Below are 54,777 nucleotides of genomic sequence, written 5' to 3'. Positions count from 1 at the left end.
CCTAAAAATCTCTCCTTCTCTCCGAAGGAAATCCGCGTTAGCTGCTTCATTTTTATGCGCTTCCATCCCTGGAGGCTTGCCATGTCTGATCCATACACCCCCATCGTCTTCATTCGCCAAAACCTCGAACTTCACGCCCTCCTCCTAGAAAACCAGCCATGGTTCTGTGCCCGCGATCTGGGTCGCTTAATGGGTTTTCATCTGAGTGATCGTGTGGTCAGCAAACTGGATGAGGATCAGCGGCACACATTGCTGATCGACTACCACGGCCAACCAGAGAAGCGGTTGATGCTCAGTGAGTCTGGCGTGTATGCGCTGCTGGTCTATCACTACGCGCCAGGGAATCGATTGTTGCGTGAATGGTTGACCCATCAAGTGGTGCCTGCCTTACGAGATGCCGGGCCGTCGATGAATTCCGATCGGCCTATGTTGAGTTTGTTGGATTGGCCGGAGATGTCTTTGAGTCTGTTGCACTGGCAGGATGAAGGTTGGATTCGGCTGCGGGACATGCCTTATCTGTTGCTCAATCGCACTCGGCGGCGGGTGCCGGTGGTGAAGCCTTGGTGGCGGAGGGTTTTGGAGGTGTTTCAGTCTTCGAAGCAATCGGTGGGTTAGTAGTGCGGCGGTGTCTTTGTAGGGCCGATTGAGCGATGCGTCTGTCTTTTCTGTAGGAATTTTCGTAGACAGTCGTGATGGCCACTCAGTATCGTCCGAGGGTTTTCAACCCTCGGCGATGTTATGAGCGTAAAGAAGAAAGAAAGCGATTGGAGTGCTTCAGAGATTAAGGCTGCGGTAGAAGCCTATCTGAAGATGCTTGCACTAGAAAAAAAGGGTCAGAAGTTCGTTAAAACTGCGGTGAATCTTGCCCTACGCGAAACGGCCTTACCCACCCGCACCAAAGGTTCTGTGGAATTCCGAATGCAGAATATCTCTACGGTTCTGATGAAAATGGACCGGGAATTCATCAAGGGATACAAGCCAGCCAGAAATGTGGGCTCGCAGGTTGAGCAGTCAATTCGGGCGGTACTAACTGAAAAAGGCGTTCAGCCTGGCGACCCTAAAGCTCCAACTGCCGATGAAGAGACGCTAGAACGTCGCGCTACTGCGCTTCAAAAGGAAAAGATAACGGAACCACCAAAGGGCATTAAGAAACCCAAACGAGTGGCGAATTCACGCACGGTATATGTACGAGATCCCGAAGTCAGAGCCTGGGTTCGAAATGAGGCCGAGGGGAATTGCGACGGCTGTGGCGAGCCTGCTCCGTTTCAAAAGCTTGGTTTGCCGTATCTGGAAGTTCATCACGTTAAGCCGCTTGCCGAAAAAGGTTCAGATCAAATCACCAACGCCGTAGCTCTGTGCCCGAACTGTCATCGCCGTTGTCATTATTCGAACGATAGTCAGGAGTTCACTGCTTCGCTTTATTTGAAGGTTGGACGGTTAATTCCCGAGTAATTGCCCTCGCCCACAGTGAGTTGCGTTGCTGCTGAGTCGGTGCTGAGCAGATAGACCGAGTTGATGCCGAGATTCGCGAGCAAGCCCGCTCCCACAGGGTTGGTAGGTTGCTTCGGGTTTTGCGTTGTTTTGAAAACAGTCAGTGCAACCCGCCCCGCCTCCCGCTATTAATACCCTCCCCCACCCAAGGACCCGAGCCCACCATGAAATTCGACCTCGCCTACTGCCTCAGCCTCGACGATAAGTTGTCGATCTATGACGTGCGGGATTTGAATTTTGACGAGACGATGGCGTTCGATTCCGCCAAGGAACACTTCCAGTGTCCCAATGACGCCTGCAGGGCGGCCTTCGATGCGGCTAATGTGTTGACGACGTTCAATGCCAAAAACGTGAATTACGTCCGCACCCCGCATTTCAAGAACACGCCCAGCACGCGGCATGTGGCGGATTGTCCTTATGTCAGTTTGAGGACGCCGGCGTCGGGGGTTGAAGCGGACGGTGCGGAAACGGATGACAGTCGCGAGGAGCATTTTCCGTCGGAATTGTTACTGACTCGGCGCGAGTATGTACGCAAGCCGTCGAGCCCTCCGGTGGCGGCAGATGTGGTGCGGGATGCGCCGAAAAGCGCCTCGGCGGACAGTCATGCGGAGCATCCGAACCGGGAGTCGGCGCCGGACAAGACCAGTGTCTTCGCCCATCCGGTGGAGTGTTTTGTGTCGAACTTTGAGGACAAGGAACTGCTCAAGCGCATGCCGCTGAAGATTGGCGAGCACACGGCGCCTTATGGGTCGTTCTTCAAGAAGATTGAATACCTGACGGACAACAAGGGGCTGATTTACTGGGGCAAGATCAAGGAGATCAAGGATTACACCCAGAGTTTTCGCATCGATTTCGAACAGAAGGTCTGGTTCAAGCAGGCGGATGAGGCGAAGAAGAAGCCTTATTCGGTGAATGTTTATTTGAGCAAGAAGTTGATCGACAACTACCGCAAGCGCAAGGCGTTTCTGGAAGAGATCAAGCACGCCATCGAAAGTGGGAAGGAGTTGTTTTGCTTCTTCTATGGCGTGACGCCGGAGTTGAAGCAGGTGCCGAGCAAGAAGAACCCCGAACAGACGTTCGGGGTGTTCAGTGCGAATATTGAGAATCTGGATCACTTTATTGTTCGGGAAGCGCCGGGGCTGGTGGAGAAGTAATCAGCCCTGCGCCAGTCGCGATTCCAACTCCCGAATCTCACGCGCCACTTCTTTACGCCGATCCCGCGCAGCCTGGACACCTTGCTCATCTTGACCAGAGTAGGTGCGCAACCAATGAGCGATCATTTCTTCATCGGGCCAGTAATAGTCTTTATGGCCTTTGCTATGTCGCGGCGTGTCGTTCATTTTTGCGTCGAAGCGGCCAGCCACGTACTCATCGGGGGGTAACTCGCCCCACTCGGCGGCGTAGTCCTGAAATATCCAGGAGATGTCGTCGATGTGCTTTTGCGCGCCGCGATGCCTGCGCTTATAGAAGACGTATTCGCCGCAGGCCTGCTCATAACGCTGCTCCATGAGTTCGCCGTCGAGCCATGGAAAGAGGTCGTTCTGCGTCGCTTGACGCATCAGGCCGTAGAGCCAGCGCTCAGAGAAACGCCGGACAAAACCCTCAACGTCAGCCTTTTTCGCGTCCGCGAAAATCATGCAATAACGGGTTTTGATGTGGATGACGAACAGCACGTGTTTGCGCTGAACGGTGATGGCGTGGACCAGCCACTGTTCGGTCAATTCACCTGGTTCGTCTTCTTCAGGGGTGGGTGAAGGTGGATTGTGATCCACGGGGGTGATTGTCTTGCCCTTTTGTACGCGGCTAAAAAATTTGCTGGCCGCTTCGGTGCAGTTGAAGATCAACATCGTTGGTTCTCTGATGAATTGGGAATACAGCTACCAGTCGTGCGGCGGGATTTCATCCATCCATTCGAGCTCATAGGGCTGGCGGACCACCTCTTTTATGGAATCCAAAGCACCGTCGCTGAGGACTGATAGCTCTTCTTCGGTCAGCAAGTCATGCATGACCATCAACCACAAGCCCATGAGTGCACTTGAGCGGGATTGGCTGTTGTCGTCAAAAGCCTGTACCAAATCCTTGTCCCGATCACGCATCAATCGGTAAAGCATCACATATCGGGTATGAGCCGAGAGTGCATCATGCTGGGCGATTGTCTTCGCGTCGGCCAAAACATTTTGGCAGAAGCGATCAAGCGCGATCTGGCGCAGCCCCTTGAATTTTTTCCAGTCACTCTCGAGGATCGGCATGTTCAGCCTCCTTTGAAATAACTCAGATGTGCAACGCCTTATTCTTGCGGAAAATCCAGCGAACTCCAACCTCGAAAGTCGACGGCGTGCTGAAGCCTACCGTCCGTCAGGACGACCCCACCCAAATAGCACAAATCAAAAAATGCGTTTGATCCGGAATCAAAACAACTGTACAAAAACACAGTACATTTTGAATCAGCACTCTCGAGCCCGGAGAACACCATGGCCTCTCTTGCGATGAAAATCACCCTGGAACGTATCGCCCTCTTCCAATTCACCCCGGCCCACAGCGCCCAGGCCCGAGCGATGCTGGGTTGGAGCGTGGAGGAATTGTCTCGCGAGTCCGGGGTGTCGGTGGACGCCATTGAGCGTTTCGAGGCCGAGCGTGATGTGCTGGATGTCACGCGGCTGGCGCTGGCGTATCGGTTTGAATCGGAGGGGTTGGTGTTTTTCCCGGGGTTTGCGCCGGGTAGAGGGATGAATGTGAAAGGCTCGACGCCAAATCCGGTGGCGCGGGCGGATTATGCGATGGTTGAGTGAGGTGTCAGTGGATGAGTGATATCGATGCGGGTGCCGCACGGGGCAAGGCCGAATACGTCATGAGGATCGGCATGCTCCTCGAAAGCGGTGATCTGAGTAAGACCAAGGCTGCGCAAAAGCTTGGGCTGTCCCAACAGGAGCTGGATGAAATGCTCCAGGGACGAATGGGTGATTTGACCGTGACGAAGATCCTGGAATATCTGGATCTTCTGAAAGGCAAAACGTAGGCGTACAAGGGTGAATCCGGGCCAGTGACAACGTCGAGTCATTGGCCCGATGACACACATTACGGCTGCTGGAACGCCGGGTTCTGTCGCTTCAACGATGCTTGTTCATAGCTGTAGGCCAGTGCCAACAGTTTCGGTTCGCTCCAGCGCGGACCGTAGAAGAACAACGAAGTCGGTATGCCGTCGTCAGTCATGCCCGAAGGGAGTGTGATGGCAGGGTAGCCCGCCACGGCTGCACTGAACTGCGAAAATCCGTCGGCATCGGCAACCATGGCGTCCAGATTGTGTTCCGTCAGTTGTTCATCGATGGCCTCTTTGAAGCTGGCATTGATTGCTGTGAACAACTCACTGGCCTGGGCGTGGCTCATGTCCAGCTTGTTGATTGCGTCGAGCATCTGCTGACCGTAACCTTCTGGACCGGGGTTGAGTGCGTTGAAATCGATCAAATCCTGAAATGTTTGAATCGATAAACCGGAGCGGCTTGCCAGGTACTCGGGGAGCTCATGCTTCATGCCTGCCATCAGCACGGGGAAGTAATTCGCGATGTCCGGCAGCCGGACTTTTAAAGGCACAACGGTGGCGCCTTGCGCCTCCAGGGTGGCCATGGCCTGAGTGAACTCGACGCTGGGTTGAAGCTCACGGCCATCCGGCCCAAGGTACTCGACCGGGTAGCCAATTCGCTTGCCGCTGAGTGCCACTGTGGAGAGTAATGCCGTGTAATCAACGCCTACCGGTACGTCGTCGATCGTGGCGTCCGAAGCGTCGACACCCTGCAGGGCATTGAACATCAGCGCCGCGTCTTGAACGGTGCGGGTAAGAGTGCCGGCCGTGTCTTGCAGACGCGTGATCGGGATGATTCCGGAACGGCTGAACAACCCGAGCGTCGGCTTGACACCTACGACGCCGTTGGCTGAAGCCGGGCATGTGATCGAGCCATTGGTTTCCGTACCGATGGAGAGCGGTGCGAAGCCGGCGGCTACGCCTGCGGCCGATCCGGAACTGGAGCCGCAGATTTCGCCGTCCAGCACGTGTGGATTTTTACCTTGGCCGCCTCGACCACTCCAGCCATGGGGCAAACCCATTTCCCGGACGTAAGCCCACTCGCTCATGTTGGTTTTGCCAAGAATGACCGCGCCCGCATCACGCAGTTGCTTGACGATAAACGCGTCGTTCGATGCCGGTTGGCCGACCATGGCCAGCGACCCTGCACTCGTTTGCATCAGGTCAGCGGTATCGATGTTGTCTTTGAGCAGAACCGGAATCCCGTGCAGCGGACCGCGAACCTGCCCGTCCTGACGTTCCTGATCCAGTGCCGTCGCGATGTCGATGGCTTGGGGATTGAGCTCCATGATCGCGCGGATCGCCGGCCCTTGTTTGTCCAGTGTCTCGATCCGCGCTTGCAGGTGCTTCACCAACGCTACTGAGGTGAGCTCGTTACGCTCCATTTGCGCGCTGAGTTCACTGACGCTCGCGTATTCGAGTGCCGTTGTGTCATCCGCATAAGCGGAGCCTGCGATCGAAAGCAGAACGGCCTGGGCCAGCACCGTCATACGAGTTTTGAAACTGTCTTTCATGTCCTACGTCCTTGTTTGGCTGATGACGAGTGATTCATTTCACTCGCCGCACAGCCTACCGATGTCGTAGGAAACGACTGTCAGCAACAAGGACCTATGACTGTACGAAAAGTCACCCAGACTTGTAGCCGCTACAAGCCATGCGCCCTTTTTCCTTCATCGTACTTTCCAGATTCAACCACCAGGCGCGGCCACGTTGTGGGTACATCACGTTGAATGCCTCGCCCATCTGCGGCGTGGTAATCGATACGTTACGTTCCCAGGCCAGCGCGAGGATACGGTCGAAGGGTTCAAACCAGGCGTGCATCGACAGGTCGAAAGTGCCGTTGTGAATCGGCAGCAGCCAACGTCCTTTCAGGTCGATATGCGCCTGCAGGGTTTCCTCGGGTTGCATGTGCACGTGTGGCCATTCGACGTTGTAGGCGCCGGTTTCCATCAGGGTCAGGTCGAACGGGCCGTACTGTTCGCCGATGCGTTTGAAGCCGTCGAAGTAACCGCTGTCACCACTGAAAAAGATGCGGGTGTCGCCGTCGATCATCACCCACGAGGCCCACAGCGTGCTGTTGCCATCGAACAGACCGCGACCGGAAAAGTGCTGCGACGGTGTGGCGATGAACTGAATGCCATCGACTTCGGTGCCCTGCCACCAGTCCATCTGGCGAACTTTGCTGGCATCGACGCCCCACTTGATCAGGGTGTCACCGACGCCCAGCGGCGTGAGGAAGTACTTAGTCTTGTCGGCCAGTTTGAGCACTGCGTTGTAGTCGAGGTGGTCGTAGTGGTCGTGGGACAGGATCACCGCTTCAATCGGCGGCAGTTCTTCCAGGCTGATCGGCGGCTGGTGGAACCGCTTGGGGCCGGCCCATTGCACTGGCGAGGCGCGCTCGGCGAAGACCGGGTCGGTGATCCAGAATTTGTCCCGCAGTTTGAGCAGCACGGTCGAATGGCCGAGGCGGTACACGCTGTGATTAGGTGCGGCGATCAGCGCAGCCTGGGTCAAGGCTTGCACCGGGACGGCAGTGCTCGGGCGGGTGTTGCGCGGTTTGTGGAAGATCATGTTCCACATGATGCGCAGCATTTTACGAAAGCCTTCACGCTGGACTGGCTGGTGGTTTCGGAAATGCCCTTCGACCTGACGGGAAGCTTCAGGTTGGACGGCGATGTCCGTAGAGGAATTTGAAGTGGCCATCAAGGAATAACTCCAGAAAAACCGCGTTAGTCGCAGGTTTCTACCGTGGGACGATAAATGGCCAAGGCACGCACGCATCAGCCGGAGATTCTATTTTTCACTGTGCAGGATTAACGAAACATTACACTGCACAGTGTAGTTTCTAGGTTGCATCAATCCGGATGACAAGTAAACTGCCGAGTGTAACTCTCCACTTTTCCCTGCCGAAGCGTACTTATGACAGCTCCACAGCGCCTCACCGACCGCAAACGCGAAGCCATCATCCAGGCGGCGATTACCGAATTCCGTGCCAACGGTTTTGAGATCACCAGCATGGACAAGATAGCGGCTACCGCCGACGTGTCGAAGCGCACGGTGTACAACCATTTTCCAAGCAAAGAAGAGTTGTTCGCCGAAATCCTCAATCAACTGTGGGCCCGGGTGACCGCCGAACAGGAAGCGTCCTACCGCCCTGACCTGCCCCTGCGCGATCAGTTGCGCCAGATCCTGTTGGCGAAAGTGCAGATGATGGGCGACAACAATTTTCTCGATCTGGCGCGGGTCGCCATTGCCGCCACCATCCATTCCCCCGAACGTGCCCAGAACATGATCACCCGCATGGGTGAACGTGAAGAGGGCCTGACCGTGTGGATTCGCGCCGCCCAGGCCGATGGCCGACTGAAACCGCTCAACCCGGAGTTTGCTGCCCAGCAGATTCAGGGGTTGCTCAAGTCCTTCGCGTTCTGGCCGCAAATCTCCATGGGCCAGACGGGTCTTTCCCCGGAGGTACAAAGCACGGTCGTCGAATCGGCGATGGACATGTTTTTGGCCTGTTATCAGCTCTAGATCAAGTCTCTGCCGCACCTGCCCCCTCGTTAAATGGCTCCCAAGGACACTGATTATTCCTGTTGGAATAAATGACAATGTCTGCCGCTTTACCGATGAACGGTAACTCTGAATAAAACACCGAAATGTGTTTCAGAATGAATCTGGCGCAGGGAATTATGGAAAACCAACGCGGCAAGGGCCTTTCGTTCGCCCGACGCATCTACATGCCCAGAACCGTCGGTCTGGGCATTGGCTGTATCTGTGTGACCGCTGCGCTGTATCCGTTGAACATGCCGGGCTGGGTCTGGGTCGTGATGCTGCTCAATGGCTTCGTCTGGCCGCATCTTGCCTACCAGATGGCCTCCCGGTCGCCCTTCCCCTATCAGGCCGAACGCCGCAACATTATTGTCGATTCGCTGTGCGGCGGTTTCTGGGCCGCGACCGTTCAGTTCAACCCGATCGTCACTGTCACCATTCTTTCCATGATGACGATGAACAACGTCGCGGCGGGTGGTCCGAGATTATTTTTCCAGGGTGCCCTGGCGCAGATGATTGGCGTGGTGATTGCCTGGCTGCTGTTCGGCGCAGCGTTCACCGCGACGGCCACGCCGATTCAGGTGCTGGCCTGTATACCGTCGCTGACCATATACCCGTTGGCGGTGGGGATGGTGTGTTATCGACTGGCGTTCAAACTCTCCGAACACAAACGCGCCCTGAGCGCCTTGAGCCGCACCGACAGTTTGACCGGCCTGCTCAACCACGGCGCCTGGAAGGACCTGCTGCACGTCAAATTCCAGCAGTGTCGGCATAACCATGTGGCGTCGGTGATTGCGTTGATCGACATCGATCACTTCAAGGCGATCAACGACACCTATGGGCATATCGTCGGCGATACGGTGCTGCGCCAGTTGAGCTTTGAGCTGCGGCGCAACCTGCGCGAAGTCGATCTGGCCGGCCGTTATGGCGGCGACGAGTTTTGTGTGATCCTGCCCAACATGTCGTTGCATCAAGCCTGGGAAGTCATGGAACGCTTGCGCGAGGTGCTCAATGACTATCGTCACCCGCAAGTGCCCGAGCTGCGAATCAGGCTGAGCATTGGCCTGGCCGCCTACCAAACAGCGTTCACCGACGCGATTGCCTGGCTCAACGATGCAGATAAAGCCCTCTACACCGCAAAAAACACCGGGCGCAACAAGATCAGCGTGGCGTCGGGCTCTTCAAGCGGTGGCTCAGCAACGCGCATCTCCGCCTGAAAAGTTGTACAACCAGTCAGAAATCCGCCTTCTTGTACAAGTTTATGAAGTTTTATATAAGTACGGCTCTGTCAGCCAGGGACCGCTGACATTGAGCAGACAACGCCGAAGACAGCCTTGGTCTTCGGCCTGCAGGCGCAGGAATAGGGACGACTCCTTGGTGTTCCCCACTTCTTGAGCGCTGCCGCCATGTTATTCAATCGCCATAAATCCACCCTCGATACACTCCAGCAAACTGTCGCCAATCAAACCGGACTTCTGGACGCGATCGATCGCTCGATGGCGGTGATCGAGTTCGATCTGGACGGCGTCGTGCTGCGCGCCAATGACAACTTCCTCAAGACCCTGGGTTATGAACGCGAGCAAGTGCTCGGCAAACCCCATCGCCAGTTCTGCACACCGGAATTCGCCCGCAGCAGCCAGTACACCCAGCTGTGGTCGCGCCTGAAAAACGGTCAGTTCGAGTCGGGCACTTTCGAGCGGGTCAACAGCAAGGGGCAACTGATCTGGCTGGAGGCCAGTTACAACCCGATCAAGGATGACTCCGGCCGGGTGGTGAAAGTGGTGAAGTACGCCATGGACGTGACGGCCCGGGTGCAACATGAAAGCGAATCCAGCGCCAAGTTGCAGGCCGTCGACCGCGCCATGGCGGTGATCGAGTTCAACCTGGACGGCAGCATCATCACGGCCAATCAGAATTTTCTGACGCGCATGGGTTACAGCCTGGCTGAGCTCAAAGGCAAACATCACCGGATTTTCTGCACCCCCGAGCTGGTCAACAGCGGCGCCTATCAGGACTTCTGGCGCCGGCTCAATCAGGGCGAGTTGTTCCATGGCCAGTTCGAGCGCGTCGACAAACGCGGGCAGACGGTCTGGCTGGAAGCCAACTACAACCCGGTGTACGACGCCGGTGGCCGCTTGTGCAAAGTGGTGAAATTCGCCTCGGACGTCACCGCCCGGGTCGAGCAACATGCCCAGGATGCCCGCAGCGCCACCGAGGCTTATCACATCTCGGTGGAGACGCGAAAAGTCGCCGAGCATGGCACGCAAGTGATCCAGCAAGCAGCCAGTGAAATGCGCGAAATCGCCGCCAATATTGCCGAATCCTCGACCTTGATCGCTCAACTCGGCGAGCGCTCCGAACAGATCACCGCCATCGTCAACACGATTCGGGCGATTGCCGACCAGACCAACCTGCTGGCGCTCAATGCGGCCATCGAAGCGGCCCGGGCCGGTGAACAAGGGCGCGGGTTTGCGGTGGTGGCGGATGAGGTTCGGCTGCTGGCGGCGCGAACCAGTGGGTCCACGGCGGAGATTTCCAGCATGATCGGTTTGATCCTGACTGAGACCCGGCAGGCGATCAAAAGCATGGACGGCACCCGGGATCGGGCGGCAGAAGGGGTTGAGTTGGCGAATCAGGCGGGCACGGTGATTTTGCAGATTCGGGATGGGGCGAGTAATGCGGTGCAGGCGGTGAGTATGTTTGCTAATGAGCGCGAGCCTGGCTGATGTTTGAGGTGGGACTGGTTTTCTCGCCAGGCAAATAACCGTGTCGCCGCCTTCGCGAGCAAGCTTTGCTCCTACAGGGGATTTGTGTCGTTCACAGATCCAGTGTGGGAGCGGGCTTGCTCGCGAAGGCGGACTCCCGTTCAACATCGATTCAGCTAACAAGCGCCGGCACAGGACTATAGTGACCCCAAGTCCCGATTCCTCGCCGAGCGCCCCATGAACTCATCCAAGTCCGACACCAAACCCGCCGCCCCCGTCGATCACCTGCGCTTCCATCGCCCTCACGCTCACCTGGCGCCGACCTTCGGCACTGACAAATTCGCCCTGCGCGCCGAGGCGTTTGCGCGGTTCTTTGGCACCCCGACGTTTCTCGGGGCACAAACCTTGATCGTGGTGATTTGGGTGTGCCTTAACCTGTTCGGTGTGGCGCACTTTGACCTGTACCCGTTCATCCTGCTTAACCTGGCGTTCAGCCTGCAATCAGCCTACGCCGCGCCGCTGATCCTGCTGGCCCAGACCCGCCAGGCCGCGCGGGATAAAGCCCAGTCCGACGCCGACGCACAGCACCGCGAAGCCCTGGCCGTGGCCAACTCCGAACGTCAGGCCCAGGCTGCACAGAACACTGCGCAATTGCTGGCGCTGCTGGAGCAGAACACCCGCCTCACCGAAATGACCAAAGCCCTGACCGAACGCATCGAAAACCTGACCTCGGAAATGCATCAGCATTTTGTGCGCAAGGACGCACCGAAAACGCCGATTTAAGGCAACCGTAGCGCCCGGCCCAACTCGTCAAACAGCGTCACCACCGAGCGCAGGGCGCGGCAGTCCGGGCGGGTCAATAGCCACAGGGCCGTGTCGCAACCCTGCAACGGCCCGGTCAACGACTGCAAATCGTCGCCGATCAGAAAGTCCGGCAACGCCGCGACACCCAGCCCTGCCCGCACCAACTCGGTCACCGACAACATGCTGTTGCAGCGATAGCCCGGCACCACGCCGGGCCATTGTTGACGACGCCAGGCAATCGTCGGGTGATCGGGCAGGAAGTCGTCCGGGGCGATCCAGGTCAGCGACGCCAGATCCGCGGGATCCACGCTTTTCAGATAGGCCGCACTGCCGCAGACCCGATACGAAACCTGCGCCAGACATCGCCCGACCAAGTGCTCTGGCGGTGTGCGAGTCAGGCGCAGGGCAATGTCGGCATCCCGGCGGCTGAGGTTGGCGAAGTCGTTGGAAGTGCTGAGTTCGATGGTCAGCGCCCGGTAGGACGGCATGAACCGGGCCAGCGCCGGCAGCAGCAAACCTTGCAGGACTGAATCGGTGCAGGTCAGGCGCACTGTACCGCTGATGACTTCCCCGCCCTGCTCCACGCCGATGCGCGCCGCGTCCAGCGCTTGCTCGGCACGCTCAGCCTGTTCGGCCAGGGACTGCGCCAAGGTCGTCGGCAGGTAACCGGCGCGGCTCTTTTCGAACAGTTGCTGACCGAGCGCGGCTTCCAGTCGGCGCACCGCCCGAAACACCGTCGAGACGTCGACTTTCAACAGCTGTGAAGCCCGGGCCAGAGAGCCGCCGCGGACCAACGCCAGGATCAGCGCCAGGTCCGGGTAGTCCAGCCGATAGTGCGTGGGTGCATTGATCAATTGGGTATACGCCAATATTGAGTGCGTGAACGCCAATTTATAGTGGCCGACAGAAACGAACAACCTCGCCACAGGGTTATTCGCGGCTCTCAAAATCGCTGCTTTGAAGGAAAACCACATGGATCAAGTTTCTCCTGAAAATCCCATTCGCATCGCCCTGATCGGCGACTACGACCCGCAAGTCACCGCCCACCAAGCCATCCCCATCGCCCTCGGCATGGCCGCCGAGCACTCAGGCCTGGACGTGCAGTTCCAATGGCTGGCCACTGACCAGATCAACGCCGATACCCCGTTCAACACCTTCGACGGCTTCTGGTGCGTGCCCGCCAGCCCTTACCGCGACATGGACGGCGCATTACGCGCGATCCGTTTTGCCCGCGAACACCAGCGACCTTTCCTCGGCACCTGCGGCGGTTTTCAACACGCGGTGCTGGAATACGCCCGCAACGTTCTCGGTTGGGCCGATGCCGAGCACGGCGAAACCTCCCCCGATGCTGAACGAGCCTTGCTCACACCGCTGACGTGTTCGTTGGTGGAAGCGGTCGACAGCATCCATTTGGTTGAAGGTTCGTTAATCGCCAAGGCGTATGAAAAGTCCGAGATTCACGAAGGCTATCGCTGTCGTTACGGTGTGAATCCGCAGTTCGAACAAGAACTGCTGAACCAGAAACTCAACGCCGTCGGTCACGATTCGAATGGGGATTTGCGGGCGGTGGAGCTCAAGGGGCATCCCTTCTTCGTCGCCACCCTGTTTCAACCGGAACGTGCCGCGCTCAAGGGCACGTTGCCGCCGCTGGTTCGTGCACTGGTCGAAGCTTGTGCGAGACACAAACGATGATCGCCACTACGCCACCGCCCCACTATTACGCGGTGATCTTCACCTCACTGCGCACCGACGGTGACCAGGGCTACGCCGAGGCGGCTGGGCGTATGGTGCAACTGGCGCGCGAGCAGCCGGGATTCCTCGGCGTGGAATCGGCCCGGGGTGAGGATGGGTTGGGGATTACCGTGTCGTACTGGGTGAGTGAGGCGGCGATTCTGGCGTGGAAGCAGCATCCTGAGCACAGTGCAATTCGTGAGCGTGGGCGGGCGACTTGGTATGCGCAGTGTCATACGCGGGTGTGTCGGGTTGAGCGGGCTTATGCGTTCAAGCTTTGAATGATGCAGTGTTTTTGAGGCCGCTTTCGCGAGCAGGCTCGCTCCCACAGGGGGATTTGCTTGCGCCACAGATCCAGTGTGGGAGCGAGCCTGCTCGCGAAGAGGCCAGTAAAGTCACCACAAAACCATCAGCCCTGAACCAAACTCCGAACCGCCGATATCTCCGGCACTTCCCGCCGATTCATGTACACCCGCAACGGCTCGGTCACATTGATCCGGTCATCAATATTCTGATCCAGCAGCAACTGAATCAACTCACGCTTGAGCGTCATCGCCTGATCAGGCCCCGGTGCCCAGACGAATTCACTGGTAGGAATAATGCCGTCATCGGCCACGTCCATGCCGAAGGAGTCTTCGCTGAAACGCACGATGTACTGGCCGGTCTTGCGGTTGAGGCCCACGAAGCCCTTGAGTTGGTCGGCGGCCTGGCAGATGAGTTGGGAAGTGATGCGCATATAAACCTCACAAAAGGTCGAATAGGGACCGGTGATCGATGGTTTACACGCAAGGTGACGAACGGGTTTCCCTCTGCCGGGGAAACTGCCGGGGCCAAGAGTACTGCAAAGAACCGCACAAAAGCGCTGAAAAAAACTGCTTTAAACACGTTTATGTCGGTCTTGCGATAGCGCTCGCGGCGCTCAGTTGTTAAAAGGGACGTCTTTGAAAACCTCTGCGAAAGGACCTCGACCATGCCTGCAACCTTCACCAAGAGCGCCTTGCTGCTGAGTCTGCTGCTCGGCCTCGGCCAGGCACAGGCCGCCAGCCAGCCCAGCCCTACCGCGCTGGCGACCACGTTAGGCATCCCGCATCCCGCGGTGATTGCCCACCGCGGCGCATCGTTCGATGCCCCGGAATCCACCGCCGCGTCCTACAAACTGGCCCGCGACCTGGGTGCCGATTACCTGGAAATGGACTTGCAGCGCAGCAAGGACGGCGTGCTGTTCGCCCTGCACGACAATAATCTGCAACGCACCACCGACGTCGCCAAAAAGTTTCCTGAGCGCAAGGATGCCCCGGCCAACCAGTTCACGATTGGCGAACTGAAAACCCTCGACGCCGGCAGTTGGTTCAACGCCGCTTACCCGGATCGCGCGCGCCCGGCCTACGTTGGCCTGAAGATTCTGACCCTCGATGAAATCATCGACATCGCCGAGGGCAATCCGCTGCACAAGCCCGGCCTGTACATCGAAACCAAGGAGCCGAAGCAATTCCCCGGTATCGAACGCGACCTCAAGGACAAACTCCAGGATCGCGGCTGGCTGAGCCCGGCCGGCTCGAAACTGGCGAAGAGTGATCTGGCCGTTGGCCAGGGCAAAGGCAAGGTCGTGTTGCAAACCTTCGAGAAGAGCAGCCTCGAACTGCTGCAAAAAGAAATGCCGAAAGTGCCGAAAATCCTGTTGCTGTGGGTCGGTGACGGCAGCATCGAGCCGAAATCCAAAGTGACGTTCGCTGAATCCGGCGACAAGGACAAAGCCACTTACTACGCCAAGCAGGAGCCCAAAGACAAAGCCGAATTCCAGCAATGGGTCGAGTACGCCAAGTCCCAGGGCGCGATCGGCACCGGTCCTTCGGCGGCGCTGACCAAGGGTGGCGATCAGAGCTACTCGGACCTGGTCAAGCCATGGATGAACCAGTACACCCACGATCAGGGCATGCTGGTGCACGTCTACACCATCGACGATGCCGTGGATTACCAGAAGGTGATGGACGCCGGCGTCGATGGCATTTTCACCAACCGCGCCAGCGAACTGTTGAAGTTCTACAAACGCCCGGCGGCGGGTACCGTGGCGCAATTGCTGCAGAACAACGGGTACTGATCGGCACACCGCGTTAACTTCTTCGCGAGCAGGCTCGCTCCCACAGGATTTGCGCTCAACCTGTGGGAGCGAGCCTGCTCGCGAATGCTTTTAGCGGTCGCCGCTGAATTTAAGGGTGAATTAAGTTGCGCTGGTTAACCTGAGCCCACTTAAACAGTTCACCCAAGGAAAGACGCTTATGAAAACCCTGACTGCCCTGTTCACCGCCGCTGCCCTGACCCTCACTGCGGGTATTGCCCAGGCTGATGTTCGTGTCGATCAAATCCCTGAGCTGGTCAAAAGCGGCAAGATCAAGCCTTTGGAAGAATTGAACCAGGCTGCCCTGAAACTGCATCCAGGTGCGACCATCACCGACACCGATCTGGACAACCACTTCAACGGCTACGAATACGAAGTCGAACTGAAAGCCGCTAACGGCGTTGAATGGGACGTGGATTTCGACGCAGCCACCGGCAAAGTCCTGAGCAACAAGCAAGACACATAATCCCCCCCCCGAATCTCCCTGTGGGAGCGGGCTTGCTCGCGAAGGTGGTGTGTCAGTCATACAAATTTTGACTGTACTGCCGTCTTCGCGAGCAAGCTTTGCTCCTACAGGTTTTGTGTTGAATTCAAAGAACGCACAGTCTTCGAGTCGTGCGTTTTTTTTATGTCTTGAGCCCATCAAGCCGTCGTACTGACCATCGACCCGGACGTGCTGCCGCCATCCTCCTGCAACGCTTGCAACAACGCCGCCGTGGCGGTTTGCAACGAGCCCGAGGTCGCCGAGATCTGCGACTGAGCCGCGGCGACGTCTGCGGCTTTCGCATCAGCGCTTTCCTGCTTGGCCTGGGCCGCTTGCAACTGCTGCTGTTGTTCCTGCAATTGCTTTTGCAGCTCGGCGATTTGCTTGCGCAGTTCCTTCACCGCATCGGATTCAGTGCTGCTGCTCGAACTGCTACCACCGCCAGCCGGCGCGGCACCAGCGGCGGAAGCCTTGGTGGTATCGCTGGAAGAGGTGGTCGCAGACGTGGTGTCTTCGGTGCTGTCGCTGATCGAGGTTTTGCTGGTCGGTGTGGAAAGGGTCTGGTTGATCGAAACCGAGGTGATGCTGACCATGGGACTTGTCCTATGTGGGTTCAGGTTAACCCCATCATCGACATCCCCTGGCCGCACTTGAGATCGACTGTGTACCGGTTTGGTAAGTAAACCGGTACACAGTCGTTTTGCTTAAGCGCTCAGGCGCGCCGTCACTTCATTCAACTGCCCCGACAACCCGTGCAGGTTGTGGCTCGCCGCTTCGGTGCGCTGCACGTTGTCCAGGTTGGTACTGGCAATCGTGGTGATTTCGGTGAGGTTGCGCGAGATGTCTTCGGCCACCGAGGTCTGCTCTTCGGCGGCGGTGGCGATCTGGCGGTTCATGTCGCGGATGGCCTCCACGGCATGGGTGATGCGCTCCAGCATGGCGCCGGCCTGGGTCACTTGCGCGACACTTTCTTCGCTGCGGGACTGGCCGCTTTCAATCGCCTGAGCCGCGTCCACCGCGCCGGTTTGCACGGTCTGGATGATCTGGTTGATCTCAATGATCGATGCCGCCGTGCGCTGGGCCAGGCTGCGCACTTCGTCGGCCACTACCGCAAAACCGCGTCCGGCTTCACCGGCACGGGCCGCTTCGATCGCCGCGTTGAGCGCCAGCAAATTGGTCTGCTCGGCGATGCCGCGAATCACTTCCAGCACCTTGCCGATACGACCGCTGTCGGTTTCCAGACGACGGATGACCGTTGCGGTGTTGGCGATTTCACCGCGCATCTGGGTGATGGTGTGAATGGTGCCCTGCATGACTTTTTCGCCTTGCTGGGCGGACTGGTCGGCATCGTCAGCGGCGCGTGCCGCATCGGCGGCGTGACGCGCCACTTCCTGGGCGGTGGCGGACATTTCGTTCATCGCCGTGGCCACCTGATCGGTGCGGTTGAACTGCTCGTTGGTGCCGCTGGCCATCAGGCCGGCGATGGCATTCAACTCGCCGCTGGCGCTGTCCAGGTCCTTGGCGCTGCGCTGCAAACGAGTGAAAGTTTCGGCGAGGAAGTCGCGCAGGGTGTTCGCGGCCATGGCCAGTTTGCCCAGTTCATCCTGACGGGTGCTGGCCACGCGATCGGCAAATTTGCCCTGGCTGAGTTGCGCCACGTAGTCGATCAGTTTGCGGATCGGATCCACCAGGTTGCGGTTGATCAGCCACACGCTCAACAGGCCGATCAACAGACCCGAGGCGAGCATCACGATAATCCCCAGCATCACCGTGCGCTCGGCATCGGCGCTGATCAGCGCGGACTGTTCACTGCCTTGCTTGCGCAGTTCGCCGACCAATTCGCTCATCTGATCGCTGGTGGCGCGGTCCACACCTTTGACGGCGGTGTCACCGGCGGTCGGGTCGGCACCGGCGGCGACGTAGGCATCGCGACCTTTCTGGTAGGCGCTGCCCAACTGACGGTGTTCGTCACGCAGGCGTTCGATGCGGGTCTTGAGCTGGCCATCCAGGCCTTTCTGGCTGGCGAGTTCGCCGAGGATGCCCTGCACGTCGCGCTGGCGGTCTTCGAATTGCTTCCAGTATTTATCCAGGTCCGCCGGCTGCTTGCCGCGCAGCAGGACATTTTTCCACTCCTGAACCTGCACCTTGAATTGCAGGTTGGCCTCATCGATCAATTGCGAGGTGTGCAACGGTCCGTCGATCAGATTGGCGTAGCTCTGCACGCCGCTGGACAGGAAATGCAGGCCAAAGCGATCAGCAACATCGCCAACAGGCTGCCGCCGAGCAACGCGAGGATTTGGGCTCTCAGGGATTTTTGCAGCATCGGATGATACTCATGACAGAAAAGAGGCACGCCTGGTTGGGCGTGAAAGACGTCCAAACTTCCCTGTCTGCGGTCCCGGCTCGTGGCCGGAGCCGCGCAACCTGACACCTGCGTCATCGGCGTTCCAGAGCGATTCTTGAATCATTCCCGACCATCGGTAACGCACACGTTTGCGTCGCCACGCAACTGTCATAAAACCGTCAAAACTCATTGCGATGATGCGGATCAAGTGAACCTGTGAAACCCGCGACAGGCACTTCCTCCCAGCGAGACCTCATGAACCACAGCATCGATCACACTCACCGCGACACTGACTTGTTCGGCCTGCTTTACGGCTTCCGTTTTCGTCCGGGTGAGCGTGGCCGGGAGATCGATTCGGCCGAGGCACTGCGCTGCTTGCAGCAGACCGAAGACAGCGATGAATTCCTCTGGTTGCACCTGAACCTGGCCCACGCCGCGTGCGAGCGATGGATGAAAAGCCATCTGGAATTGCCCGAGGAGTTTTTCGAGGCGCTGCACGAAGGCTCGCGCTCGACGCGGATCGAGCACGTCGATTCGGCGTTGCTGGCGGTGGTCAACGATGTGGTGTTCAACCTCAGCAGCATGGTGTCGTCGGATGTGTCGACGCTGTGGGTGTGCGCCCGCAGCAAGCTGATCATCAGCGCGCGCCTGCAACCGTTGCACTCGGTGGACAAGTTGCGTTCGTCGGTGAAGGCCGGTGAGTGCTTTCGCTCGCCCCTGGAGTTGCTGGTGCACCTGCTGCGCGATCAGGGCGAGGTGCTGACGCAAATCGTGCGCAAGACCAGCCAGAGTGTCGATCAGATCGAAGATGAATTGCTGTCGTCGCGGCTGTCGACCAACCGCGCCGAACTGGGCGCCAATCGGCGGGTGCTGGTGCGCCTGCAACGGTTGTTGGCGCTGGAGCCGGGGTCGCTGCTACGCCTGCTCAACCGGCCGCCGCAATGGCTGCAGAAGGAGGACGTCAAGGAACTGCGCAAATCCACCGAGGAGTTTGCGCTGATCATCAACGACCTGACGGCCCTCGGTGAACGGATCAAGCTGTTGCAGGAAGAGATTGCCGCCAACCTCAATGAACAGAGCAACCGCACGCTGTTTACCCTGACCGTGGTCACGGTGCTGGCGTTGCCGATCAACATCATTGCCGGTTTTTTCGGGATGAACGTTGGGGGGATTCCGCTGGCGGGGGATCCAGAAGGGTTCTGGATTCTGGTGGCGTTGGTCGCGACGTTTACCGTGCTGGCCGGGCGTTGGGCGTTTCGTAAGCGCCAGGATTATTGAGCTGACTTGATCGTTCCCACGCTCCGCGTGGGAATGCCTCCCCGGACGCTCTGCGTCCGCTTCTGGGACGCAGAGCGTCCCTTGCTGCATTCCCACGCAGAGCGTGGGAACGATCAGCCGCTCCGCGTGGGAACGATCATTACAGGACGGGTGGTTACACAAAAACCGTAAACACTGACCCACCGCAGTCTCTCTGTCATATTTTGAAACGATCATGGGCGACACTCCTTCCCTCCTCAGGATTGTCCGGCATGGCTACTCCTTCCTATACCACTGCCCAGGCGCCCGCCAGCGGCAGCAGCGCCAGACCGCAGCTCAATAAAAAACCCGGCCTGTTCACCTTGGTGGTTTTCTTCGGTGTACTGGCCAGCGGTTTGTTGTTCACCGCTTACAGCCTGATGCACGACATGCACGAACTCGGCACGGTGGTGACCACCTGGACCCCGTTCCTGCTGCTCGGCGTGGCATTGCTGATCGCCCTCGGGTTTGAATTCGTCAACGGCTTCCACGACACCGCCAACGCCGTGGCCACGGTGATTTACACCAACTCGCTGCCGCCGAACTTCGCGGTGGCCTGGTCCGGGTTCTTCAACTTTCTCGGCGTGTTGCTTTCAAGCGGTGCGGTGGCGTTCGGCATCATCGCGTTGCTGCCGGTGGAGCTGATACTGCAAGTCGGCTCCTCCGCCGGTTTCGCCATGATCTTCGCCCTGTTAATCGCTGCGATCCTGTGGAACCTCGGCACTTGGTGGCTGGGCTTGCCGGCATCGTCGTCGCACACGCTGATCGGTTCGATCATCGGCGTCGGCGTGGCCAATGCCCTGATGCACGGCCGCGATGGCACCAGCGGCGTGGATTGGGCGCAAGCGACCAAGATCGGTTACGCGCTGCTGCTCTCGCCGTTGGTCGGCTTCGGCTTTGCCGCGCTGTTGCTGCTGGCCTTGCGTGCCTTCGTCAAGAATCGCGCGCTGTACAAGGCTCCGGAAGGCGACGCCCCGCCGCCATGGTGGATTCGCGGTCTGTTGATCCTGACCTGCACCGGCGTGTCTTTCGCCCACGGCTCCAACGACGGCCAGAAAGGCATGGGCCTGATCATGTTGATCCTGGTCGGTACTTTGCCGATGGCGTATGCACTGAACCGCACCATGCCGGCCGATCAGGCGTTGCAGTTCGCCGCGGTGGCCGAAGTCACCCAACAAGCCTTGGTGAAAGCTTCACCGTTGCCGGCCCTGGGCGATCCGCGCGCAGTGCTGTCCGACTACGTGCGCAGCAAAGAAGCCACGCCACAATTGGTGCCTGCCCTCGCCGCCCTGACCGGTAGCATCGGCGCCGAGGTCAAGGGCTACGGCTCACTGTCGAAAGTCCCGGCCGAGGCCGTGGGTAACGTGCGTAACGACATGTACCTGACCAGCGAAACCATTCGCCTGATGGACAAGAACAAAGTCGGCAACTTCGACGCCGACACCAGCGGCAAGCTGCAACTGTTCAAGCAGCAGATCGACAACTCCACGCGCTTCATTCCGTTGTGGGTGAAGATCGCCGTGGCCATCGCGCTGGGGCTGGGCACCATGGTCGGCTGGAAGCGCATCGTGGTGACCGTCGGTGAAAAAATCGGCAAGACCCACCTGACGTATGCCCAGGGCGCCTCGGCGGAAACCGTGGCGATGCTGACCATCGGTGCCGCCGACATGTTTGGCTTGCCGGTGTCCACCACCCATGTGTTGTCCTCGGGGGTGGCCGGGTCGATGGTCGCCAACGGCGGCGGTTTGCAGATGAAGACCATCCGCAACCTGCTGATGGCGTGGGTGCTGACCTTGCCGGCGGCGATCCTGCTGTCGGGCAGCCTGTACTGGCTGTTCACCAAATTGTTCTGACCCCCCCCCGAACCTGTAGGAGCGAGGCTTGCCCGCGAAGGCGGCTTAACATTCAACGCAAATGTTGACTGACACGCCGCCTTCGCGAGCAAGCTTCGCTCCTACACAGGTCAAGCGAATATCCCGACTCAATTCCCGAGCCGGGATTTTTTTTGCCTGGCCAACGCATTTCGTCGCCCTATCGTCCAATTTCATCTTTATTGACCCGCCAAGCGATGGATCGCACTTCAGTTTGCTAACGTGGTGCCGATTCCTTAGAGACTCGATGCATTCAGGAGTGAGAGCCGTGAACCTGTACATCAATCAGCTTCAGAAAAAAGCTGACTTCAAAGAAGCCATCTACGCCGGTGACATCTTCTTGAACACTGAGCTGCGTGCCGCCAAAGCGTTGTGCGCGTTCGCCCAGGAAAGCATCACTGCCGCCTTCGACGGCGAGACCCACCACCAGGCCCTGCACACCTTGATGCCGGTGGAAGAATTCGTGGTACTGGTGACGCGCCTCAAGGGCCAGTTCACCAACAGCCTGCGCGCCAAGGAATTGATCCTGAGCTTCATCGATGAAATCGGTGTCGACCCGCACGAATACATTTTCGACGTGCCGCGGATTCGCGTGGTGCCCAACTACGAGTACCTGCACGCGGGCGTCAGCTATGCGTACAAACCCCATCGCGATACCTGGTACGGCAGCGTCGATTGCCAGATCAACACCTGGATGCCGGTGCACACCATCAGCCCCGACCAGACCATGATGATCAACGGCGGTTACTTCGACGTACCGGTGAAGAACACCTCCAGCGAGTGGAGCCTCAACGACTGGATCAGCAACCAGCGGCACAAAGCCAAGGACAACCTCAAAGAGGAAGCCCGCGTGCATCCGGTGCCCCTGGAAGCGATCAACAGCGCCTCGGAAGTGCGGGTGGCTGGCAACTCCGGTGACATGCTGATCTTCTCGGGATCGCATTTGCATGGCACTGTGCCGAACCACACGCAACAGACCCGCTTCAGCGTGGACTTCCGCCTGATGCACCTCGACGACCTCAAGCACCAGCGCGGCGCGATCAACGTCGACAGCGCCTGCCCTGACGTCGGCGCCGGTTTCAAAGACTATTTCCACGCCCACGACTTTTCGAATTTCCAAGGAATCCAGCAATGACCAAGCGTCGCATCACGCCCGCCGAGGCCCAGTACAACGAAACCCGTGCCAACGTCCTGAAACGGGTCGATGCCGAGTACGTGGCCGACGCGCCGTTCGTCTTCGCCAACCGCATCGGCGTGACCGCTGCGCTGTCGCGCATGGAACTGTTCAAGAAAGTCGCCGAAGTACCGGGCGCGATCATCGAGTGCGGCGTGTACAAGGGCAACTCGCTGATGCTGTACATGCACTTGTCGATGATCCTGGAACCGTATGCGATCAACCGCTCGATCATTGGCTTCGATACCTTCGAAGGCTTCCAGAGCATCGACAAGAAAGAAGACCCGGCGGACGTCAACGAGACCATGTTCTCCGACACCGACCAGTCGCTGATCCAGGACATGATCGACGCCAACGACCTGCTGCGCCCGGTCAACCGCATCCCGCGTTGCGAGCTGGTTAAAGGTGACATCGTCAAAACCGTGCCAGAGTGGGTCAAGACCCGTCCGGACCTGGTTGTCGCAATGTTGATCCTCGACACCGACCTGTATGAATCGACCAAAGTCGCGCTGGAAACCTTCCTGCCGTACATGCCAAAAGGCGCAGTCGTGGTCCTGGACGAAGTCGCCTACCGCAACTTCCCCGGCGAAACCAAAGCCCTGCGCGAAGTGCTGGACCTGAACAAAATCGAACTCAAACGCCTGCCGTTCGATTCGTGCGTGGGCTACTTCCACGTCTAACGCCTAACCCTTGTGGGAGCGGGCTTGCTCGCGAAGAGGCCGTGTCAGTCGACTTCAATGCTGACTGACACACCGCCTTCGCGAGCAAGCCCGCTCCCACATTGGTTTCCGGTGAACACCAAATCTGTGCTCCACACAATGCCTTTGTAGGAGCAAGGCTTGCCCGCGAAGACAGTTTCACATTCAACCCAACGGTTGGCTGACACACCGCCTTCGCGAGCAAGCTTTGCTCCTACAGGATTTTCTGTGAACACAAAATCTGTGCTCCACAGCGATGCCTTTGTAGGAGCAAGGCTTGCCCGCGAAGACGGTTTCACAGTCAACGCAACGGTTGGCTGACACACCGCCTTCGCGAGCAAGCTTTGCTCCTACAGGATTTTCTGTGAACACAAAATCTGTGCTCTACAGCGATGCCTTTGTAGGAGCAAGGCTTGCCCGCGAAGACGGTTTCACATTCAACCCAAATGTTGGCTGACACACTGCCTTCGCGAGCAAGCTTTGCTCCTACAGGATTTTCTGTGAACACAAAATCTGTGCTCTACAGCGATGCCTTTGTAGGAGCAAGGCTTGCCCGCGAAGACGGTTTCACATTCAACCCAAATGTTGGCTGACACACTGCCTTCGCGAGCAAGCTTTGCTCCTACGGGTCAGTGGGTGCTGCGGATGATGTGTTCGACCCAGTCCATGAACGCCCGCACTCGCAATGGCAAGTGCCGTTGCCGTGCATACAGCATGGATACTTCCATCGACGGCGCTCGCCATTGCGGTAGCACCTCGACCAGTTCACCGCTGAGCAAGTATGGCTGCATGCCCATCACCGGTGCCTGGATCAAACCGAAACCGCCCAGACACGCCGACTCATATCCATCGGAGTTGTTCACCGTAATGCTGCCGGCCATCGCCACGCGGTGCAGCTTGCCCTCCTCCTCGTACTCAAAACCTTCCGAACGCGAACCCAGCACGCCGACGTAATGCACCAGCCGATGCTCGGCCAAATCTTCGAGCCGCCGGGGCACGCCGTAGCGCTGCAAATACGCAGGGCTGGCGCAGTTGACCATGGCAAAGTCGCACACGCGGCGCGCGACCACCGATTGATCCGGCTGCGCCCCCACCCGCACCACGCAATCAAACCCTTCGCTGAGCAAATCGACCCGGCGATCGGTGCTGCTGATTTCCAGTTCCAGATGCGGGTGTTTGTCCATGAATTCCGGCAGGCGCGGCATGACGAATCGCCGGGCCATAATGCTCGGCATGTCGATACGGATCCGCCCGGCCAGCGACGCTTCGTCCTGCTTGAACAGCCCTTCGATTTCATCCATGTGCGACAGCAAATCCTTGCTGCGTTCGTACAACACCAAACCATCCTGAGTGGCCTGAACCTTGCGCGTGGTGCGCTGCAGCAGGCGTGTGCCCAGCAACGTTTCCAAAGCCTGGACATGCTCCGAAACCGTAGACCGGGGCAAGCCCAGGCTTTCACCGGCGAGGGTAAAACTCGACATTTCGCTGACACGGACAAAGGTGCGCAGCAGTTCCAGTTTGTTCATGGCCCGACCTTTATTGTTCGGATTAACCGACCAGTGATTCCGATTTACTCCTGTTTATCACCGCCGAGCGGATAAATAAACTTCCTCACATCGCTCACCCACTGCCTGAGGAAATCCCATGAACCGTAAAATTGCATTGATCACCGGCGCCAGCCGTGGCCTGGGCAAAAGCGCCGCACTGCATCTGGTTGCCCAAGGCATCGACATCATCGGCACCTACAACAGCCGCGCCGATAAGGCCCAGGCACTGGTCGCAGAAATCGAAAGCCTGGGTGGCCGCGCCGCCATGCTGCAACTTGACGTTGGCCAAAGTGAACGTTTTTCGGCTTTCAGCGGCGAAGTCGCGAACGTGCTGAAAAACCACTTTGATCGCAAGCACTTCGATTTCCTGGTCAACAACGCAGGGATTGGTGTGCACGCCAACTTCGTCGACACCACCGTCGAACAGTTCGACCTGCTGATGAATATCCATTTCAAAGGTCCATTCTTCCTGACCCAAAGCCTGCTGCCGCTGATGAATGACGGCGGGCGCATCGTCAATATTTCCAGCGGTCTGGCCCGTTTCAGCCTGCCGGGTTATGGCGCTTACGCAGCGATGAAAGGCGCGATGGAAGTGCTGACGCGGTATCAGGCCAAAGAACTTGGTGAGCGCGGGATTGCGGTGAATACCCTCGCGCCGGGGGCCATCGAAACCGATTTCGGCGGTGGCGCGGTGCGGGATATCGCTGCGGTGAATCAGATGGTGGCGAGCAACACGGCGCTGGGCCGCGCCGGTCAGCCGGATGACATTGGTGCCGCGATTGCGCTGCTGCTGTCGCCGGGTGGTCAGTGGATCAACGGCCAGCGTATCGAAGCGTCGGGCGGGATGTTTTTGTAGGAGCAAGCGGTGCGGCGATCCGACTTGCCCGCGAAGACGGCGGCACATTCAACATTGGTGTGACTGACACACCGCCATCGTGTGTAGGAGCGAGGCTTGCCCGCGAAGGCGATCTCTCAGTCAGCATCTCTATTGGCTGTGATGGCCTCTTCGCGGGCAAGCCTCGCTCCTACAGGTCTAACGCGCCAACAATTGTTTGAGCACGGTCAACAACTCGACCCGGCCCTTGCGCGGCTCACCTTCAAACTCGATCCAGCCTTCGTTGAAGCCATCGATCATCTGCATCCGTGGCAATGGATGGCGCATCCCCTGACTTTCAAACAGGCCCTGCCAGGTTTCCCGTGGCACGACTTGCATACGCACCGGTTTACCCAGCAATTCGCTGAACCCGGCGCCCAGTTGCAGTGGCGTAATGCGTTGCGGACCTTCCAGTTCGACGATGCGTTGACCATTCCAGGTTTCCAGCAACAGTTCGGCGGCGACTCGACCGACATCCGCAGTGGCGATCATTGGCACGGGCTTATCCAAAGGTTGCAGAAAGCTTGGAATCCCACCCGAACCGACCGCGTGTTCGACATCCCACAAGGCGTTTTCCATGAACCAGGCTGGCCGCAGAAAGGTGACTGGCAATGCAAGTTCGCTTAACGCCAGCTCCAACAAACGCAATTGATTAAGCAGGTTCGGTTGGCTGGCCTGGGCGCCAATCGTCGACAGCCCCACCACTTTGCCGGGCTGCGCAGCGTCCAGCGCCGAGCGAATGTTCTCCACCACTTGCCGGGTTTCCGGGAAACCTGGCGACGGGTCGAAATTCGACGGCATCATCACAAACACCCCGGCCACGCCGGTAAACGCCTTGACCATCGCGTCGCGATCATCGACATCGGCCACCGCCAGTTCACACCCCTGTTGCTTCCACACCGCGCCTTTTTCGGCACTGCGCACCACCGCACGGACTGTGTGCCCGGCGGCCAGCAACGTCCGGGCGACCGCGCCGCCCACTTTCCCGGTAATGCCCATGACTGCGTACATCAGCTGTTCTCCTGCTGGATGGCGACGGTTGTCGCGATGGGGCAGATTATTGAGCCGCAGGCGGACATTCTCCGATAGCATGAATGTCATTGCATAAATGATCAGGAGTCATCAATGAGCTTTGATGCCAGCCTCGCCAGTGGCATGGGCGTGTTCAGTGCGGTGGTCGATGGCGGCAGTTTCGTCCGGGCGGCCGAAGCACTGGAGTTGACGCCATCGGGTGTCAGCCGCGCCATCGCCCGACTGGAAAAACGCCTGGGCATCCGACTGTTCGACCGCACCACTCGCACGGTCACGCTGACCGATGAAGGTCGGCGTTTCCATGGTGAAATCGCGCCGCTGCTGGCCAGCCTGGAAGAGGCCGCCAACTCGGCCTCGACCAGCGCGACTCAAGTGCGCGGGCGGCTGCGGGTCAACATGGACCCGTATTTCTCACGGCTGATTCTGGGACCGAAGCTGGGGCAGTTCATGGCCCGCCATCCCGAGTTGTACCTGGAACTGCAAACCCGCGATCAACTCGGCGACATGGTGGCGGAGGGTTTTGATCTGGCGGTGCGCTTTGGCCATCCGCAGTCTTCATCGCTGGTGGCGCGCAAGTTGTTGGAAGTGCGGGTGTTGACCCTCGCCTCGCCGGCGTATTTGAAGCGCCACGGCCGCCCGTTGGCGCCGCTGGACATGGAAGACGAGCGGCATGTGTGCGTGCAGTTCCGCGACCCGCAAACGGCACGACCGTTTGGCTGGGAATTTCATCGACCGGGGCGCGCGGTGCTGCATGTGCAGCCGCACTGTCGGTTGTTGGTCAATGATGTGGGGACGTTGCACAGCGTTTGCGAAAGCGGCCAGGCGATTGCCCAAGTGCTGGATTTGGGCATTGCTCCGGCGTTGGCGGATGGACGGTTAGTGGAGTTGTTTCCTGACTGGCCGGATGAGCGATTTCCGTTGTATGCGCTTTACCCGTCGCGGCACCTGCCGGCGGCGAAAGTGCGGGCGTTTTTGGCGTTTGTGAGTGAGCTGTGTGACGGCTAAACACCCATCCACTGTGGGAGCGAGCTTGCTCGCGATAGCGGTTTTGCATTCAACAAATGTGTTGCCTGACAGTCCGCCATCGCGAGCAAGCTCGCTCCCACAGTGGAGGGTGGTGTGCCGAGTTTCGTGGCGTTAGCGGATTGCTCGCCCCACCAACATCCGCTCCCGCACCATGTCATACCCCCAGTGGTAAACATAGGTGTACGGCAGGAAGAACAGCAGCACGCCGATGTCCAGCAGGAACGCCTGCCACAGGCTGACGCTCAGCCACCAGGCAATCAGCGGCACGCCCATCACGATCAAACCACCTTCGAACAACAGCGCATGCACCACCCGGACCCAGGCGTTGCGCACAATGTCGTAGCGCTTGAGCAAGCGGTCGAAAAACCCGTTGAACACCACGTTCCAGCCCAGGGCCAGCGCTGCGATGGCGACGGTGGCGACGCCCATTTCCAGCATCGGCTTGTCCATGACCCAGGCCAGCAGCGGGGTGCAGATCAGTACGGCCAGCAGTTCGAAACCGATGGCCTGGAAAATACGTTCAGTGATGGATTTGTTGGCGTTCATGTCCAGACTCCTCTGAGTGACTGTGGTTGCCATGATCTGTCAGCACACCGATACTTCATAATCAATAACCATCGATCAAGGCGATAGTTCATGGCCTCTCACGAAGTGCTGCTGGCGTTTGTCCAGGCTGCGACGCAGGGCTCGTTTTCCGCAGCGGGGCGCAAACTCGGGCGCAGTCAGTCGACCATCAGTGCGGCGGTGGCCAGCCTGGAAATCGACCTCAACCTGACCCTGTTCGACCGCAGCAGCCGCAAACCCAGCCTGACCCCAGCCGGGCACGTCATGCTGCAACGGGCCGAGGAAATCCTCGCGGCCACCAGTCGATTGGAAATGACCGCCAGCCAATTGTCCCAAGGGGTCGAGGCGAAGTTGACGGTGGCGATTTCCGATACCTACCAGTCCGATCGTTTTGAAGCGGCCCTCAGTGCGTTCGAGCAGCGCTACCCGGACCTGGAACTCGAATGCCTGATCGCCGAATGCGATGACCTGGTGGCTTTGGTGCAACGGGGTCGGGCCCATGTTGCCTTCGCGGAAATGCAGGACAGTTATCCGCCGGACCTGGTCAGTTCCACCGTCGACGAACGCACGGAAATTGCCCTGTTCGTCTCGCACGCACACCCGTTGGCCACGCTGAACGGGATCGATCAGGACGTGCTGCAACAGCACCGGGAATTGCGTCTGGCGACCATCGTCAATCCCTATGAAAGTCGGGCGAAGGGCCGGGTCTGGTCGGCGCCGAGTTACCTGATGCTGCTGGAAATGGCCCAGGGCGGATTCGGCTGGGCACCGCTGCCGCGCTGGCTGGTGGGGCGGTTTGGCGCGGGGTCGCTGGTGGAACTGGAGGTGCGCGGGTGGCCGAAACCGGTGTATGTCGATGCGCTGTGGTCGCGGCTGCATCCGCCAGGGCCGGCAGGGAGTTGATTGTTGAGCAAGATGTTGGAATAGCGGCGCGGCCATTCGCGGGCAAGCCTCGCTCCTACGGGAGATCACCTAACCTGTAGGAGCGAGGCTTGCCCGCGAAGGCGCCCGCCCAGACAACCCATCCCTCAAGCCGCCTCGATATTCACCATCCGGTTCACCTGAAAATACTCATGCAACCCACGCAACGCCGGTAACTCCAGCGCCTGCGCCGCATAACACAACCCCACCCGCCGCGTCGGGGCCGGCAGGTGCAAGGCGCGAGTCACCACCCGTTCATGCCCATTGACCAGCGACTGCGGCAACATCGCCACGCCAACCCCGGCGGCCACCATGTGCAGCGCCTGTTTCAATGAACCGGCATGCCCGGCCACCGCTTCGGGCGAGCGGCCGTACAACGCCATCAAGCGCTGATGGGACGGATGCTGCGGGCAGGTGATCCAGTCATCGATCGGCGTCCAGGATTGCCCCGACTCCACCGACGCCATCGGATGTCCCGCCGGCAACGCCATCACATAAGACTCTTCCCACAACGGCAGGAACAACTCGTCCTCGCAGCACATCTCTTCCACTGCCAAGCGACCGTCGCCGTGACAGCCCTCCTCCAACGTCAGCAACAAGTTCGGCATCGCCTGATGGGCCATGTGCACGAAGGTTTCGATGTGGCGGTCAGCGATATCGCCTTCAATCCCGAGGGTCAGCGGCACACGGTTTTCCCGGCCGCGGAACAAGCGGCTCAACGCGTCGGCTTCCGCCACCATCCGCCGCGCTTGCGGGTACAACACTCGCGCCTCGTCGCTGACCTCCACGCCCCGAGGCTGACGCACAAACAGCGCGGCGCCCATTTCTTCTTCGAGTTGTTTGATGGTCACCGATAAGGTCGGCTGGCTGATGAACAGCCGTTGCGCCGCCGCAGTGATATTGCGTTCCTCGAACACCGCGAGGAATGCTTTGAGATGACGGATATCCATAGGAGATTCCGATAGCAGACAGAGGAATAAGGCATTTTTCAGCCAAGACAGCGCTAAATATACTGCGCCGCAGCTTGAGTAATTTGTTTTTCTTATTTCAGGAGTCTAGCCATGAGCAAGCCATTGATCATCATCACCGGGGCCAGTTCGGGCATTGGCGAAGCGGCCGCACGCTTGCTGAGTGCCGCCGGTCATCCACTGCTGCTGCTGGCCCGCCGGGTCGAACGTCTGGAAGCCTTGGACCTGCCGAACACCTTGAACCGCCGCGTCGACATCACCGATCGCGCCGCCCTGCTCGCTGCCGTCGCCGAGGCCGAAGCGACATTTGGCCCGGCGGATGCCTTGATCAACAACGCCGGGGTGATGCTGCTCGGCGAGATGACGAAGCAGGATCCGGCCCAGTGGGACCAGATGCTCGACGTCAACGTGAAGGGTTTGCTCAACGGCGTGCACGCGGTGGTGGCCGGGATGGTCGAGCGCAAACATGGCACGATCATCAACATCAGCTCAGTCGCCGGACGCAAGACGTTCCCGAATCACGTGGCCTATGTCGGCAGCAAATTCGCGGTGCATGGCCTGTCGGAAAACCTGCGCGAAGAGCTGTCGCCGCACAATGTGCGGGTGATCACCATTGCGCCGGGCGCGGTGGAAACCGAGTTGCTGAGCCACACCACCGACGAGGCGATCAAGACCGGTTACCAGGCCTGGAAACAGGACATGGGCGGCACGGTGTTGAGTGCTGAAGATGTGGCGTCGGCGATTGCCTATGCGTATCAGCAGCCGCAGAACGTTTGTATTCGGGAGATTGTGTTGACTGCTACTCGGCAGCAGGCCTGACCCGATGATCGTTCCCACGCTCTGCGTGGGAATGCAGCCCGTGACGCTCTGCGTCACATCCAGAAGCGGAACGCGGAGCGTCCCTGGCGGCACTCCCACGCGGAGCGTGGGAACGATCGGTCACTTCAGCTCCCGTAATCGCCCTTCAATAAACCGCCGCTCCGGCTCTTGCTGCGTCAATTCCAGCGCTCGCTGATACGCCGACCTTGCCTCCTCCACCCGCCCCAACTGCCGACAAAACTGCCCCCGCGCCGAATGCGCCAGGTGGTAATCCAGCAATTCCCCGCGCGCCAAGATATCTTCAACCACCGCCAACCCCGCCAACGGCCCATCGCGCATGGCCAGCGCCACCGCGCGGTTCAGTTCAATCACCGGCGACGGCACCGCCCGTAGCAGCAAATCATACAAACCCACAATCTGCGGCCAGTCGGTCTCCCCCGCCGTCACGGCTTCGGCATGCACCGCCGCAATCGCCGCTTGCAAGCAGTAAGGCCCGAAGCGCCGCAAGGTCAGCGCGCGCTCCACCAGCGCGCAACCTTCGGCAATCATCCCGGCGTCCCACAACGCACGGTCCTGTTCATCCAGCAGGATCAGCTCGCCGGTTGCCGAAGTCCGGGCCGGGCGCCGCGATTCGTGCAACAGCATCAGCGCCAGCAATCCCATCACCTCCGGCTCCGGCAGCAACTCCATCAACAAACGTCCGAGGCGAATCGCTTCGCGGGTCAGGTCTTCCCGGGTCAGTTCCGCGCCAACAGACGCCGAGTAACCTTCGTTGAACACCAGGTAAATGACGCGCAACACGCTGTCGAGGCGCTCGGGCAACTCGGCCAGGGACGGCACTTGATAAGGGATTTTCGCGTCACGAATTTTCGCTTTGGCCCGCACGATGCGTTGGGCAATGGCGGATGGCGCCGAGAGAAAGGCCCGGGCGATTTCTTCCGTGGTCAGGTCGCAGACTTCACGCAGGGTCAGCGGCACTTGGGCATCTGCCGCAAGGGCCGGGTGACAGCAGGTGAAGATCAGGCGCAGCCGATCGTCTTCCACGTCTTCGTCACTCCAGTCGGCCTGCTCCAGTTCTTCCAACTGCGCGATCAGCAATGGCCGCGATGCCTTGAAGCGTGCACGGCGGCGCAGCACATCAATGGCTTTGAAACGCCCGGTGGACACCAGCCAGGTGCGCGGATTGTCCGGCACGCCGTCACGCTGCCAGCGCTCGACCGCGACGAAGAACGCCTCGTGCAAGGCCTCTTCGGCGAGGTCGAAATCGCCGAGCAAACGGATCAGCGTCGCAAGGATCCGCCGCGAGTCTTCGCGATAGACCTGCTCGACCGTCGCCTTGACCGACTCGGCGGACATCAGTCCGGCATGCCTTCGGTCACCAGCGTCACCAACCGATCCAGGCTCTGCCCCCAACCGTCATGGAAACCCATGGCCTCGTGGGCCTGGCGATCTTCTTCGCTCCAGTGCATGGCGCGGGCGGTGTAGAGGGTTTTGCCGCCCTGGTCTTCGAGGGTCACTTCGGCGCTCATGAACGGTTTGCCCGATGGAATCCAGCCAGGGATAAACGCATCGGTGAACACCAGTCGCTCAGGCGCGACGATCTCCAGGAACACGCCCATGGTCGGGTATTCGCTGCCGTCCGGGGCGCGCATCAGGGTGCGAAACTGGCCGCCGACCCACAGGTCCATTTCGCATTCCGGCGTGGTCATGCCGTGGGGGCCCCACCACTGGACGAGCAAGGCCGGTTCGGTCCAGGCGCGAAAGATCTTGCGCCGTGGCGCGTCGATCAGACGGCTGATCGACAATTCAAAGGGGGCAGGTTGTCTTTTAACAAGTTGCGGGCTCATGCAGATCTCCTGTTTATTTTTGATTGTTCAGGGATTCAACTGGCGAACGGGGCGCACCTCGACACAGCCGACCCGGGCCGCCGGGATGTCGCCGGCGACCTGGATGGCTTCGTTGAGGTCCTTGGCATCGATCAGGTAGAAGCCGGCCAACTGCTCCTTGGTTTCGGCGAACGGGCCGTCGGTGATCGACAACTTGCCGTTGCGCATCCGCACGGTGGTGGCGGTCTGCACCGACTCCAGCGCCTCGGCTGCGATCATCCGGCCGCTGCCCTGGATCGACTCGGCGTAGGCCATGCACTCGGCGTCCTCGGGGCTGTCGGGCAGTGAGTGCAGCGCCTGCTCGTTGCTGTAAACCAGGCATAGGTATTTCATGGGGCTCTCCGTGATCGGCTGATCAACTATGGCTGCTGTTTGGTGGTTTGGCGCTTTTTCCGACGATCAGGGTTTCAGGTCGAACATCGCAGCGCCGCTGGTCATGTCGAACGGCGCCGACCAGTGTTCGTGAACGATCTGCCACAGCCCCGATTCTTGCCGGTAGCATTGGGTGACACGCATCCAGCAGGCCTGGGTTTCGCCCTTGTCATTGGTGCCGCCGCAATGGGCCAGCCAATGGGCGAACGCGATCTCCTGCGACGGCGCGATGTCGATCTCGTGGAATTCGAAAATGTGCGGGCCCGGGCACATTTCCATGCAGGCCTGCCAATGGGCACGGTAGGCAGGCTTGCCCTTGAATTGCAGCGCCTTGACCGCGTCGAAGGAGACGATGTCATCGGCGTACAGTGCCATGACTTTTTCCACGTCTTTGGCGATAACGGCCTGGCGGTAGTTTTCGATCAGGGTATGGATTTGGGTTTGCGCGTTCATGGTGGTTCTCCATGGTTTTTGTGGTGAAGACACCTTTAGTCGTTCGGCGTAACGTTGAATCGACAGCTGAAATAAAAATAATCCAACCACGCAAACTCGCTAGAATCCGAGGCCCGTTTGCAGTGGAAAAAGGACACTCCAGTGACAGCCCTACTCGTGCCTTACGAAAGCCTGAACGCGCAACAATGCCGGCAGGTCGAGGCCATCGAAGTTCACAAAGAACAAATCAAGTTCTCCGGCGATATCTACGGTGCGTTGCACTCCTTGCTGTCCAAACCCTGTCCCGGCGTCAAAGGCTTTGCCTTGCTGGTCGAGGACATTCCCGTGGCGTTCCTGCTGCTCAAGCGCCCACCGGCGCTTCCGGCCTGGGCGAATGAACACAGCGCCACGTTGCACGCTTTGCAAGTCGATCAACGCGCCCAAGGCAAGGGGTATGGCAAGGCCTGCTTGCAAGCACTGCCAGCCGCCGCACGCGAGGCGTTCCCGGAAATAAATGCTATTGAGTTATCAGTGGACGCCGACAACGAAGCGGCCATCGCGCTGTATGCCAAATTTGGCTTCGTCGACAGCGGCGAGGCGTACAAGGGCCGCATCGGCTACGAACGGCGGATGGGCCTGGTTTTCTGAATCGTTGAGGGAAAAACGATGGTGAATTCAATCGAAGCACTGGAGGCCATCTACGGCCAACCCCATGACCGTGCCGTGCGCAAGCAGATCGCGTTTTTGAACGAGGACTATCAGGCGATGGTCCGCGCTTCGCCGCTGATCATCATCAGCTCCGTCGGCCCGGATGGCATGGACGGTTCGCCTCGGGGCGATGCGCCGGGTTTTGTGCGGATCATCGATGAGCGCACCCTGGCGATCCCGGATCGTCCGGGCAACAACCGCATCGATACACTGCGCAACGTCGTGCTCGATTCACGGGTGTCGCTGCTGTTCATCATTCCGGGGATTGGCGAGACACTGCGGGTCAACGGCACCGCGCAGATCAGCGCCGAACCTGGGCTGCTGGAGAGTTTCGCAGTCAACGGCAAACCGGCGCGCACGGTGATGCTGGTGACGGTGGACGCGGCGTATTTTCATTGTTCGAAGGCGATTGTGCGTTCGCAGCTGTGGAACCCGGAACGCTACCTGGACCGCTCAGCCCTGCCGACAGCGGGGGCGTTTCACAAGCGGTTGAATGATGGGCAGTTTGATGCCGAGACGTACGACCGGGAAGCACCGGCGAGGGTGCGCGATAGCCTTTACTAGCAATTGAGATCTTTCGATCGCCTTCGCGGGCAAGCCTCGCTCCTACAAGTCCTGCGCGAATCCTGTAGGAGCGAGGCTTGCCCGCGAAGGCAATTTCAGCCGCACCGAATCAATCAGAGCTCAAGCACCATCTCATGCCACGCCATCCCGCCATGGTCCGACGCCGATGGTTTGATGTAGGCAAACCCGAACCCTGCATACAGCGGAATGTGCCGTTCCTTGCACATCAAATGGATGCTGGCCTTGCCCATCCCGCGCATCCGCTCGATAAATTCCCCCATCAAGCGCTTCGCCAGACCCTGCCCCTGATAATCCGGGTGGACCACCACCGACATGATCACCACATGCGGGCCTTTCGGGTCGTGGCCGATCAGTTCCTTGAACGCTTCGTCTGACATTTCCACTTCAAACGCCGCACCGGAATTGATGAAACCGGCCACAACGCTATCAACTTCAGCCACGATGAAACCTTCCGGCCAGGTGGCGATGCGAGTGGCGATTTTTTCCCGGGTGGCGGCTTCGTCGCCTTCATAGGCCACGGTTTCGATGGCGAAGCAACGGTCCAGGTCGGCGGGGGTGACGTGACGGATAACGGTGTTCATGGCGGCTCGGATTCAGCGTTGGAAAGGTGGGAGATCATAGAGGAATAAGGTGTTCATATCGATCATCGTCGGTGCCGTAAAGCCTGCGTATAGGCGCTTTCATTGCTCCGGGATTCGGCCTATTGGTGTTCCCTGTCTCTGATCATCAATAGGGGGAACACATCATGAGCAGCGTTCAGATCGGCCTTCTTATGCTGTTGGGCATCAGCGCATTTGGCTTCATCACCCTGTCCATCGACCTGTTGCGGGCGCGACGGCTGAAGCAGGGTAAATGACGAATCGAGAGGCGGACGTGCAGTCCGCCTCTCGCTGCGATCATTCGGGTTTGAGCGGCAGCCAGATTTCCAGCACACCGGTATTGAGCTTCGGGTTGAAGTCCTCGCTGTAACGTTCGAACTCCGGGGCGTCCGCCGCTGCGCGACCGGACTGGGGCAGCCAGGTTTTCCAGATGTATTGAAACGTCTGGGGCAAAGTGTCCAGCGATCCCTTGTGCTCGAACACTGCGTAATGTTGCGGCTGAACCTCGACCCAGCGGTACTTGTCGGGCAAATCGTCGAGCTTGCTGATTTCGACGCCGGCGATGTATTCGAATCCACCCTTGCCGTCAGGATTGCAGCAGATGCCGTAGGTCACTTCGCCTTTTTGATTGGGAATATGCCCAATCTCGGGAATGAATGTTTCCCAGAGCGCGGGAATCCCTTGGGTTGTATCTACGGTAAATCGCCCGCCAAATCCGGCAATGAGCAGGAAATGCCCGTTCTCATAGCGTGGCTCATCCGGTTTGACTAGTGTTTGCTCATCCATGACTCAACTCCTGGTACAAAAAAGTGGGTTCGGCTGGGAGTATAGAAGCCAAACCCGATTCTCCCACTCAGAGCCCGGGAAGCTGCCCGACGGCAGCCTTGCCGATAAACTCGTTGTAGCCCGATAGGATCACGTAGACCGCGAAATAGCAGAAGATCGCCGCCGATGCCATGTAGGAGTAGCGCAGCAGCTTGTCGCCCAACAACTTGCCGCCGTGGCTCGCCGCGAAGCACAGAGCCACGCACCACAGCACCCCGGCGCACAGAAACCCGCCGAGAAACAACGCCGAACTGAGGGCGCCACCGCCACCGGAACGGGCGATCAGGGTGCCGCCCACCGCGGCGAACCAGAGGATGGCGCTGGGCGAGGACATGGCGAGGAAGATGCCGCGAAAAAACTCACGCCGATGGGAGTTGTTTCCTACCTCCGCACCTTGGGCCAGCACCGCTTCGTGGTGGATCGCCGAGTAAATCATCTTCGCCGCGAAGTACAGCAACAGCGCCGAACCGCCGATCCACAGCACCCAGCGCACGGTTTCGTATTGCAGCAAAACCGTCATCCCGGCCAGCGCCAGCACGGCGTAGATCAGGTCGCCGACACAGGTGCCCAACCCCAGGGCAAAGCCTTGAAAATAGCCGCGTTGCATCGCCAGGGTGATCATCGCAATGTTGGCCACGCCGATATCCAGGCACAGCGAAAGGCTCAGCAAGAAGCCACTGCTAAATTCCATCAACCGATTTCCTTCGGACAAATTTGTTTACATAGTCGCTGGACAGTGTGCCACATCAGCCCTTACATTCCGCCACAGGCCACCGCAGTGGCCAGCGTCGCTCGGACGGTTCCGGGCGCTCACGTTATCCGAGGCAACAATGGCTAACCCAGGTTCGCCGCGCCGCTTTGCGCGCATAGATCGACTCCCCCCTTACGTATTCAACATCACTGCCGAGCTGAAGATGGCCGCCCGTCGTCGTGGCGAAGACATCATCGACTTCAGCATGGGCAACCCTGATGGCCCGACCCCGCCGCACATCGTCGAAAAACTGGTGACCGTCGCCCAGCGCGAAGACACCCACGGTTACTCGACGTCAAAAGGCATTCCGCGCCTGCGCCGGGCGATTTCCAACTGGTACAAGGATCGCTACGCGGTCGACATCGACCCGGAAACCGAAGCCATCGTGACCATCGGTTCCAAGGAAGGCCTGGCGCACTTGATGCTGGCCACCCTCGACCAGGGCGACACCGTGCTGGTGCCGAACCCCAGCTACCCGATTCACATCTACGGTGCCGTGATTGCCGGCGCCCAGGTGCGCTCGGTGCCGCTGATTCCGGGCGTGGATTTCTTCGCTGAACTGGAAAGCGCGATTCGCGGCTCGATCCCGAAACCGAAGATGATGATCCTCGGCTTCCCGTCGAACCCCACGGCTCAATGCGTGGAGCTGGATTTCTTCGAGCGCGTCATCGCCCTCGCCAAGCAGTACGACGTCCTGGTGGTGCACGACCTGGCCTACGCCGACATCGTCTACGACGGCTGGAAAGCCCCGTCGATCATGCAAGTGCCCGGCGCCAAGGACATTGCGGTGGAGTTTTTCACCCTGTCCAAGAGCTACAACATGGCCGGCTGGCGCATTGGTTTCATGGTCGGCAACGCCGAACTGGTCAACGCCCTGGCGCGGATCAAGAGCTACCACGACTACGGCACCTTCACCCCGTTGCAGGTTGCCGCGATTGCGGCGCTGGAAGGTGATCAGCAGTGCGTCAAAGACATCGCCGAGCAGTATCGGCAGCGTCGTAACGTGCTGGTCAAAGGCCTGCATGAACTGGGCTGGATGGTCGAAAACCCGAAAGCCTCGATGTACGTCTGGGCGAAGATTCCCGAGGCGTATGCGCATTTGGGCTCGCTGGAATTCGCCAAGAAAATGCTCGCCGAAGCGAAGGTCTGCGTTTCGCCGGGCGTAGGATTCGGGGAATACGGGGATGATCATGTGCGCTTCGCGCTGATCGAAAACCAGGACCGGATTCGTCAGGCAGTGCGCGGGATTCGCGGGATGTTCAGGGCGGATGGTCTTGTCACCAAAACCAACGCCTGACACATCAAACACCCACAAAAAAACCGCATCGCTGCGGTTTTTTTGTGCCTGATCGCTACCCGATCGTTCCCACGCTCCGCGTGGGAATGCATCCCGTGACGCTCCGCGTCACAGGGGACGCGGAGCGTCCATGGCGGCATTCCCACGCAGAGCGTGGGAACGATCGGTGTGAGGCGATTAAACGAACAACGACAGCAGCAGGATAAAGCCCAACGCCACCACGGACAGGATGGTTTCCATCGCCGTCCAGGTTTTGAACGTTTCAGCCACGGTCATGTTGAAGTACTGCTTCACCAGCCAGAAACCGGCGTCGTTGACGTGGGACAACACCAGCGAACCAGCACCGGTGGCCAGCACCAGCAACTCACGGTTCACACCCGGAATCATCCCCACCACCGGCACCACAATGCCCGCGCCAGTAATGGTCGCCACGGTCGCCGAACCCGTCGCAATACGAATCACCGCCGCCACCAGCCAGGCCAACAGGATCGGCGAGATCTGTGCGTTCACCGCCATGTGGCCGATCACATCACCCACGCCGCTGGTCACCAGCATCTGCTTGAAGCCACCACCGGCACCGATGATCAGAATGATCGCGGCGGTCGGCGCAAGGCTCGAATCCAGCAGTTTCAGAATCTGTTTCGAACCGATGCCCTGGCGATGGCCAAAGGTGTACAGCGACAACAGCAATGCCAGCAGCAACGCCGAGATCGGGTGACCGATCAGGTCCATCCAGCTGCGGAAGAAATGCCCGTCCGGCAGCGCTACGTCGGCAAAGGTCTTGAGCAACATCAGGAACACCGGCAACAGCACGGTGATCAGGGTGATGGCGAAGCTAGGCAGGGTAGCGGACTGAGGCTCGCGCGCCAGTTGATCCACCAGTTCCTGATTGGCATGGCCGGGAATGTACTTGGCGATGAACGTACCGAAAATCGGACCGGCAATGATGGCGGTCGGCAGCGCAACGATCAGGCCGTACAGAATGGTTTTACCGATGTCGGCACCGAACACGCCGATGGCCAGCAACGGGCCCGGGTGCGGTGGCACCAGACCGTGCACCGCCGACAGACCAGCCAACAGCGGGATACCAATCTTGATGATCGACACGCCGGTACGTCGGGCGACGATGAACACCAGCGGGATCAGCAGCACGAAACCGATTTCGAAGAACAGCGGAATGCCAACCAGGAACGCCGCGAACATCATGGCCCACTGCACGCGTTCTTTACCGAACGCGCGAATCAGGGTCTGGGCAATTTGATCCGCCCCGCCCGACTCGGCCATCATTTTGCCGAGCATGGTGCCCAGCGCGAGGATGATCCCGACAAAACCGAGTACCCCACCAAAGCCGTCCTGGAACGCTTTAAGAATGGTGCCTACCGGCATGCCGGAAGTCAGACCGAGGAAGCCGGCGGCGATGATCAGGGCAATGAACGGGTGCAGTTTGAACTTGGTGATCAGGACGATGAGCCCGATCACGGTGACCACTGCATCTAGCAGCAGGAACGACTCGTGGGACATGCCAAACATGGGGGGGTGACTCCTGTTTGTTGTTGTTATGAAAGCAATTATTCAAAAGCAATCAGGACAGCGCTATCTCTTGGAGCAAGACTTAACCGGCGAGTTTCAAACCGTGTTTCAACCACCAGGCTTGCGCCTGTTGCGCCAACTCGTCGACGCTGTGATTCGAGGCGTCGAGGGCCAGGGTCAAGGGCTCGCCAACGGGGGATTCAAGGGTGGCGAACTGGCTGTCGATCAACGTCGACGGCATGAAGTGGCCCGGACGGTGGGACACACGTTCGGCGGCGACTTCCGGGGTCAGTTCAAGAAACACGAAGCCCAGGCCCGGCAAGGCACTGCGCAGCACTTCGCGATAACTGTGTTTGAGGGCCGAGCAGGTCAGCACCGGGCGTTTGCCCTCGGCGTCGACGCGGCGCAATTCGTCGCACAGGCTGTCGAGCCAGCCGGCACGGTCTTCGTCGTTCAGGGGGATACCCGCGCTCATCTTTTCGATATTGGCGGCAGGGTGGAAAGTGTCGCCTTCAATGGCAGTCGCGCCGCTGAGCTGGCACAAGGCTTCGCTGACGCAAGTCTTGCCACAACCGGCAACGCCCATGATGACCAGGGCGGTGATGGGATGATTCATGAAACACCTCAGCGCGCAGACAGCGCTACCTTTGCCAAATAAAACTCTAGTGCAAAAGCAGAAGTTGCCGGCGCCTTTTTGTCATTTTTGTGGGTTGCAGCATGTTCGTTCACAAAGCTAAAAAGCGAGGATCAGGCAAAACTCGCTTACGCATTTGCAGCTGCTTCGGGACAGCGCTACCTTAGTGCCTTGAATTTTGTTTGGCAAGCCGCCCCGATGACCACCCCTAAAAACGATAAAAATACACGCACCACTGGCCGCCCTACCCTCAACGAAGTCGCACGCCTGGCCGGCGTCAGCCCGATCACCGCCTCCCGGGCCTTGCGCGGCGTCAGCACCGTGGCCACCGAACTGGTGGAAAAAGTCCAGAAAGCCGCAGCGGACCTCAACTACGTGGTCAACCCCGCTGCCCGCGCCCTGGCCTCGGCCCAGAGCCATTCGGTGGTGGTGTTGGTGCCGTCGCTGTCCAACCTGTTGTTCATCGACACCCTGGAAGCCATTCATCAGGTTTTACGGCCCAAGGGCTTTGAAGTGCTGATCGGTAATTTCCACTATTCCCGTGATGAAGAAGAAAACCTGCTACGCAACTACATGGCCTATCAGCCGCGCGGCTTGCTGCTGACCGGGTTTGATCGCACGGAAAGTTCGCGGCGAATGATTGAAGCGAGCAACATTCCCTGCGTTTACATGATGGAACTGGACAGCGCCGCCGGGGTTAACTGCGTCGGCTTCTCCCAACTGGCCGCCGGCGAAACGGCGGCCGAACATTTGCTGTCCCGGGGTCGCAAGCGCCTGGCTTATATCGGCGCGCAACTGGATCAACGCACGTTGTTGCGCGGCGAAGGCTTCCGCAAGGCCCTGCAAAAGGCCGGTTTGTACGACCCGGATCTGGAAGTGCTGACCCCGCGCGCGTCGTCGGTTGGCCTCGGTGGTGAGCTGTTTCTACAACTGCTGGCCAGCCATCCCGATGTCGATGCGATCTTCTTCGGCAACGACGACCTGGCCCAGGGCGCACTGCTTGAAGCCATGCGTTGCGGGATCAAGATCCCCGAGCAAATAGCGGTCCTGGGTTTCAACGACCTGCCCGCCTCGGCGCACATGGTGCCGCGCCTGAGCAGCATCAGCACCCCGAGAGAAGCCATTGGCCGGCGTGCGGCGGAGCAGATGCTGACGTTGATGGCGGGTAACTCAGTGGCCAAACCGGTGCAGGACATGGGGTTTGAGTTGAAGGTTCGCGAGAGCACTTAACCTGATCGTTCCCACGCTCTGCGTGGGAATGCAGCCCGGGACGCTCCGCGTCCCATCCAAAGCCGAACGCGGAGCGTCCGTTGAGGCATTCCCACGCAGAGCGTGGGAACGATCTGCGACCGGTCAGTCTTGTGGGTCGACGTTATCCAGCGCTCGATTCACCGCCAGTTGCGCAGACAGAATGATCTGGGCAATGCCCAGCGCGGTGTTGCGATGAGGGTTGTCCAGTAAGGTCGCGAAGTCATTGATCATGACATTGGCCGAAGCCAGGGATTCGCAGGCGTGGGCCAGCAGGGTTTCGTTATTGAGGTCAGTCGAGATGCTGAACATGGGACTGATTTTGCGCGGCGGGTTGGGAGTCGGTTTGAACATGGTGATGCTCCTAGAGTAATGGAGCTGCCCCGATTCGCTGCTAGACGAATAAGGTGACAGCCGTGCGCGGGCTAGCAGACCAGGACTCTAGAACCCGGTAGATCCGAAGATCTTCCCACGCACAGCCGCCATAACGTGAACGGGCTACGAACGGTGAACGCATGCGTCTAAAGTACCCGGGCTGCTAGACCCGATCGCTGAATTGGCAGCGACACGGGAACAATAAATTCCGGGCACCAGACGCACAAGCCGGCGGATTCTGGCGTAGTTGTAGGCAATGGAGCAAGAAGCTGTAGCCTTTTGACACCTGCCGAAACTGCTTTCCTACAGCGATTTCCTACCTGGCGTTTGATCGTTCCCACGCTCTGCGTGGGAATGCAGCCCGGGACGCTCCGCGTCCCACCATCCAAAGCCGAACGCGGAGCGTCCGTTGAGGCATTCCCACGCAGAGCGTGGGAACGATCAGGCTGCGGACATAAGGCTGACGAACGCCAACGCGCCTTTCTGCAACGGCTGGCTCTTGAGCCACACCGCGTGCACCGGCAGGACCAATCCGTTTTGATCGTTCCCACGCTCTGCGTGGGAATGCAGCCCGGGACGCTCCGCGTCCCACCATCCAAAGCCGAACGCGGAGCGTCCGTTGAGGCATTCCCACGCAGAGCGTGGGAACGATCAGGCTGCGGACATAAGGCTGACGAACGCCAATGCGCCCTTCTGCAACGGCTGGCTCTTGAGCCATACCGCGTGCACCGGCAGGACCAATCCGTTTTGATCGTTCCCACGCTCTGCGTGGGAATGCAGCCCGGGACGCTCCGCGTCCCACCATCCAAAGCCGAACGCGGAGCGTCCGTTGAGGCATTCCCACGCAGAGCGTGGGAACGATCAGGCTGCGGACATAAGGCTGACGAACGCCAACGCGCCTTTCTGCAACGGCTGGCTCTTGAGCCACACCGCGTGCACCGGCAGGACCAATCCGTTTTCGATGTTGCGAAAACGCAGGCGCTTGAGCCGTCCTGCATCGAGCAACGGTTGCACCACCGATAACGGAAAATTGCCCCAGCCCAACCCCGCCTCGACCATTTCCAGCGCCGCCGCCAAGGTGTCGGTGCGCCAGTAGGATTCGGCCACCAGCGGTCGGGTTTCGCTGATCGGCAAGTCGCGGCTGGCGACGATGATCTGCCGCACATGCACCAGGTCTTCCAGAAACAAATCCTGCCCCTGGAACAGCGGATTGTCCGCCGCCAGCATGGCGATCATCCGCTCGGTGCCAACGAACTGAAAACGCTCCAGCACGTTCATGCTCAACCCCGCGAACGCCAGGCACACGCTGACGCGACCGCTGTGGAGCATCGCCAGCACATCATCCTGGGGCGCGCTGAGCACTTCGATGTGCAGCAGCGGATGACGCTCGGCAATGACCTTGATCGCCGCGATCAAACGGCTCTTGTCGATGTCCGCGACGACGCCAATCGACAACTTGCTTTCCAGCCCCAATGACAACTCCACCGCATGCACTTGCAATTGCTTGAGCTGTTCAAAAATCAGCCGTGCATGGGGCACCAGCGCACTGGCCATGGCCGTCGGCACCGGTTCGCGGTGGCTGCGATCGAACAGCGGATAACCGAGTTCGGCTTCCAGATTGGCAATGCCCATGCTCACCGCCGACGGCACTTTGCCCAGCGCCCTGGCGGCGGCGGAAAACGATCCGCGCTCGATCACCGCGAGGAACAATTCGATGCTGTCGCTGTTGAAGTTCATCCGCCGTCCTATCAATAAAACTGAAAGCTACTGACTTTTTCTGTCATTACTATTGAAGCTATCTTTCGTCGTCTTCGCCAGTGCTGCTGGCTCAAGTTCGCAAAAGAGGCAAAACCCCATGCAAGGCGTTAAACGCAAACTGGTCTACGTGTCGCTTTACGAAGTCATCGGTATGACCCTGTCGGCCCTCGGCCTGGCGCTGTTGTCCGGCACTTCACCGGGTAGCACCGGCCCGCTGGCGGTGATCATCACCACCATCGCCGTGACCTGGAATTTCATCTTCACCTCATTGTTCGAACGCTGGGAAAGCCGCCAGCCCTTACGCACTCGCACGGTGAAGCGGCGCATCGCCCATGCCGTGGGTTTTCAACTAACCTTGATAGTGTTCCTCATCCCGCTGATCGCCTGGTGGATGAACATCAGCCTGGTGCAGGCCTTTGTGCTGGATCTGGCGCTGATCCTGTTCATCCCGTGCTACACCTTCGCGTTCAACTGGCTGTTTGATCGCACATTTGGTTTGCCGGCGTCGGCGCTACCGGATCCCGCTTAATGTTAGATTCCTGAAGCGTCGATTCGCTAAAGGAGTAGCTCCATGGAACATGCACTGAAAATTCTCGGTAAGGCTTCGTCCATCAACGTCAGAAAAGTCCTTTGGACCTGTGAGGAACTGGGCGTTACCTACGAGCGTGAAGATTGGGGCAGCGGTTTTGCCTCGACCCACAGCCCCGAGTTCACCCGGCTCAACCCCAACGCCCAAGTGCCGGTGATCATCGATGACGCCGGCGTGCTGTGGGAGTCCAATACGATTTGCCGTTACCTGGCCGGCAAGCATCACAACCACGAATTGCTGCCCAACGAACCCGCCGCCCGCGCACGGGTAGAACAGTGGATGGATTGGCAGGCCACCGAGCTCAATCGGTCCTGGGGCTACGCGTTTACGGCGCTCGTACGTAAAGACCCCGAGTTTCAGGACCCGCATCAGATTGGCGTCGGTATCAATGACTGGAACCATAAGATGAGCATCCTTGAGCATCAGCTCGCGGCGACCAAGGCCTATGTCGCCGGGCCGCGCTTTACCCTGGCCGACATTGTTATCGGTTTATCGGTCAATCGCTGGCTGATGACGCCGATGGAGCGGCCGGACTTCCCCGCCGTCGACGAGTATTTCCAGCGCTTGGCCCAGCGTCCGGGTTTCCTGAAACATGGCTGCAATGGTTTGCCGTAGCCTTCAATAGATGGAGCTGGCAATGAGTAACTTGTGGCGGGCCTAATTAAGCGGATCCCCCCTTCCCAAATAAGAGAGATGCATGAACGGACTCAACGTACTGCTGACCGGCGCTTGCGGCAGAATTGGCAAAACCTTTTTCGAAGCCTCGAAAAATCGCTACACCTTCGTGCTGACCGATCGCGTCGAACCCGACTTCCCGGTCGAGGCGCCCCACCACTTTGTGCGCCTGGACATGGCCGATCCCAAGGCAATAGCTGAAGTGCTGAACGGCATCGACGTTATCGTCCACCTGGCCGGCATCCCTCACGCCACTGCAACCTTCGATGAGTTGTTGCCCAATAACATTCTGGCCACCACTTACCTGTTCGAAGCGGCGGTGGCGGCGGGCTGCAAACGGCTGGTGTTCGCCAGCAGCGCGCAAACCATTGAAGGCTATCCGGTGGACCGGCAGATCACCCCGGGCATGCAGGTCATGCCGGCCAATCTGTATGGCGTCAGCAAATGTTATGGCGAGGCGTTGTGCGCGTTTTACGCCGCCAAACGCGGGCTCTCGACCATCGCCATCCGCATCGGCGCCTTCGAATTCCCGGACCGTCATGAGCTGACCAATGCGCGAGACTTGAGCGCCTGGCTCAGCCCTCGGGATGCGGTGCAATTGCTGCAACGCGCGGTGGAAACCGAAGGCGTTCAACATCTGATCGCCCATGGCATTTCCAATAACCGCTTCAAGCGTCTGGACCTCAGCGAAACCACGCGGGTGTTGGGTTATCTGCCGGTGGACGATGCGTTTCGGGAGTTTGATATCCCGATCGCGCCATAAACCCTTAAAACCTGAGCCGTTAAGGCAAGAACTCAGCGAATCCCGTCACAACGCCGCAAAGATTCGCAACCATTCTTTTCCGATAGCAGGCTAAGCTTCCCGTTCAACAAGAATCGGATCAGCCCATGCCTGCTCACTCCCCCGCCGCTGCTCAATCAGACGGCATCGACCCTGTTCGTGCCGCGCAGATTTCCGCCCGCATCGACCGACTGCCCGCCGTCGCCACAATCTGGCGGCTGGTGGCGTTGCTATCGATTGGGGGTTTTTTCGAACTCTATGACCTGTTCCAGACCGCCTACATCAGCCCCGGTCTGATCCGCGACGGCATCTTCGCCACCGGCAGTCAGGGGGTGTTCGGTTTCTCCGATCAGGCTGCATTTGCTTCGGCGACTTTTCTCGGATTGTTCCTCGGCGCGAGTCTGCTGAGTCCCTTGGCGGACCGTTTCGGCCGGCGGGCGATTTTCACGTTTGCGTTGATCTGGTACACGGTCGCGACCGTGGCGATGGGCGTGCAGAGTTCGGCGCTGGGCATTATCTGCATGCGCTTTCTGGTGGGCATTGGCCTGGGCATCGAGCTGGTGACCATCGACGCCTACCTCTCGGAACTGGTGCCCAAACGCATGCGCAGTTCGGCGTTTGCCTTTGCATTTTTCGTGCAGTTTCTGTCGGTGCCAGCGGTGGCGTTGATGTCCTGGTGGCTGGTGCCGCAGGACCCGTTCGGGGTGTCGGGCTGGCGTTGGGTGGTGCTGGCAAGCGCGGTGTTTGCGTTGTTTATCTGGTGGCTGCGCTCACGGCTGCCGGAATCGCCGCGCTGGTTGGCCCAGCATGGTCGCTTTGATGAGGCCAGCCGGATTCTCGCCACCATCGAAGCACGCTGCGTGAAGGATCAGGGCAAGCCGTTGGATGAACCGGAGCTGGCAGCGGTGGACGTTCAGGGCTCAGGCCGCTTCGCCGATATCTGGCAGCCACCCTATCGCCGACGCGCATTGATGCTGATCGTTTTCCATGTGTTCCAGGCCATCGGTTTTTTCGGCTTCGGCAACTGGCTGCCGGCGTTGCTGTCCGGCCAGGGCGTGAGCGTCACCCACAGCCTGATGTACGCCTTTATCATCACCCTCGCCTATCCGCTGGGACCGTTGCTGTTTGTGAAGTTCGCCAACCGTTTCGAGAACAAGTGGCAGATTGTCGGCTCGGCCCTCGGCGCCATGACCTTCGGTACGCTGTTCGCGCTACAGACCAGTGCGGTCGGGCTGATCGTCTGCGGGGTGATGATCACGTTTTGCAACGCCTGGCTGAGCTTCGCCTACCACTCCTACCAAAGCGAACTGTTCCCCACCAACATCCGCGCCCGGGCCGTGGGTTTCTGTTATTCGTTCAGTCGTTTGTCGACGGTGTTCAGCAGTTTGCTGATCGGGATATTCCTCGAACACTTCGGCACGCCGGGGGTGTTGGCGTTTATTGTCAGCAGCATGTTGATCGTGATGATCACCATCGGTTACTTCGGGCCAAGAACGCGCAATTTGGCGCTGGAGAACATCGCCCACCGCTGAAGCGGTTGCCGTCTGCCGCCCAGCGGCAAGATCTGACCGCTGCCGCTGCTCAATCGCCCCGTAAACCGGGGGTTTCAGCAGCGGCACGCTAATTGCTCCTACAGACTCAACAGCAATTACCTACAGGTTTATCCATCATGTTGGTCAGTGCCCATCAAGCTTCCATCGTTCAAAAGACCCAGCGTACCGACATGGACCCGACCACGGCCGCCGCGAGCGCGCTGTACAGCGGTTTGATCCAGAACGCGCAGAACACCGTGGCGCAAATCAAGCAGGACAGCACCAATGCCCAGTCCTCGGGCCTGAACGCCGCCACCCAGCAAGTCAACTCGGCGAGCACCATCAGCGATAAGGTTGACGAAGCGTTCGCGAAAACCCGCGTGGGCCTGCAAGCGTCCGTGCCGGACGATAACAAGGCCAAGTCCACCGACAGCGCCGCGATGACCGACTTCAAGGACTACATGAGCAAAACGCCGGAGCAGCGGCTGCGTGACAGTATTCTGAAAGAGATGGGTATTACCGAAGACCAGTTGCAAGCCATGCCACCGGCGCAACAATTGGCCATCGGCAAAGAGATCGCCGAGCGTATCCAGGACAAGATGAAACTGGCCCAGGCTGACAAGGAAAACGGCAGCACTGAAAAGCCTGATGGGCCGCAAGTGGTCGATAAGTTCCTGGCTTCGCTCTAATAAGCCAACCACCGAAACCTGTAGGAGCAAGGCTTGCCCGCGATAGCGCCCTTCAGAACGCCATCGCGGGCAAGCCTTGCTCCTACAGTAAGCGTCATGTCAGTCAACAGAGATGTTGAATGTACTGGCCTCTTCGCGAGCAAGCCCGCTCCCACATTGGGTTTGTGGTGTTGCGGGTATCAGTTCAGTTGCAGGGTTGAGTTGAACTGACTGATCGCATCCATCACATGCCGCGACCCTTGTTGAATCTCCAGAATCACCTCTCCCGCCTCGTTCGCCAGTTCCACGCCTAACCCGGTGCGGCTCAAACTCGACTGCATGCTCGACACCGCGCTCAGCGACAAGTCATGGTTCCTGCGCACCACATCGACGATCTCCAGCGTCGCCTGACTGGTGCGTGCCGCCAGACTGCGGACTTCATCGGCCACTACCGCAAACCCGCGCCCATGCTCCCCGGCCCGGGCCGCTTCGATGGCGGCGTTGAGCGCCAGCAGGTTGGTCTGGTCGGCGATGCCGCGAATGGTCTGGACGATGGTGCCGATGATGTCCGACTGTTTGCTCACCGCGTCGATGCTCAGCGCGGCTTCGTTAAGGTCGCGGGAAATGTCCTGGATGATCTGCACCGTTTGCTGAACCACCTGGGAACCTTTCTGCGCACAGGCGTCGTTTTGTACCGAGGTGCTGTGGGCCGATTCCGCGGCGGTTTGCAGGGTGGTGACTTGCTGGGTGATGTCGCTGGCGAACTTCACCACTTTGTACAACCGGCCCTTGCTGTCGAACAACGGGTTGTAGGACGCTTCCAGAAACACCGTATGACCGTACTTATCTTTGCGCTCGAAACGGTGCGAGTGATATTCGCCGCGATTGAGTGAGGCCCAGAACGCCTTGTACTGCGGCGACTCAGCTTCGGCGCGATGACAGAACAGGCTGTGATGCTGGCCGATCACTTCGTTGAGCGAGTAGTGCATGGTTTTCAGGAAGTTTTCATTGGCCGTAATCACCCGGCCGTCCGGGGTGAATTCAATGACCGCCATGGAGCGCCCGATGGCCGCGAGCATGCTTTCCTCTTCGTGCTCTTTGTGGACCCGAGTGGAGATGTCCGAGGCGATTTTCATCACACTTTTCACCTGGCGATCCGGCCCGATCACCGGCATATAGCTGGCTTCCAGCCACACTTCCCGGCCGGCCTTGTTCAAGCGCAGGAACGTGCCGCTGACCGGTTCGCCACGGGCCAGGTCACGCCACAACTTGGCGTATTCCTCGCTGCGATAGAACGCTTCTTCGCAAAAGATCCGGTGATGTTTGCCGCGCACTTCTTCGGCGCTGTAGCCCATGGCGGCGCAAAAGTTGTCATTGGCGTCGAGCACGACGCCGTCGGGGCTGAACTCAATCATCGCCATCGAACGACCGACCGCCGCCAACTTGGCGTTGGCCTCGCTCAGCGCACCGTTGAAGCGCTCGATCTGCAGCAGGTCAGCCTTGTGATGTAGGTTAAACATGGTTCTATCACCTTCAGCGCGATCTTTTGATTGATGCAGAAGCGAGGCTTGCCCGCGATGAACCCTGACGCGGTGTGTCTGGTCCGGCGCTATCGCGAGCAAGCTTTGTTCCTAAAGGGGAAATGCCGGGAGGAAGTTCCCGGTCATTCCAGATCCACCACTACGTTCCACGGAACAGGCACACGCATCCCGCCAAGGGCAGGATTTGTCAGGTGACAAATGATGTTCAATCGGAGTGTCCATGCAGCGACGCTCTTATCAAGACATCCTTCTCTTGATAGCCCGGTCGGGCCAACCCTAACGTTTTGCCAAGTAACTCCATTTACCGGACGGCTCCTTGTTGTTCAGTGTCGGTGCCTTGGGTTGCGCACTCTGCGGCGTGTTTCACGGGGACTCACTCAGCAGTCACGCACCATTCATTTTTGTGACTGAAATAGAGAGTCATGAGTGAGCATAGCCAGTGAAATGACGGGCGCAATGCCATTAGTCGGCCAGAAATCAGCACAAAATCGGTTCAGCGTCACCTGCCGATCATTGATCGGCGAGCATGCCCAGCAACGCTTGCACGGCAGCCGAAGGTGCCTCACGGGTTCCCGCCACCAAGGCAAACTCACGAATGATCTGCGGTATCAGAGGAACCACCCGCAACCCCTGGCGATTGGCCGGCAGTGTCATTTCTGGCACCAGAGTCACGCCGATGTTTTCCCGCACCAGGGTGAAGGCACTGCTCCACTCCCGGACCTCGGCCCGGACATCGCTCAGTTGCAAACCGGCGTCGGCGGCCAGGCTACGGGCATTGGTTGAACAGCCACCGGTGGCGAGCACAAAAGGTTGCGTCACCAATTGCGCCAGGCGGATGCCTTCTTCGTCTGGACCCCGCGCCAGGGGATGGCCGCCGGGCAGCACCGCCACCCAGGCATCGCGCCCCAAAACTGCAGCATTGCGTTCGGGCGCCGGGTTCAAAACCACGCCGACATCCACCAGCCCGGCGTCGAGCAGGGTTTCCACTTCGTCGTCGCTGACCTCCAGGGCCACCACCTGAATGCCGGGGTAGAGCCGATTGAAGCGGCGCAACAGTGGCGGCAGAAACGTCGCCAGCACCATGGGAAAACTGGCCAGGCGAATGCTGCCGCGCTGGACGTTTTTTGCGGCATCGACGGTGCTGCGAATGTTCTCCAGAGCGCCGAGCATGGTCCGCGCCTGCTCGATCACCGGCAGGCCAATGGCGGTCGGCAGGGTCTGACGGTTTTCCCGGCTGAACAGTTGCACACCCAGGTTTTCTTCGATCAGCGCCAGTGCCTGACTGGCACCGGACTGGGTCATGCCGACCCGCTCGGCCGCCCGGGTGATGTTGCCGGTATCGGCCACCGCCACCACCATGCGCCAGTGCATCAGATTCATCATGGCAGTAGCTGTCCTTATGGCAGGGTTCTGGAAGATTAATTTTACGAAGGCCGGCGCGCACTATGACACTGGCGCAAATCCCCAGCCAGAGCCCTGCCCATGAAGTTGTATTACGCCCCCCAAGCCTGTTCGATGGCGCCGCACATTGTGTTGCGCGAACTGGGCCTGCCCTTCGTCCTGATCCGTGTCGACAACCGCACCAAGCAAACCGCCACCGGCGAAGACTTCCCAGCCATCAACCCCAAGGGCTACGTCGCCGCGCTGCAACTGGACAACGGCCAGGTCCTGACCGAAGGCCCGGCGATCCTGCAATACCTGGCGGACCTGCGGCCCGAAGCGAACCTGGCGCCGGCGAACGGCAGCTTCGAGCGGGTGCGGTTGCAGGAATGGCTGAACTTCGTCTCCACCGAGATTCATGGCGGGCTCGGTTGGCTGTTCAATGCGCAATTTCCCGAGGAGGTGAAGGGGTTGATCAAGGCGAAGTTGTTCAAGCGGTTTGCGGTGTTGGTTGGCACGCTGGAACAGCAGGATTATTTGATGCCGGAAGGATTCAGTGTGGTGGATGCGTATTTGTTTACGGTGCTGCGCTGGGCGGCGGGGTTTGGAATTGAGCTGGAGGAGTGGCCGGCGTTGGCGCGGTTTCAGGCGCGGGTGGGTCAGCGCCCGACAGTGAAAGTGGCGTTGGCGGCGGAACTGGCGTAGGGCGTTAGGCCGCCTTCGCGGGCAAGCCTCGCTCCTACAGGATTCGGGTCGAACGCGAGACCCTGTAGGAGCGAGGCTTGCCCGCGAAAGCTATCTAATTAACACCACAAAAACTTCAGAAAAGACCTACAAACTCCCACTCACCTTGCAAGCCACTTCCCCCGGCACCCAGCCCTTCCACACCTGCGGCTGATCCCGCAAAAACGCTTCGGCGACCTGGCGCGGTGGCTGACGTTTTTCGCTCATCTGCGCCAACGTCTGGTTCAGCAGATCAATCGGCAAATCGACTTTTTCGAAGAACGCCACCAGGTCCGGGTACTGGGTCTTGAACGGTGCGGACACGCCAATCGCCAGTTTCGCCGGCATGGAACGGGTGCCTTTCGGGTGCGGGTTGTTGGCATCGGCCAGGGTCTTCCAGGCGTCGGCATCGAAGGCCGGCTCGTCGAGTTTCACCAGTTTGAAGCGGCCCAACAGCGGCGTCGGCGACCAGTAGTAGAACAGCACCGGTTTGCCACGGCGGATCGACGACGCGACTTCGGCGTCCAGCGCCGCGCCGGAGCCGGTGCGGAAGTTGACGTAGTCGCCGGTCAGGTCATACGCCTTGAGTTTCTGGCTGTTGACGATCTCCGAAGTCCAGCCGGTAGGACTGTTGAGGAAGCGCCCACGGCTCGGGTCTTCCGGGTCGCGAAATACCTCCTTGTAACGGGCCAGGTCGGCGACGGATTTCAGCTCCGGGGCCAATGGCTTGATCCCGCGCTCCGGGTCGCCCTTGATCACGTATTCCGGCACCCACCAGCCTTCGGTGGCGCCTTTGACCGTGTCGCCGAGGCCGAACACTTTGCCCTCGTTCGAGGCCTTGACCCACGCCGGACTGCGCCCGGCCCACTCTTCGCCGATCACCTGGATGTCGTTCTTGGCCAGCGCCGCTTCGAGGCTGACGGTGCTGCCCGGCAAGGTGTCGGTCGGGTAGCCATAACCCTTCTCGACAATCAGGCGCAGGACTTCGGTGATGAAACTGCCGCTTTCCCAAGCGATGTCACCGAAGTGAATCGGCGCGGTTTTTTCGGCGGCGGGCACGTGGCTGGCCACGAGGCTCAGGGCCAACAGCGAACTGCCGAGCAGGGTTTTGATCGATCTCATGCGGACCTCTGTGTCTGGGGTAGTCGGTTCAAGGGTTGATTGGCGCTGTGCTGGTCGCACAAGGCCTGGGAGCGAGTCATGTAAACGCTGACCGAACGCTGGGAAATGCCCAGCTCGGCGGCGATTTGCGGGTAAGTGAGGCCGTCGATGCGCGACAACAGAAACGTCGCCCGGACCTTGCCCGGCAAGCGCTCAAGGGTGCGGTCGAGGCGGTGCAAGGCCTGGGTCAGTTGCAGCAGATCCTCGGGGGATTTCGTTGGATGCGGATCGAGTTGCAGCCATTGATCGTGGTGCTGACGCTCCAGATCGCGCCGGCGCCAGAGCTGGAAAACCAAGCGTTGGGCGATGGTGGTCAGCAAGGCGCGGGGCTCGCGAATCGGCGTCAGCCCAGGGGATTCGAGTAGTTGCGTAAAGGTTTCGGCGGCGATGTCTTCGACGCTGGAATGGCTCCCCAATTGCCGGCGCAACCGGGCGCACAGCCAGGGGTAATGAGCGCGGAACAATCCGCCCACGTGGTTGCGATGGGAAAGGTCGGCGCCGGACATAGGGGCTCCTGGGGTTAGGGGTCGCTGAATGTCCGGTGATCCGGTGGCGCGATTCTAGCCGGGAGCCTTATTCTTTAATAATACTTAAAAAGCATTTTTATATTCTATTTAGACATTTAGATGAGTAGCGTTAGTTCGATTGCTTTCGCGGGCAAGCCTCGCTCCTACAGGAACGGTGATCGATTCTGTAGGAGCGAGGCTTGCCCGCGAAAGCGTTCTGACTGGCAACGAAAATCCCTGTCTATTAACGCAACCGCCCATACCCCAACGCCTCCGCCTCCTGCTGATAATCAAGCACCACCTGATAGTCGCTTTCCGTCGCAGGCAATACCTCTTGCAGACCGAGCACTTCGGCAACGTCCGGCAGCTCGCGCAATGTTTCGTTCATCACCCGCCGAAGTTGCTCGACCTGCTCATCACTGGCACTGGCCGCCGTGATGTACGGCAAGGTCGGGCTAAAGGCACTGCGGGCAACCACGCGCAAACCGGCCACTTCTGCTTCGGCGTGCCGTGCCAGGTAAGCGAAGGTCACGCTGTCGATGGCGGCCAGGTCGGCCAGGTCCTCGCGCAACCAGCGCAGGCTTTCGCGGTGGCCGCCGCTGATGCCGACACTGGCAAAGAACTGACCGTCGCGATGCAACGGCGCCAAGCGATGGCGCAGCAGGTTCATGCCGCTGTTGGAGCCCTCGTCATTGATCACCCCGCGACTGTTGTGAAAGGCCGGCAAGCTGCGGCGTGGATCGTCGGCGCGGCTGAGCAACAGGCTGCAATGGTTGCCGCCGTTGCTGTCCGGCAATTCATAACGCGGTCGACCGACGACCCGAACCTGACCGCGCAACAAGGTCATCAGCGGATAGCCGCAGGTTTGGGTCAGCAGCAGGTTTGGGGACAGCCACAGATCGGGCAGCGACAGGCCTTCGGCGCTTTGGCGGGTGCTGCCGAGCCGTTCAAGAATTCGTGTCAGCCAGCGTTCGTTGGCCAGACGGATCGACTCGGGGGCGACGTACATCAGTAGTTCGGCGATTTGCGCTGTCATCAGATTCTTCCCAAACAAAGCAATTCCCCTGTGGGAGCGGGCTTGCTCGCGAAGGCGGTGTGTCAGTCGACATCAATGGTGCCTGACATGCCGCCTTC

At 59.3% G+C, this 54,777-nt stretch carries 57 protein-coding genes and 4 pseudogenes; 32 read left to right on the top strand and 29 right to left on the bottom strand.

The genetic code is table 11. The features are described 5' to 3' along the window. Positions 1–81: 81 nt before the first annotated feature. The 3 genes from BK667_RS23575 to BK667_RS23565 all read left to right on the top strand — a co-directional run bounded on the left by BK667_RS23575 (position 82) and on the right by BK667_RS23565 (position 2,645). The gene (locus BK667_RS23575) at positions 82–615 is read left to right on the top strand and encodes a BRO-N domain-containing protein (RefSeq protein WP_123599079.1); all 534 of its coding nucleotides are present in this window, start codon (positions 82–84) and stop codon (positions 613–615) included. A 123-nt stretch (positions 616–738) separates the two neighbouring features. Continuing rightward, a complete protein-coding gene (locus BK667_RS23570) occupies positions 739–1,452 on the top strand; it encodes an HNH endonuclease (protein WP_123599078.1) in 714 nt (237 codons plus the stop codon). Between the two features lie 203 nt (positions 1,453–1,655). After that, positions 1,656–2,645 (top strand): hypothetical protein, encoded by a 990-nt coding sequence (locus tag BK667_RS23565; RefSeq protein WP_123599077.1) that lies wholly within the window; start codon positions 1,656–1,658, stop codon positions 2,643–2,645. Here BK667_RS23565 and BK667_RS23560 read toward each other — a convergent pair whose 3' ends face one another. Beyond that, entirely contained in the window at positions 2,646–3,338 is a 693-nt protein-coding gene (locus BK667_RS23560; protein ID WP_123599076.1) for a DUF6933 domain-containing protein, read from the bottom strand. A gap of 30 nt (positions 3,339–3,368) precedes the next feature. Beyond that, positions 3,369–3,740, bottom strand: coding sequence for a hypothetical protein (locus BK667_RS23555; protein ID WP_123599075.1), 372 nt, complete (start codon positions 3,738–3,740; stop codon positions 3,369–3,371). A 222-nt stretch (positions 3,741–3,962) separates the two neighbouring features. Between BK667_RS23555 and BK667_RS23550 the strand changes: the two genes are divergently transcribed. Further along, positions 3,963–4,280, top strand: coding sequence for a helix-turn-helix domain-containing protein (locus BK667_RS23550; RefSeq protein ID WP_054613790.1), 318 nt, complete (start codon positions 3,963–3,965; stop codon positions 4,278–4,280). A gap of 11 nt (positions 4,281–4,291) precedes the next feature. Continuing rightward, positions 4,292–4,507: an XRE family transcriptional regulator gene (locus BK667_RS23545; RefSeq protein ID WP_123514303.1), complete on the top strand. Its 216-nt coding sequence runs from the start codon at positions 4,292–4,294 to the stop codon at positions 4,505–4,507. Positions 4,508–4,566: 59 nt separating this feature from the next. Here BK667_RS23545 and BK667_RS23540 read toward each other — a convergent pair whose 3' ends face one another. Then, positions 4,567–6,081, bottom strand: a complete 1,515-nt coding sequence (locus tag BK667_RS23540) for an amidase family protein (protein ID WP_123599074.1) — start codon at positions 6,079–6,081, stop codon at positions 4,567–4,569. Between the two features lie 112 nt (positions 6,082–6,193). Next, positions 6,194–7,270, bottom strand: coding sequence for an MBL fold metallo-hydrolase (locus tag BK667_RS23535; protein WP_123514299.1), 1,077 nt, complete (start codon positions 7,268–7,270; stop codon positions 6,194–6,196). Between the two features lie 216 nt (positions 7,271–7,486). Here BK667_RS23535 and BK667_RS23530 point away from each other — a divergent pair, with 216 nt between their 5' ends. The 5 genes and pseudogenes from BK667_RS23530 to BK667_RS23515 all read left to right on the top strand — a co-directional run bounded on the left by BK667_RS23530 (position 7,487) and on the right by BK667_RS23515 (position 11,601). Next, on the top strand, positions 7,487–8,095 hold the full coding sequence (locus BK667_RS23530) for a TetR/AcrR family transcriptional regulator (protein ID WP_123599073.1): 609 nt from the start codon (positions 7,487–7,489) through the stop codon (positions 8,093–8,095). Positions 8,096–8,253: 158 nt separating this feature from the next. After that, entirely contained in the window at positions 8,254–9,330 is a 1,077-nt protein-coding gene (locus BK667_RS23525) for a diguanylate cyclase (protein WP_123599094.1), read from the top strand. Positions 9,331–9,519: 189 nt separating this feature from the next. Continuing rightward, positions 9,520–10,287, top strand: a pseudogene (locus tag BK667_RS34075) (PAS domain-containing protein); the annotation flags it as partial. After that, on the top strand, positions 10,261–10,839 hold the full coding sequence (locus BK667_RS34070) for a methyl-accepting chemotaxis protein (RefSeq protein ID WP_375538770.1): 579 nt from the start codon (positions 10,261–10,263) through the stop codon (positions 10,837–10,839). The pseudogene BK667_RS34075 and the gene BK667_RS34070, both read left to right, overlap by 27 nt. 216 nt (positions 10,840–11,055) lie before the next feature. After that, positions 11,056–11,601: a DUF1003 domain-containing protein gene (locus BK667_RS23515; protein WP_123514293.1), complete on the top strand. Its 546-nt coding sequence runs from the start codon at positions 11,056–11,058 to the stop codon at positions 11,599–11,601. Here the strand turns inward: BK667_RS23515 and BK667_RS23510 are convergent. Further along, entirely contained in the window at positions 11,598–12,476 is an 879-nt protein-coding gene (locus BK667_RS23510; protein ID WP_259698165.1) for a LysR family transcriptional regulator, read from the bottom strand. The two genes, BK667_RS23515 and BK667_RS23510, sit on opposite strands and share 4 nt — an antisense overlap. A gap of 118 nt (positions 12,477–12,594) precedes the next feature. Between BK667_RS23510 and BK667_RS23505 the strand changes: the two genes are divergently transcribed. Both BK667_RS23505 and BK667_RS23500 read left to right on the top strand, forming a co-directional pair. Continuing rightward, positions 12,595–13,314, top strand: coding sequence for a CTP synthase C-terminal region-related (seleno)protein (locus tag BK667_RS23505; protein WP_123599071.1), 720 nt, complete (start codon positions 12,595–12,597; stop codon positions 13,312–13,314). Next, a complete protein-coding gene (locus tag BK667_RS23500; protein WP_123599070.1) occupies positions 13,311–13,634 on the top strand; it encodes an antibiotic biosynthesis monooxygenase family protein in 324 nt (107 codons plus the stop codon). Before BK667_RS23505 ends, BK667_RS23500 begins: the two co-directional genes overlap by 4 nt. Before the next feature lie 128 nt (positions 13,635–13,762). Here BK667_RS23500 and BK667_RS23495 read toward each other — a convergent pair whose 3' ends face one another. After that, on the bottom strand, positions 13,763–14,089 hold the full coding sequence (locus tag BK667_RS23495) for a DUF2025 family protein (RefSeq protein ID WP_123514287.1): 327 nt from the start codon (positions 14,087–14,089) through the stop codon (positions 13,763–13,765). Between the two features lie 234 nt (positions 14,090–14,323). Here BK667_RS23495 and BK667_RS23490 point away from each other — a divergent pair, with 234 nt between their 5' ends. Next, positions 14,324–15,451: a glycerophosphodiester phosphodiesterase gene (locus BK667_RS23490; RefSeq protein ID WP_123599069.1), complete on the top strand. Its 1,128-nt coding sequence runs from the start codon at positions 14,324–14,326 to the stop codon at positions 15,449–15,451. A 178-nt stretch (positions 15,452–15,629) separates the two neighbouring features. After that, positions 15,630–15,935 carry a PepSY domain-containing protein gene (locus tag BK667_RS23485; protein ID WP_123514283.1) on the top strand — a complete coding sequence of 102 codons (306 nt, stop codon included), beginning with the start codon at positions 15,630–15,632 and terminating at the stop codon, positions 15,933–15,935. Positions 15,936–16,111: 176 nt separating this feature from the next. On the opposite strand, the gene BK667_RS23480 is transcribed toward BK667_RS23485, so the two are convergent. Together BK667_RS23480 and BK667_RS23475 are read right to left on the bottom strand one after the other, a co-directional pair. Next, on the bottom strand, positions 16,112–16,546 hold the full coding sequence (locus BK667_RS23480) for a hypothetical protein (protein WP_123514281.1): 435 nt from the start codon (positions 16,544–16,546) through the stop codon (positions 16,112–16,114). Positions 16,547–16,657: 111 nt separating this feature from the next. After that, a pseudogene (locus BK667_RS23475) lies at positions 16,658–18,276 on the bottom strand (methyl-accepting chemotaxis protein). Positions 18,277–18,552: 276 nt separating this feature from the next. On the opposite strand from BK667_RS23475, the gene BK667_RS23470 reads away from it, so the two are divergent. The 4 genes from BK667_RS23470 (at position 18,553) to BK667_RS23455 (ending at position 23,318) form a co-directional block, all read left to right on the top strand. Next, the gene (locus BK667_RS23470; RefSeq protein ID WP_123599068.1) at positions 18,553–19,575 is read left to right on the top strand and encodes a transporter; all 1,023 of its coding nucleotides are present in this window, start codon (positions 18,553–18,555) and stop codon (positions 19,573–19,575) included. 251 nt (positions 19,576–19,826) lie between these two features. Further along, a complete protein-coding gene (locus tag BK667_RS23465) occupies positions 19,827–21,446 on the top strand; it encodes an inorganic phosphate transporter (RefSeq protein ID WP_123514275.1) in 1,620 nt (539 codons plus the stop codon). Between the two features lie 286 nt (positions 21,447–21,732). After that, complete coding sequence (locus tag BK667_RS23460; RefSeq protein WP_123599067.1) at positions 21,733–22,599, top strand: phytanoyl-CoA dioxygenase family protein; 867 nt, start codon at positions 21,733–21,735, stop codon at positions 22,597–22,599. Next, positions 22,596–23,318: a TylF/MycF/NovP-related O-methyltransferase gene (locus tag BK667_RS23455; RefSeq protein WP_123514271.1), complete on the top strand. Its 723-nt coding sequence runs from the start codon at positions 22,596–22,598 to the stop codon at positions 23,316–23,318. The genes BK667_RS23460 and BK667_RS23455 overlap by 4 nt, the downstream gene beginning before the upstream one ends. A 647-nt stretch (positions 23,319–23,965) precedes the next feature. On the opposite strand, the gene BK667_RS23450 is transcribed toward BK667_RS23455, so the two are convergent. After that, entirely contained in the window at positions 23,966–24,862 is an 897-nt protein-coding gene (locus BK667_RS23450) for a LysR family transcriptional regulator (RefSeq protein WP_123514269.1), read from the bottom strand. A gap of 118 nt (positions 24,863–24,980) precedes the next feature. Here BK667_RS23450 and BK667_RS23445 point away from each other — a divergent pair, with 118 nt between their 5' ends. Beyond that, positions 24,981–25,739 (top strand): SDR family NAD(P)-dependent oxidoreductase, encoded by a 759-nt coding sequence (locus tag BK667_RS23445; RefSeq protein ID WP_123599066.1) that lies wholly within the window; start codon positions 24,981–24,983, stop codon positions 25,737–25,739. A gap of 177 nt (positions 25,740–25,916) precedes the next feature. Here the strand turns inward: BK667_RS23445 and BK667_RS23440 are convergent, their stop codons facing one another. After that, complete coding sequence (locus tag BK667_RS23440; RefSeq protein ID WP_123599065.1) at positions 25,917–26,768, bottom strand: NmrA family NAD(P)-binding protein; 852 nt, start codon at positions 26,766–26,768, stop codon at positions 25,917–25,919. Positions 26,769–26,882: 114 nt separating this feature from the next. On the opposite strand from BK667_RS23440, the gene BK667_RS23435 reads away from it, so the two are divergent. Then, positions 26,883–27,794, top strand: a complete 912-nt coding sequence (locus BK667_RS23435) for a LysR family transcriptional regulator (protein WP_123514263.1) — start codon at positions 26,883–26,885, stop codon at positions 27,792–27,794. 132 nt (positions 27,795–27,926) lie between these two features. Here BK667_RS23435 and BK667_RS23430 read toward each other — a convergent pair whose 3' ends face one another. After that, the gene (locus BK667_RS23430) at positions 27,927–28,361 is read right to left on the bottom strand and encodes a multidrug/biocide efflux PACE transporter (RefSeq protein ID WP_123599064.1); all 435 of its coding nucleotides are present in this window, start codon (positions 28,359–28,361) and stop codon (positions 27,927–27,929) included. Between the two features lie 90 nt (positions 28,362–28,451). Between BK667_RS23430 and BK667_RS23425 the strand changes: the two genes are divergently transcribed. Beyond that, entirely contained in the window at positions 28,452–29,282 is an 831-nt protein-coding gene (locus BK667_RS23425) for a LysR family transcriptional regulator (protein ID WP_123599063.1), read from the top strand. A 125-nt stretch (positions 29,283–29,407) separates the two neighbouring features. Here the strand turns inward: BK667_RS23425 and BK667_RS23420 are convergent, their stop codons facing one another. After that, positions 29,408–30,250, bottom strand: a complete 843-nt coding sequence (locus tag BK667_RS23420; RefSeq protein WP_123599062.1) for a LysR family transcriptional regulator — start codon at positions 30,248–30,250, stop codon at positions 29,408–29,410. Between the two features lie 111 nt (positions 30,251–30,361). Here BK667_RS23420 and BK667_RS23415 point away from each other — a divergent pair, with 111 nt between their 5' ends. Then, the gene (locus tag BK667_RS23415; RefSeq protein WP_123599061.1) at positions 30,362–31,087 is read left to right on the top strand and encodes an SDR family oxidoreductase; all 726 of its coding nucleotides are present in this window, start codon (positions 30,362–30,364) and stop codon (positions 31,085–31,087) included. A 120-nt stretch (positions 31,088–31,207) separates the two neighbouring features. Here BK667_RS23415 and BK667_RS23410 read toward each other — a convergent pair whose 3' ends face one another. From BK667_RS23410 to BK667_RS23395, 4 genes are all read right to left on the bottom strand, one after another. Continuing rightward, on the bottom strand, positions 31,208–32,443 hold the full coding sequence (locus BK667_RS23410) for an RNA polymerase sigma factor (RefSeq protein ID WP_123599060.1): 1,236 nt from the start codon (positions 32,441–32,443) through the stop codon (positions 31,208–31,210). Beyond that, on the bottom strand, positions 32,443–32,934 hold the full coding sequence (locus BK667_RS23405) for an SRPBCC family protein (RefSeq protein WP_123514252.1): 492 nt from the start codon (positions 32,932–32,934) through the stop codon (positions 32,443–32,445). Before BK667_RS23405 ends, BK667_RS23410 begins: the two co-directional genes overlap by 1 nt. 27 nt (positions 32,935–32,961) lie before the next feature. Then, positions 32,962–33,306 (bottom strand): YciI family protein, encoded by a 345-nt coding sequence (locus BK667_RS23400; RefSeq protein ID WP_054044847.1) that lies wholly within the window; start codon positions 33,304–33,306, stop codon positions 32,962–32,964. A gap of 66 nt (positions 33,307–33,372) precedes the next feature. Beyond that, on the bottom strand, positions 33,373–33,798 hold the full coding sequence (locus tag BK667_RS23395; RefSeq protein ID WP_123514250.1) for a YybH family protein: 426 nt from the start codon (positions 33,796–33,798) through the stop codon (positions 33,373–33,375). 141 nt (positions 33,799–33,939) lie between these two features. On the opposite strand from BK667_RS23395, the gene BK667_RS23390 reads away from it, so the two are divergent. Both BK667_RS23390 and BK667_RS23385 read left to right on the top strand, forming a co-directional pair. Further along, a complete protein-coding gene (locus tag BK667_RS23390) occupies positions 33,940–34,425 on the top strand; it encodes a GNAT family N-acetyltransferase (RefSeq protein WP_123599059.1) in 486 nt (161 codons plus the stop codon). A gap of 18 nt (positions 34,426–34,443) precedes the next feature. Further along, positions 34,444–35,049 carry a pyridoxamine 5'-phosphate oxidase family protein gene (locus BK667_RS23385; protein WP_123599058.1) on the top strand — a complete coding sequence of 202 codons (606 nt, stop codon included), beginning with the start codon at positions 34,444–34,446 and terminating at the stop codon, positions 35,047–35,049. 113 nt (positions 35,050–35,162) lie between these two features. Here the strand turns inward: BK667_RS23385 and BK667_RS23380 are convergent, their stop codons facing one another. From BK667_RS23380 to BK667_RS23370, 3 genes are all read right to left on the bottom strand, one after another. After that, positions 35,163–35,651 carry a GNAT family N-acetyltransferase gene (locus BK667_RS23380; RefSeq protein WP_123599057.1) on the bottom strand — a complete coding sequence of 163 codons (489 nt, stop codon included), beginning with the start codon at positions 35,649–35,651 and terminating at the stop codon, positions 35,163–35,165. 315 nt (positions 35,652–35,966) lie between these two features. After that, a complete protein-coding gene (locus BK667_RS23375) occupies positions 35,967–36,455 on the bottom strand; it encodes a GyrI-like domain-containing protein (RefSeq protein ID WP_123514242.1) in 489 nt (162 codons plus the stop codon). Between the two features lie 67 nt (positions 36,456–36,522). After that, the gene (locus BK667_RS23370) at positions 36,523–37,185 is read right to left on the bottom strand and encodes a LysE family translocator (protein WP_123514240.1); all 663 of its coding nucleotides are present in this window, start codon (positions 37,183–37,185) and stop codon (positions 36,523–36,525) included. Positions 37,186–37,324: 139 nt separating this feature from the next. Between BK667_RS23370 and alaC the strand changes: the two genes are divergently transcribed. After that, positions 37,325–38,542, top strand: a complete 1,218-nt coding sequence (alaC, locus tag BK667_RS23365; protein ID WP_123514238.1) for an alanine transaminase — start codon at positions 37,325–37,327, stop codon at positions 38,540–38,542. Positions 38,543–38,719: 177 nt separating this feature from the next. Here alaC and BK667_RS23360 read toward each other — a convergent pair whose 3' ends face one another. Together BK667_RS23360 and BK667_RS23355 are read right to left on the bottom strand one after the other, a co-directional pair. Further along, complete coding sequence (locus BK667_RS23360; protein ID WP_123514236.1) at positions 38,720–40,072, bottom strand: GntP family permease; 1,353 nt, start codon at positions 40,070–40,072, stop codon at positions 38,720–38,722. Between the two features lie 82 nt (positions 40,073–40,154). Beyond that, a complete protein-coding gene (locus BK667_RS23355) occupies positions 40,155–40,688 on the bottom strand; it encodes a gluconokinase (protein WP_123514234.1) in 534 nt (177 codons plus the stop codon). Between the two features lie 216 nt (positions 40,689–40,904). On the opposite strand from BK667_RS23355, the gene gntR reads away from it, so the two are divergent. After that, complete coding sequence (gntR, locus tag BK667_RS23350) at positions 40,905–41,936, top strand: HTH-type transcriptional regulator GntR (RefSeq protein WP_123599056.1); 1,032 nt, start codon at positions 40,905–40,907, stop codon at positions 41,934–41,936. A gap of 123 nt (positions 41,937–42,059) precedes the next feature. Here the strand turns inward: gntR and BK667_RS23345 are convergent, their stop codons facing one another. Together BK667_RS23345 and BK667_RS23325 are read right to left on the bottom strand one after the other, a co-directional pair. Continuing rightward, positions 42,060–42,308: a DUF6124 family protein gene (locus BK667_RS23345; protein ID WP_123599055.1), complete on the bottom strand. Its 249-nt coding sequence runs from the start codon at positions 42,306–42,308 to the stop codon at positions 42,060–42,062. An 882-nt stretch (positions 42,309–43,190) separates the two neighbouring features. Continuing rightward, a complete protein-coding gene (locus BK667_RS23325; protein WP_123599054.1) occupies positions 43,191–44,066 on the bottom strand; it encodes a LysR family transcriptional regulator in 876 nt (291 codons plus the stop codon). A gap of 118 nt (positions 44,067–44,184) precedes the next feature. Between BK667_RS23325 and BK667_RS23320 the strand changes: the two genes are divergently transcribed. From BK667_RS23320 to BK667_RS23300, 5 genes are all read left to right on the top strand, one after another. Continuing rightward, the gene (locus BK667_RS23320) at positions 44,185–44,616 is read left to right on the top strand and encodes a PACE efflux transporter (RefSeq protein WP_123599053.1); all 432 of its coding nucleotides are present in this window, start codon (positions 44,185–44,187) and stop codon (positions 44,614–44,616) included. Positions 44,617–44,658: 42 nt separating this feature from the next. After that, positions 44,659–45,291: a glutathione S-transferase family protein gene (locus BK667_RS23315; protein WP_123514223.1), complete on the top strand. Its 633-nt coding sequence runs from the start codon at positions 44,659–44,661 to the stop codon at positions 45,289–45,291. An 82-nt stretch (positions 45,292–45,373) separates the two neighbouring features. Further along, positions 45,374–46,114 (top strand): NAD-dependent epimerase/dehydratase family protein, encoded by a 741-nt coding sequence (locus BK667_RS23310; RefSeq protein ID WP_123514221.1) that lies wholly within the window; start codon positions 45,374–45,376, stop codon positions 46,112–46,114. A 125-nt stretch (positions 46,115–46,239) separates the two neighbouring features. Further along, a complete protein-coding gene (locus BK667_RS23305; protein WP_123599052.1) occupies positions 46,240–47,664 on the top strand; it encodes an MFS transporter in 1,425 nt (474 codons plus the stop codon). A 137-nt stretch (positions 47,665–47,801) separates the two neighbouring features. Next, a complete protein-coding gene (locus tag BK667_RS23300) occupies positions 47,802–48,353 on the top strand; it encodes a hypothetical protein (RefSeq protein WP_123599051.1) in 552 nt (183 codons plus the stop codon). A 179-nt stretch (positions 48,354–48,532) separates the two neighbouring features. Here the strand turns inward: BK667_RS23300 and BK667_RS34065 are convergent. The 3 genes and pseudogenes from BK667_RS34065 to BK667_RS23290 form a co-directional block, all read right to left on the bottom strand. Beyond that, a pseudogene (locus tag BK667_RS34065) lies at positions 48,533–48,961 on the bottom strand (methyl-accepting chemotaxis protein); the annotation flags it as partial. Between the two features lie 114 nt (positions 48,962–49,075). Then, positions 49,076–49,747: pseudogene (locus BK667_RS34060) on the bottom strand (PAS domain-containing protein); the annotation flags it as partial. Between the two features lie 636 nt (positions 49,748–50,383). Beyond that, positions 50,384–51,256 (bottom strand): LysR family transcriptional regulator, encoded by an 873-nt coding sequence (locus BK667_RS23290; RefSeq protein ID WP_123599049.1) that lies wholly within the window; start codon positions 51,254–51,256, stop codon positions 50,384–50,386. A 99-nt stretch (positions 51,257–51,355) separates the two neighbouring features. On the opposite strand from BK667_RS23290, the gene gstA reads away from it, so the two are divergent. After that, positions 51,356–51,958 (top strand): glutathione transferase GstA, encoded by a 603-nt coding sequence (gene gstA, locus BK667_RS23285; RefSeq protein WP_123599048.1) that lies wholly within the window; start codon positions 51,356–51,358, stop codon positions 51,956–51,958. Between the two features lie 126 nt (positions 51,959–52,084). Here gstA and BK667_RS23280 read toward each other — a convergent pair whose 3' ends face one another. From BK667_RS23280 to BK667_RS23270, 3 genes are all read right to left on the bottom strand, one after another. Beyond that, complete coding sequence (locus BK667_RS23280) at positions 52,085–53,098, bottom strand: ABC transporter substrate-binding protein (RefSeq protein ID WP_123599047.1); 1,014 nt, start codon at positions 53,096–53,098, stop codon at positions 52,085–52,087. After that, a complete protein-coding gene (locus BK667_RS23275) occupies positions 53,095–53,643 on the bottom strand; it encodes a sigma-70 family RNA polymerase sigma factor (protein ID WP_123599046.1) in 549 nt (182 codons plus the stop codon). The genes BK667_RS23280 and BK667_RS23275 overlap by 4 nt, the downstream gene beginning before the upstream one ends. Positions 53,644–53,887: 244 nt before the next feature. Then, positions 53,888–54,679: a phosphate/phosphite/phosphonate ABC transporter substrate-binding protein gene (locus tag BK667_RS23270; protein ID WP_123599045.1), complete on the bottom strand. Its 792-nt coding sequence runs from the start codon at positions 54,677–54,679 to the stop codon at positions 53,888–53,890. Between the last annotated feature and the right edge of the window lie 98 nt (positions 54,680–54,777).

It is taken from the genome of Pseudomonas frederiksbergensis (genome assembly GCF_003732705.1).
Lineage (GTDB): Bacteria > Pseudomonadota > Gammaproteobacteria > Pseudomonadales > Pseudomonadaceae > Aquipseudomonas > Aquipseudomonas frederiksbergensis_F.
This window is presented reverse-complemented; position numbering and strand designations above follow the sequence as displayed.

Coding starts and splice junctions, on each gene's coding strand:
- BK667_RS23575 (WP_123599079.1), top strand. CDS start 82: ATGTCTGATCCATACACCCCCATCGTCTTCATTCGCCAAAACCTCGAA.
- BK667_RS23570 (WP_123599078.1), top strand. CDS start 739: ATGAGCGTAAAGAAGAAAGAAAGCGATTGGAGTGCTTCAGAGATTAAG.
- BK667_RS23565 (WP_123599077.1), top strand. CDS start 1,656: ATGAAATTCGACCTCGCCTACTGCCTCAGCCTCGACGATAAGTTGTCG.
- BK667_RS23560 (WP_123599076.1), bottom strand. CDS start 3,338: ATGTTGATCTTCAACTGCACCGAAGCGGCCAGCAAATTTTTTAGCCGC.
- BK667_RS23555 (WP_123599075.1), bottom strand. CDS start 3,740: ATGCCGATCCTCGAGAGTGACTGGAAAAAATTCAAGGGGCTGCGCCAG.
- BK667_RS23550 (WP_054613790.1), top strand. CDS start 3,963: ATGGCCTCTCTTGCGATGAAAATCACCCTGGAACGTATCGCCCTCTTC.
- BK667_RS23545 (WP_123514303.1), top strand. CDS start 4,292: ATGAGTGATATCGATGCGGGTGCCGCACGGGGCAAGGCCGAATACGTC.
- BK667_RS23540 (WP_123599074.1), bottom strand. CDS start 6,081: ATGAAAGACAGTTTCAAAACTCGTATGACGGTGCTGGCCCAGGCCGTT.
- BK667_RS23535 (WP_123514299.1), bottom strand. CDS start 7,270: ATGGCCACTTCAAATTCCTCTACGGACATCGCCGTCCAACCTGAAGCT.
- BK667_RS23530 (WP_123599073.1), top strand. CDS start 7,487: ATGACAGCTCCACAGCGCCTCACCGACCGCAAACGCGAAGCCATCATC.
- BK667_RS23525 (WP_123599094.1), top strand. CDS start 8,254: ATGGAAAACCAACGCGGCAAGGGCCTTTCGTTCGCCCGACGCATCTAC.
- BK667_RS23515 (WP_123514293.1), top strand. CDS start 11,056: ATGAACTCATCCAAGTCCGACACCAAACCCGCCGCCCCCGTCGATCAC.
- BK667_RS23505 (WP_123599071.1), top strand. CDS start 12,595: ATGGATCAAGTTTCTCCTGAAAATCCCATTCGCATCGCCCTGATCGGC.
- BK667_RS23500 (WP_123599070.1), top strand. CDS start 13,311: ATGATCGCCACTACGCCACCGCCCCACTATTACGCGGTGATCTTCACC.
- BK667_RS23495 (WP_123514287.1), bottom strand. CDS start 14,089: ATGCGCATCACTTCCCAACTCATCTGCCAGGCCGCCGACCAACTCAAG.
- BK667_RS23490 (WP_123599069.1), top strand. CDS start 14,324: ATGCCTGCAACCTTCACCAAGAGCGCCTTGCTGCTGAGTCTGCTGCTC.
- BK667_RS23485 (WP_123514283.1), top strand. CDS start 15,630: ATGAAAACCCTGACTGCCCTGTTCACCGCCGCTGCCCTGACCCTCACT.
- BK667_RS23480 (WP_123514281.1), bottom strand. CDS start 16,546: ATGGTCAGCATCACCTCGGTTTCGATCAACCAGACCCTTTCCACACCG.
- BK667_RS23470 (WP_123599068.1), top strand. CDS start 18,553: ATGAACCACAGCATCGATCACACTCACCGCGACACTGACTTGTTCGGC.
- BK667_RS23465 (WP_123514275.1), top strand. CDS start 19,827: ATGGCTACTCCTTCCTATACCACTGCCCAGGCGCCCGCCAGCGGCAGC.
- BK667_RS23455 (WP_123514271.1), top strand. CDS start 22,596: ATGACCAAGCGTCGCATCACGCCCGCCGAGGCCCAGTACAACGAAACC.
- BK667_RS23450 (WP_123514269.1), bottom strand. CDS start 24,862: ATGAACAAACTGGAACTGCTGCGCACCTTTGTCCGTGTCAGCGAAATG.
- BK667_RS23445 (WP_123599066.1), top strand. CDS start 24,981: ATGAACCGTAAAATTGCATTGATCACCGGCGCCAGCCGTGGCCTGGGC.
- BK667_RS23440 (WP_123599065.1), bottom strand. CDS start 26,768: ATGTACGCAGTCATGGGCATTACCGGGAAAGTGGGCGGCGCGGTCGCC.
- BK667_RS23435 (WP_123514263.1), top strand. CDS start 26,883: ATGAGCTTTGATGCCAGCCTCGCCAGTGGCATGGGCGTGTTCAGTGCG.
- BK667_RS23430 (WP_123599064.1), bottom strand. CDS start 28,361: ATGAACGCCAACAAATCCATCACTGAACGTATTTTCCAGGCCATCGGT.
- BK667_RS23425 (WP_123599063.1), top strand. CDS start 28,452: ATGGCCTCTCACGAAGTGCTGCTGGCGTTTGTCCAGGCTGCGACGCAG.
- BK667_RS23420 (WP_123599062.1), bottom strand. CDS start 30,250: ATGGATATCCGTCATCTCAAAGCATTCCTCGCGGTGTTCGAGGAACGC.
- BK667_RS23415 (WP_123599061.1), top strand. CDS start 30,362: ATGAGCAAGCCATTGATCATCATCACCGGGGCCAGTTCGGGCATTGGC.
- BK667_RS23410 (WP_123599060.1), bottom strand. CDS start 32,443: ATGTCCGCCGAGTCGGTCAAGGCGACGGTCGAGCAGGTCTATCGCGAA.
- BK667_RS23405 (WP_123514252.1), bottom strand. CDS start 32,934: ATGAGCCCGCAACTTGTTAAAAGACAACCTGCCCCCTTTGAATTGTCG.
- BK667_RS23400 (WP_054044847.1), bottom strand. CDS start 33,306: ATGAAATACCTATGCCTGGTTTACAGCAACGAGCAGGCGCTGCACTCA.
- BK667_RS23395 (WP_123514250.1), bottom strand. CDS start 33,798: ATGAACGCGCAAACCCAAATCCATACCCTGATCGAAAACTACCGCCAG.
- BK667_RS23385 (WP_123599058.1), top strand. CDS start 34,444: ATGGTGAATTCAATCGAAGCACTGGAGGCCATCTACGGCCAACCCCAT.
- BK667_RS23380 (WP_123599057.1), bottom strand. CDS start 35,651: ATGAACACCGTTATCCGTCACGTCACCCCCGCCGACCTGGACCGTTGC.
- BK667_RS23375 (WP_123514242.1), bottom strand. CDS start 36,455: ATGGATGAGCAAACACTAGTCAAACCGGATGAGCCACGCTATGAGAAC.
- BK667_RS23370 (WP_123514240.1), bottom strand. CDS start 37,185: ATGGAATTTAGCAGTGGCTTCTTGCTGAGCCTTTCGCTGTGCCTGGAT.
- alaC (WP_123514238.1), top strand. CDS start 37,325: ATGGCTAACCCAGGTTCGCCGCGCCGCTTTGCGCGCATAGATCGACTC.
- BK667_RS23360 (WP_123514236.1), bottom strand. CDS start 40,072: ATGTTTGGCATGTCCCACGAGTCGTTCCTGCTGCTAGATGCAGTGGTC.
- BK667_RS23355 (WP_123514234.1), bottom strand. CDS start 40,688: ATGAATCATCCCATCACCGCCCTGGTCATCATGGGCGTTGCCGGTTGT.
- gntR (WP_123599056.1), top strand. CDS start 40,905: ATGACCACCCCTAAAAACGATAAAAATACACGCACCACTGGCCGCCCT.
- BK667_RS23345 (WP_123599055.1), bottom strand. CDS start 42,308: ATGTTCAAACCGACTCCCAACCCGCCGCGCAAAATCAGTCCCATGTTC.
- BK667_RS23325 (WP_123599054.1), bottom strand. CDS start 44,066: ATGAACTTCAACAGCGACAGCATCGAATTGTTCCTCGCGGTGATCGAG.
- BK667_RS23320 (WP_123599053.1), top strand. CDS start 44,185: ATGCAAGGCGTTAAACGCAAACTGGTCTACGTGTCGCTTTACGAAGTC.
- BK667_RS23315 (WP_123514223.1), top strand. CDS start 44,659: ATGGAACATGCACTGAAAATTCTCGGTAAGGCTTCGTCCATCAACGTC.
- BK667_RS23310 (WP_123514221.1), top strand. CDS start 45,374: ATGAACGGACTCAACGTACTGCTGACCGGCGCTTGCGGCAGAATTGGC.
- BK667_RS23305 (WP_123599052.1), top strand. CDS start 46,240: ATGCCTGCTCACTCCCCCGCCGCTGCTCAATCAGACGGCATCGACCCT.
- BK667_RS23300 (WP_123599051.1), top strand. CDS start 47,802: ATGTTGGTCAGTGCCCATCAAGCTTCCATCGTTCAAAAGACCCAGCGT.
- BK667_RS23290 (WP_123599049.1), bottom strand. CDS start 51,256: ATGATGAATCTGATGCACTGGCGCATGGTGGTGGCGGTGGCCGATACC.
- gstA (WP_123599048.1), top strand. CDS start 51,356: ATGAAGTTGTATTACGCCCCCCAAGCCTGTTCGATGGCGCCGCACATT.
- BK667_RS23280 (WP_123599047.1), bottom strand. CDS start 53,098: ATGAGATCGATCAAAACCCTGCTCGGCAGTTCGCTGTTGGCCCTGAGC.
- BK667_RS23275 (WP_123599046.1), bottom strand. CDS start 53,643: ATGTCCGGCGCCGACCTTTCCCATCGCAACCACGTGGGCGGATTGTTC.
- BK667_RS23270 (WP_123599045.1), bottom strand. CDS start 54,679: ATGACAGCGCAAATCGCCGAACTACTGATGTACGTCGCCCCCGAGTCG.